The 56600-nt window shown below is 69.2% G+C and carries 57 protein-coding genes (1 of these 57 running past the window's edge); 52 read left to right on the plus strand and 5 right to left on the minus strand.

From position 1 onward, the window contains the following. The 3 genes from OFY01_RS20590 to OFY01_RS20600 form a co-directional block, all read right to left on the minus strand. On the minus strand, positions 1-998 hold a 998-nt coding region (locus OFY01_RS20590), incomplete at its 3' end, for a hypothetical protein (protein WP_266602031.1). Positions 999-1005: 7 nt separating this feature from the next. Beyond that, the gene (locus OFY01_RS20595) at positions 1006-1260 is read right to left on the minus strand and encodes a MoaD/ThiS family protein (RefSeq protein ID WP_266602033.1); all 255 of its coding nucleotides are present in this window, start codon (positions 1258-1260) and stop codon (positions 1006-1008) included. 43 nt (positions 1261-1303) lie between these two features. Further along, the gene (locus OFY01_RS20600) at positions 1304-2152 is read right to left on the minus strand and encodes an alpha/beta hydrolase (protein ID WP_407700389.1); all 849 of its coding nucleotides are present in this window, start codon (positions 2150-2152) and stop codon (positions 1304-1306) included. A gap of 265 nt (positions 2153-2417) precedes the next feature. On the opposite strand from OFY01_RS20600, the gene OFY01_RS20605 reads away from it, so the two are divergent. The 6 genes from OFY01_RS20605 to OFY01_RS20630 all read left to right on the plus strand — a co-directional run bounded on the left by OFY01_RS20605 (position 2418) and on the right by OFY01_RS20630 (position 8190). Further along, positions 2418-3260 (plus strand): winged helix-turn-helix domain-containing protein, encoded by an 843-nt coding sequence (locus tag OFY01_RS20605; RefSeq protein WP_266602037.1) that lies wholly within the window; start codon positions 2418-2420, stop codon positions 3258-3260. Positions 3261-3324: 64 nt separating this feature from the next. Beyond that, on the plus strand, positions 3325-4347 hold the full coding sequence (locus tag OFY01_RS20610; protein WP_266602039.1) for a LacI family DNA-binding transcriptional regulator: 1023 nt from the start codon (positions 3325-3327) through the stop codon (positions 4345-4347). Positions 4348-4529: 182 nt separating this feature from the next. Next, on the plus strand, positions 4530-5690 hold the full coding sequence (locus OFY01_RS20615) for a S1C family serine protease (RefSeq protein WP_266602041.1): 1161 nt from the start codon (positions 4530-4532) through the stop codon (positions 5688-5690). Positions 5691-5755: 65 nt separating this feature from the next. Next, positions 5756-5938, plus strand: coding sequence for a hypothetical protein (locus OFY01_RS20620; protein ID WP_266602043.1), 183 nt, complete (start codon positions 5756-5758; stop codon positions 5936-5938). Positions 5939-6013: 75 nt separating this feature from the next. Then, the gene (locus OFY01_RS20625) at positions 6014-6748 is read left to right on the plus strand and encodes a response regulator transcription factor (protein WP_266602045.1); all 735 of its coding nucleotides are present in this window, start codon (positions 6014-6016) and stop codon (positions 6746-6748) included. Further along, positions 6745-8190 carry a HAMP domain-containing sensor histidine kinase gene (locus tag OFY01_RS20630; RefSeq protein ID WP_266602079.1) on the plus strand — a complete coding sequence of 482 codons (1446 nt, stop codon included), beginning with the start codon at positions 6745-6747 and terminating at the stop codon, positions 8188-8190. Before OFY01_RS20625 ends, OFY01_RS20630 begins: the two co-directional genes overlap by 4 nt. Before the next feature lie 38 nt (positions 8191-8228). On the opposite strand, the gene OFY01_RS20635 is transcribed toward OFY01_RS20630, so the two are convergent. Further along, complete coding sequence (locus OFY01_RS20635) at positions 8229-9689, minus strand: NAD(P)/FAD-dependent oxidoreductase (protein WP_266602081.1); 1461 nt, start codon at positions 9687-9689, stop codon at positions 8229-8231. A gap of 246 nt (positions 9690-9935) precedes the next feature. Between OFY01_RS20635 and fabG (OFY01_RS20640) the strand changes: the two genes are divergently transcribed. The 4 genes from fabG (OFY01_RS20640) (at position 9936) to rfbA (ending at position 14129) form a co-directional block, all read left to right on the plus strand. Then, positions 9936-10676, plus strand: a complete 741-nt coding sequence (gene fabG / locus OFY01_RS20640; protein WP_407700392.1) for a 3-oxoacyl-ACP reductase FabG — start codon at positions 9936-9938, stop codon at positions 10674-10676. Positions 10677-10699: 23 nt separating this feature from the next. After that, positions 10700-12148, plus strand: coding sequence for an NDP-hexose 2,3-dehydratase family protein (locus tag OFY01_RS20645; RefSeq protein ID WP_266602085.1), 1449 nt, complete (start codon positions 10700-10702; stop codon positions 12146-12148). A 99-nt stretch (positions 12149-12247) separates the two neighbouring features. Further along, positions 12248-13237: a dTDP-glucose 4,6-dehydratase gene (gene rfbB, locus OFY01_RS20650; protein WP_266602087.1), complete on the plus strand. Its 990-nt coding sequence runs from the start codon at positions 12248-12250 to the stop codon at positions 13235-13237. Positions 13238-13250: 13 nt separating this feature from the next. After that, entirely contained in the window at positions 13251-14129 is an 879-nt protein-coding gene (gene rfbA, locus OFY01_RS20655; protein WP_266602089.1) for a glucose-1-phosphate thymidylyltransferase RfbA, read from the plus strand. Positions 14130-14159: 30 nt separating this feature from the next. On the opposite strand, the gene OFY01_RS20660 is transcribed toward rfbA, so the two are convergent. Further along, positions 14160-14897, minus strand: a complete 738-nt coding sequence (locus tag OFY01_RS20660) for a TetR/AcrR family transcriptional regulator (protein WP_266602090.1) — start codon at positions 14895-14897, stop codon at positions 14160-14162. A gap of 135 nt (positions 14898-15032) precedes the next feature. Here OFY01_RS20660 and OFY01_RS20665 point away from each other — a divergent pair, with 135 nt between their 5' ends. The 42 genes from OFY01_RS20665 to OFY01_RS20860 form a co-directional block, all read left to right on the plus strand. Further along, positions 15033-16589, plus strand: a complete 1557-nt coding sequence (locus tag OFY01_RS20665) for a DHA2 family efflux MFS transporter permease subunit (protein ID WP_266602092.1) — start codon at positions 15033-15035, stop codon at positions 16587-16589. Between the two features lie 349 nt (positions 16590-16938). Next, positions 16939-18294, plus strand: a complete 1356-nt coding sequence (locus OFY01_RS20670) for an acyltransferase (protein ID WP_266602094.1) — start codon at positions 16939-16941, stop codon at positions 18292-18294. 146 nt (positions 18295-18440) lie between these two features. After that, the gene (locus tag OFY01_RS20675) at positions 18441-18689 is read left to right on the plus strand and encodes an acyl carrier protein (protein WP_266602096.1); all 249 of its coding nucleotides are present in this window, start codon (positions 18441-18443) and stop codon (positions 18687-18689) included. Continuing rightward, a complete protein-coding gene (locus OFY01_RS20680; protein WP_266602098.1) occupies positions 18686-19765 on the plus strand; it encodes a beta-ketoacyl synthase N-terminal-like domain-containing protein in 1080 nt (359 codons plus the stop codon). The genes OFY01_RS20675 and OFY01_RS20680 overlap by 4 nt, the downstream gene beginning before the upstream one ends. Before the next feature lie 108 nt (positions 19766-19873). Next, positions 19874-21124, plus strand: a complete 1251-nt coding sequence (locus tag OFY01_RS20685) for a beta-ketoacyl-[acyl-carrier-protein] synthase family protein (protein ID WP_266602100.1) — start codon at positions 19874-19876, stop codon at positions 21122-21124. A gap of 47 nt (positions 21125-21171) precedes the next feature. Then, positions 21172-22011, plus strand: a complete 840-nt coding sequence (locus OFY01_RS32665) for an aldo/keto reductase (protein ID WP_407700390.1) — start codon at positions 21172-21174, stop codon at positions 22009-22011. A 128-nt stretch (positions 22012-22139) separates the two neighbouring features. Beyond that, positions 22140-23300, plus strand: a complete 1161-nt coding sequence (locus OFY01_RS20690) for a nucleotide disphospho-sugar-binding domain-containing protein (RefSeq protein ID WP_266602102.1) — start codon at positions 22140-22142, stop codon at positions 23298-23300. A gap of 9 nt (positions 23301-23309) precedes the next feature. Then, positions 23310-24068 (plus strand): NAD-dependent epimerase/dehydratase family protein, encoded by a 759-nt coding sequence (locus OFY01_RS20695; RefSeq protein WP_266602104.1) that lies wholly within the window; start codon positions 23310-23312, stop codon positions 24066-24068. Beyond that, positions 24065-25039, plus strand: a complete 975-nt coding sequence (locus OFY01_RS20700; RefSeq protein ID WP_266602106.1) for a Gfo/Idh/MocA family protein — start codon at positions 24065-24067, stop codon at positions 25037-25039. Before OFY01_RS20695 ends, OFY01_RS20700 begins: the two co-directional genes overlap by 4 nt. Then, positions 25036-25989, plus strand: coding sequence for a 3-oxoacyl-[acyl-carrier-protein] synthase III C-terminal domain-containing protein (locus tag OFY01_RS20705; protein ID WP_266602108.1), 954 nt, complete (start codon positions 25036-25038; stop codon positions 25987-25989). The genes OFY01_RS20700 and OFY01_RS20705 overlap by 4 nt, the downstream gene beginning before the upstream one ends. Then, positions 25986-26786, plus strand: coding sequence for a hypothetical protein (locus tag OFY01_RS20710; protein WP_266602110.1), 801 nt, complete (start codon positions 25986-25988; stop codon positions 26784-26786). Before OFY01_RS20705 ends, OFY01_RS20710 begins: the two co-directional genes overlap by 4 nt. A 13-nt stretch (positions 26787-26799) precedes the next feature. Beyond that, complete coding sequence (locus OFY01_RS20715; protein WP_266602112.1) at positions 26800-27264, plus strand: MarR family winged helix-turn-helix transcriptional regulator; 465 nt, start codon at positions 26800-26802, stop codon at positions 27262-27264. Positions 27265-27274: 10 nt separating this feature from the next. Beyond that, on the plus strand, positions 27275-28132 hold the full coding sequence (locus OFY01_RS20720) for an NAD(P)H-binding protein (RefSeq protein WP_266602114.1): 858 nt from the start codon (positions 27275-27277) through the stop codon (positions 28130-28132). Positions 28133-28369: 237 nt separating this feature from the next. Beyond that, positions 28370-29845 carry an FAD-dependent monooxygenase gene (locus OFY01_RS20725; RefSeq protein WP_266602116.1) on the plus strand — a complete coding sequence of 492 codons (1476 nt, stop codon included), beginning with the start codon at positions 28370-28372 and terminating at the stop codon, positions 29843-29845. 50 nt (positions 29846-29895) lie between these two features. Next, entirely contained in the window at positions 29896-30222 is a 327-nt protein-coding gene (locus tag OFY01_RS20730; RefSeq protein ID WP_266602118.1) for a TcmI family type II polyketide cyclase, read from the plus strand. After that, on the plus strand, positions 30219-31487 hold the full coding sequence (locus OFY01_RS20735) for a beta-ketoacyl-[acyl-carrier-protein] synthase family protein (protein WP_266602120.1): 1269 nt from the start codon (positions 30219-30221) through the stop codon (positions 31485-31487). The genes OFY01_RS20730 and OFY01_RS20735 overlap by 4 nt, the downstream gene beginning before the upstream one ends. Then, a complete protein-coding gene (locus OFY01_RS20740; protein ID WP_266602122.1) occupies positions 31484-32716 on the plus strand; it encodes a ketosynthase chain-length factor in 1233 nt (410 codons plus the stop codon). Before OFY01_RS20735 ends, OFY01_RS20740 begins: the two co-directional genes overlap by 4 nt. Positions 32717-32750: 34 nt before the next feature. After that, the gene (locus OFY01_RS20745; protein ID WP_266602124.1) at positions 32751-33020 is read left to right on the plus strand and encodes an acyl carrier protein; all 270 of its coding nucleotides are present in this window, start codon (positions 32751-32753) and stop codon (positions 33018-33020) included. 17 nt (positions 33021-33037) lie between these two features. Beyond that, on the plus strand, positions 33038-33823 hold the full coding sequence (fabG, locus tag OFY01_RS20750; protein ID WP_266602126.1) for a 3-oxoacyl-ACP reductase FabG: 786 nt from the start codon (positions 33038-33040) through the stop codon (positions 33821-33823). A 26-nt stretch (positions 33824-33849) separates the two neighbouring features. Then, on the plus strand, positions 33850-34797 hold the full coding sequence (locus tag OFY01_RS20755; RefSeq protein WP_266602128.1) for an aromatase/cyclase: 948 nt from the start codon (positions 33850-33852) through the stop codon (positions 34795-34797). 3 nt (positions 34798-34800) lie between these two features. After that, entirely contained in the window at positions 34801-36285 is a 1485-nt protein-coding gene (locus OFY01_RS20760; protein WP_266602130.1) for an FAD-dependent monooxygenase, read from the plus strand. A 78-nt stretch (positions 36286-36363) separates the two neighbouring features. Next, positions 36364-37128, plus strand: a complete 765-nt coding sequence (locus tag OFY01_RS20765) for an SDR family oxidoreductase (RefSeq protein WP_266602132.1) — start codon at positions 36364-36366, stop codon at positions 37126-37128. A 115-nt stretch (positions 37129-37243) separates the two neighbouring features. Further along, entirely contained in the window at positions 37244-37816 is a 573-nt protein-coding gene (locus OFY01_RS20770; protein ID WP_266602134.1) for an NADPH-dependent FMN reductase, read from the plus strand. 4 nt (positions 37817-37820) lie between these two features. Then, positions 37821-38534 (plus strand): 4'-phosphopantetheinyl transferase family protein, encoded by a 714-nt coding sequence (locus tag OFY01_RS20775; protein ID WP_266602136.1) that lies wholly within the window; start codon positions 37821-37823, stop codon positions 38532-38534. After that, positions 38527-40116, plus strand: coding sequence for an acyl-CoA carboxylase subunit beta (locus OFY01_RS20780; RefSeq protein ID WP_266602138.1), 1590 nt, complete (start codon positions 38527-38529; stop codon positions 40114-40116). Before OFY01_RS20775 ends, OFY01_RS20780 begins: the two co-directional genes overlap by 8 nt. 11 nt (positions 40117-40127) lie before the next feature. Continuing rightward, positions 40128-40355 carry an acyl-CoA carboxylase subunit epsilon gene (locus OFY01_RS20785; protein ID WP_266602140.1) on the plus strand — a complete coding sequence of 76 codons (228 nt, stop codon included), beginning with the start codon at positions 40128-40130 and terminating at the stop codon, positions 40353-40355. A 51-nt stretch (positions 40356-40406) separates the two neighbouring features. Continuing rightward, positions 40407-41180 carry a thioesterase II family protein gene (locus OFY01_RS20790; RefSeq protein ID WP_266602142.1) on the plus strand — a complete coding sequence of 258 codons (774 nt, stop codon included), beginning with the start codon at positions 40407-40409 and terminating at the stop codon, positions 41178-41180. Continuing rightward, positions 41177-42547 carry a carotenoid oxygenase family protein gene (locus tag OFY01_RS20795; protein WP_266602144.1) on the plus strand — a complete coding sequence of 457 codons (1371 nt, stop codon included), beginning with the start codon at positions 41177-41179 and terminating at the stop codon, positions 42545-42547. Before OFY01_RS20790 ends, OFY01_RS20795 begins: the two co-directional genes overlap by 4 nt. Before the next feature lie 16 nt (positions 42548-42563). Beyond that, positions 42564-43886 (plus strand): aldehyde dehydrogenase family protein, encoded by a 1323-nt coding sequence (locus OFY01_RS20800; protein ID WP_266602147.1) that lies wholly within the window; start codon positions 42564-42566, stop codon positions 43884-43886. Positions 43887-44105: 219 nt separating this feature from the next. Beyond that, positions 44106-44957: a metallophosphoesterase family protein gene (locus tag OFY01_RS20805; protein ID WP_266602149.1), complete on the plus strand. Its 852-nt coding sequence runs from the start codon at positions 44106-44108 to the stop codon at positions 44955-44957. After that, positions 44954-45631: a 4'-phosphopantetheinyl transferase family protein gene (locus OFY01_RS20810; protein WP_266602151.1), complete on the plus strand. Its 678-nt coding sequence runs from the start codon at positions 44954-44956 to the stop codon at positions 45629-45631. Before OFY01_RS20805 ends, OFY01_RS20810 begins: the two co-directional genes overlap by 4 nt. A gap of 125 nt (positions 45632-45756) precedes the next feature. After that, complete coding sequence (locus OFY01_RS20815; RefSeq protein ID WP_266602153.1) at positions 45757-46464, plus strand: SDR family oxidoreductase; 708 nt, start codon at positions 45757-45759, stop codon at positions 46462-46464. 97 nt (positions 46465-46561) lie between these two features. Beyond that, positions 46562-48067: an ANL family adenylate-forming protein gene (locus OFY01_RS20820; protein ID WP_266602155.1), complete on the plus strand. Its 1506-nt coding sequence runs from the start codon at positions 46562-46564 to the stop codon at positions 48065-48067. 1 nt (position 48068) lies between these two features. After that, on the plus strand, positions 48069-51077 hold the full coding sequence (locus OFY01_RS20825; RefSeq protein WP_266602157.1) for a non-ribosomal peptide synthetase: 3009 nt from the start codon (positions 48069-48071) through the stop codon (positions 51075-51077). A 4-nt stretch (positions 51078-51081) separates the two neighbouring features. Next, on the plus strand, positions 51082-52335 hold the full coding sequence (locus tag OFY01_RS20830; protein WP_266602159.1) for a cytochrome P450: 1254 nt from the start codon (positions 51082-51084) through the stop codon (positions 52333-52335). Between the two features lie 35 nt (positions 52336-52370). Then, positions 52371-52571: an MbtH family protein gene (locus OFY01_RS20835; RefSeq protein ID WP_266602161.1), complete on the plus strand. Its 201-nt coding sequence runs from the start codon at positions 52371-52373 to the stop codon at positions 52569-52571. Between the two features lie 85 nt (positions 52572-52656). Further along, on the plus strand, positions 52657-53415 hold the full coding sequence (gene fabG, locus OFY01_RS20840; RefSeq protein WP_266602163.1) for a 3-oxoacyl-ACP reductase FabG: 759 nt from the start codon (positions 52657-52659) through the stop codon (positions 53413-53415). Between the two features lie 54 nt (positions 53416-53469). Next, complete coding sequence (locus OFY01_RS32670; RefSeq protein WP_407700393.1) at positions 53470-53679, plus strand: transposase; 210 nt, start codon at positions 53470-53472, stop codon at positions 53677-53679. Between the two features lie 223 nt (positions 53680-53902). After that, complete coding sequence (locus OFY01_RS20845) at positions 53903-54622, plus strand: response regulator transcription factor (protein WP_266602165.1); 720 nt, start codon at positions 53903-53905, stop codon at positions 54620-54622. Between the two features lie 294 nt (positions 54623-54916). Next, positions 54917-55903, plus strand: a complete 987-nt coding sequence (gene mshD, locus OFY01_RS20850) for a mycothiol synthase (protein ID WP_266602167.1) — start codon at positions 54917-54919, stop codon at positions 55901-55903. Positions 55904-56048: 145 nt separating this feature from the next. Then, entirely contained in the window at positions 56049-56570 is a 522-nt protein-coding gene (locus OFY01_RS20855) for a GntR family transcriptional regulator (protein WP_407700394.1), read from the plus strand. Next, positions 56567-56600, plus strand: the 5' end (the start) of a protein-coding gene (locus OFY01_RS20860) for an ABC transporter ATP-binding protein (protein ID WP_266602169.1). It continues 881 nt past the right edge of the window; the window shows 34 of its 915 coding nt (coding positions 1-34); the start codon lies at positions 56567-56569; its stop codon lies beyond the right edge, outside the window. The genes OFY01_RS20855 and OFY01_RS20860 overlap by 4 nt, the downstream gene beginning before the upstream one ends.

Raw genomic sequence — 56600 nt, forward strand, 5'->3', positions numbered from 1 at the left:
CGACGCTCTTCCGATCTCACGGCCGCCACGGCGACCGCCACCGCGCCGACCGTCACGGCGTGCGGGTCGGCGGCCAGGTGCCCGGCCGCGACGATCGCGAGCGCCGCCGAGGCAACGGTCGCCATGAGCCCGTACATCCGCTCGTCCGGCTCCGCCCGCGAGCGCAGTTGCAGCACCACGGTGAGCAGCACCCACGCGCCGAGCGTGCCGAAGATCGCGGCCGCCCCGTGCTCCCGGCCCGCCGCGAGCAACGCCACGTCGGCCACGACGCCGCCCGCGAAGGCCAGGGCGATGCCCTGCCGGGCGGGCCACATGCCGTTGAGCCGGAACCAGCCGGCGGCCGTGAGCGCCTGCAGCACCAGGAGCGGCACGAGCAGCGCGTACGAGCCGACGGCGGCGCCGCCCGCGAGCAGCAGGCCGAGCACGGCGGTGAGCCCGGCGGGCTTGATACCCGGATCGATGATCGGCGACCGACCCTCGGCGCGGGCCCGCTGGGCGTCGGTGACGCGGGGGGTGCCGGTGGTGGTGGCGGGGCCGTAGGAGGCGTCGGGCGGGGCCTGCGGGGTCTGTGAAGCCTGGGGGGTCTGTGAAACCTGCGGGGCCCCGGGGCCGTGTGGGGTCGGCTCGTACGACCACTCCTGCTGGGGCGGCTGCTGCGGCTGCGGCTGCGCGGTCCCGTACTGGTCCCCGGGCTGGTCCGCGAGCTGGCTCCCGTACTGGTACCCCTGCTGCGGCACCGGCGGCGGCTGGACCCGGGTGTCCCAGGTCTGCCCCTGCCACTGCTGGGTCTGCTGAGTCTGCTGCTGGGTCTGCTGGGTCTGGTGCGGCTGTTGCCGCGGATGCTGCCCGTACTCGTCGTACTGGGCGTATGGGTCGTGCTGGTCGTACGACGCCGCGTCGTACTCGCCGTACGGCCGCCCGTACTCGTCGTACTGCTGCGGGTGCTGCGGGTGCTGCGGGTATCGCTGATGCTGCTGGTTCCCCATCGGGTCGGTCATCGGGATGTCACCCTCCTGCGAACGGCGGGAGCACCTCGACCGTGCCGCCCTCGGCCAGCCGTACCGTCTCATGCCCACGGGTGCCGACGGGGTCCCCGTCGACAAGGAACGAGGAACGCTGCAGGACGCGCACCAGATCCCCGGGGTGTCGCGCGCGTACCCCGTCCAGGGCGGCGGCGAGCGTGTCGGCGTCGTACGGCTCCTCCGCGACGCCCGCGGCCGCCTTGGCTGCCGCCCAGTAGCGGATGGTGCCGTGTGCCATGCCCACGACTCCTCTCGGTTCGGCTCTACCTCGGTTCGGCGTCCTATTGTGCGGCTTGTGCGGCACCGGCCGCACGCACGGCCCAGTCCGCGATCCGGGCGAGCAGCTCGTCACTGGCCGCGTGCTCCGCGTGGCCCATGCCCGGCTCCAGCCACAGCGTCCCGCCCGCGGCGGCCAGCATCCGCGGATGGTCGACCGGAAAGTACGGGTCGCGGTCGCCGTGCACCACGAGCAGCGGCGTCGGCACGATGAGCGGCACCGACTCGACCGGCGACAGCGGCACCGGGTCCCACTCGTACGGGTGGATACGGGTGCGCAGGCCGACGCGGCTGACCAGGCGGCCCATCGGGCGGGTGACCGCCCAGTGCACGCGCCGCATCGGGGCCGTGCCGCGGTAGTACCAGCGGGCGGGGGCACTCACCGCCACCACGGCGTCCGCGCGCGCTTCGGTGCGCCCCCTGTGCAACGCCGCGTGCCGCAGCACCACCGAACCACCCATCGAAAACCCGACCGTCACCACGCGCGCGTGCCCGAGCGAACGAGCCCACCCGACCGCCGCCGCCAGATCGAGCACCTCCCGGTCGCCGACGGTCGACCGCCCGCCGGAGCGCCCGTGCCCCCGGAACGAGAAGGTGACCACGCCCGCACGCTGCGCGAACACGCGCGCGGCGCGCCGTACGTGGGGGCGCCGCAGCTCTCCGGTGAAGCCGTGGGCGACCACGATCGCCGGGGTGCCGGCCGGGTCCGCGGGCGCGCGGCACGGCTCGTAGGCGGCCTCGATCGGGACGCCGTCCCGCGTACGGAGCGTCACGTGCGCGTGACCCCGCGTACCGGGTTCGGTGATCGGACGCACAGAAGTAGGACGCTCGTCACCTGCCGGACCCCATGTCATGTGGTCTATTCTGCTGGGAGAGGACTCGGGCAACGCAGCCCCCGGGTCCTTTTGTGCTTTCAGGAGCGGTTGTATACGACCCTCCGGGCAGCACAGCTCACGGTCTCCGGGCGCGAGACCGACGCCGTACGAAGCAGTGCCGCATACTCCCCCACTGCCCCAAGGCCGTGGGAGGTGCCCCCGTCGCAGGGACCGAGGAGGATCCAGACGTAATGGGCGAGCGAACCGTGCACGAACGCAAGACGACCCAGGCAGGTGGGGCGCGATGAGTTCTCTGCTGCTCCTGACCAATGCCCTTCAGCCGTCGACGGAGGTGCTCCCCGCTCTCGGCCTGCTCCTGCACAACGTGCGAGTGGCTCCCGCGGAGGGGCCCGCGCTCGTCGACACCCCCGGCGCCGACGTGATCCTGATCGACGGCCGCCGCGATCTTCCCCAGGTGCGCAGCCTGTGCCAGCTGCTGCGCTCCACCGGGCCCGGCTGCCCGCTGATGCTCGTCGTGACCGAGGGCGGCCTGGCGGCCGTCACCGCCGAGTGGGGCATCGACGACGTGCTGCTCGACACGGCGGGCCCCGCCGAGGTCGAGGCGCGCCTGCGGCTCGCCATGGGCCGCCAGCAGATCGTCGCCGACGACTCCCCCATGGAGATCCGCAACGGTGATCTGTCCGTGGACGAGGCGACGTACAGCGCGAAGCTCAAGGGCCGGGTCCTCGACCTGACCTTCAAGGAGTTCGAGCTCCTCAAGTACCTGGCGCAGCACCCCGGTCGTGTCTTCACGCGCGCGCAGCTGCTGCAGGAGGTCTGGGGCTACGACTACTTCGGCGGTACGCGCACGGTGGACGTGCACGTGAGGCGCCTGCGCGCCAAGCTCGGCCCCGAGCACGAGTCGCTCATCGGCACCGTGCGCAACGTGGGCTACCGCTTCGTCACGCCGGAGAAGCCGGAGAAGAAGTCCGCGGAGCAGCAGGTCGCGGAGAAGAGGGCGGAGAAGCAGGCGGAGAAGCAGGCGGAGAAGCAGGCGGAGAAGCGTACGGCCGCCGAGGGCGCCAAGTCGGGCGAAGCGGACAGCGCGGCGCCGGTACGGTCCGGCGTCGCCCGGATGGAGTCCTGATCGAGACCTGGTGACGGGCTTGCTGCCCTGCCCAGCGGGGGGTCGATCCGCGTAGACTCCGCGCGTGGCCAAGGTGACTCGGGACGACGTTGCGCGACTGGCGGGTACTTCGACCGCCGTCGTGTCCTACGTGATCAACAACGGACCCCGGCCGGTCGCCCCGGCCACGCGCGAGCGCGTGCTCGCCGCGATCAAGGAGCTGGGGTACCGGCCCGACCGGGTCGCCCAGGCGATGGCGTCGCGCCGCACCGACCTCATAGGCATGATCGTGCCGGACTCGCGCCAGCCGTTCTTCGGCGAGATGGCGCACGCCGTGGAACAGGCGGCGGCCGAGCGCGGAAAGATGGTCCTGGTCGGCAACACGGACTACGTGGCCGACCGCGAGGTCCACTACCTGCGCGCGTTCCTCGGCATGCGGGTCTCCGGGCTCATCCTCGTCTCGCACGGCCTGAACGACCTGGCGGCCAACGAGATCGAGGCATGGGACGCGCGCGTCGTGCTGCTCCACGAGCGGCCCGAGGCCATCGACGACGTCGCGGTGGTCACCGACGACCTCGGCGGCGCGACGCTCGCCACCCGCCACCTCCTCGAACACGGTTACGACTACGTGGCGTGTCTCGGCGGCACCGCCGACACCCCGTCCGTCGGCGACCCGGTCTCCGACCACGTCGAGGGCTGGCGGCGCGCCATGCGGGAGGCCGGAAAGACGACGGAGGGCCGGCTCTTCGAGGCCCCGTACAACCGCTATGACGCGTACACCGTGGCGCTGGAGCTGCTCGCCGGTCCCGACCGGCCGCCCGCGATCTTCTGCTCCACGGACGACCAGGCCATCGGTGTGCTGCGGGCCGCGCGCGAGCTGCGCATCGACGTGCCGGGCGAGCTGGCGGTGGCCGGGTTCGACGACGTGAAGGAGGCGGGCCTGACGGACCCGCCGCTGACCACGATCGCGTCCGACCGCTCGGCGATGGCGCGGGCCGCGGTGGACCTGGTGCTCGACGACTCGCTGCGGGTGGCGGGGTCACGGCGCGAGCGGCTGAAGCTGTTCCCGTCGCGGCTGGTGGTACGGCAGTCCTGCGGCTGCGCGTAGTCCTCGTACGGGACCCCGGACCCCGGACCGGCCGACCGTCTTGTGGCCGACCGACCTGTGGCCGCCCGACCCGTGGCCGACTGTCCTGTGGCCGACCTCTTTATATCGGGCAAACACGCTTCTGCCGGGACTCTCAGGGCACGCTCAGGTAGCTCTCATGTACGCGGCACAGGCTTGTCGCCATGACCGAGAGCTTCCGCCACAGCGGCGAGTACCCCAGCCAGGACAGCACCGCCCAGCAGCAGTCCTCGTACTCCGAGGGCTCCTTCCCTCCCCCGCCGCCGTACGACCCCGCGCGGCCGGTCGACGTCGCGCCCGGCACGACGGTGTGGCCCGGCAGCGGCGACGGCGGCCACGGCGGCGGCCGCACCACCCCGTTCGCGGCCTTCGGCGCCCAGCCCCCGGCCGGTGGCGGCACCGCCCTCGCGACGGCCTCACCGGCACCGCGCAAGAAGCGCCTGCGCGGCCCGGTCGGCCTGCTGGCGGCCGTGGCGATCGCGGCGGCGGCCGTCGGCGGCGGCACCGCGTACGCCTTCCAGGAGCTGACCGGCTCGAACAACACGGTCGCCTCCAGCTCCACCAGCACCAACGTCGTACCCAGCAGCCAGAAGGGCACGGTCTCCGGGGTCGCGAAGGCGGTCAGCCCGTCGATCGTCGAGATCAAGGCGACGATGGCGTCCGGCACCTCGACCGGCTCCGGCGTGATCCTCACCGGCGACGGCGAGATCCTCACCAACAACCACGTCGTCTCCGGCGCCACGTCGATGAAGGTCCAGACGAGCGACGGCAAGTCGTACACCGCCGACATCGTCGGCACCGACCCCAAGAAGGACCTGGCGCTCATCAAGCTGAAGAACGCCTCCGGCCTCAAGGCGGCGACGCTCGGCAACTCCGACGGCGTCAGCGTCGGCGACCAGGTCGTCGCCATCGGCTCCCCCGAGGGCCTGTCCGGCACCGTCACCAGCGGCATCGTCTCCGCGCTCAACCGTGACGTCACCGTCTCCACGGACGAGAACCAGCAGCGACAGCAACAGCAGGGCGGCGGCGCCGGCCAGTGGCCGTTCGAGTTCGGCGGCCGCCAGTTCAACGGTGACACCGGCTCGTCCACGACGACGTACAAGGCGATCCAGACCGACGCCTCGCTCAACCCGGGCAACTCCGGCGGCGCCCTGATCGACATGAACGGCAACGTCATCGGCATCAACTCGGCGATGTACTCGGCCGGCGGCAGCGCGTCCGGCTCCTCGTCGAGCGCGGGCAGCGTCGGCCTCGGCTTCGCCATCCCGATCAACACGGTCAAGGCCGACCTCGCCGACCTGCGCGCGGGCGGCACCAACAGCTGACCGCCGCGCCCCGCCGATCCGCCCGCCCGTCCGCCCGTCCGCCCGTCCGAAGGAGACAGACCACGATGCCCCGCACCCACGCCCACACCCACCCCGGGGACGCCGTCACGGTCGGTCCTGCCGCCCTGGGACTGGCCCTCGCCGTCGCCGCGGCGGTCTCGCCCCCACGGACCCGCGCCCCCGAAATCGCCGCCGCGGTCGCACCGCGCCGCCGTGCACGCGCCCGCCGCGCGGCCGTGCGAGGCTGATGACCGGCAGCCGCCATGCCGCCGCCACCCTCGTCCTACTCGTAACGGTACTCATCCTTAAGGAAGCGCCCGCCCATGAGCCCCGCCGAAGGCGACCGCGAACAGCACCGCATCCTCATCGTCGACGACGAGCCGGCGGTACGGGAGGCGCTCCAGCGCTCCCTCGCCTTCGAGGGCTACGCCACGGAGGTAGCGGCCGACGGCCTGGAGGCCCTGGACAAGGCGGCCGCGTACCGCCCCGACCTGGTCGTCCTGGACATCCAGATGCCCCGCATGGACGGCCTGACCGCGGCCCGCCGCCTGCGCGCCACGGGGTCCACCACCCCCGTCCTCATGCTCACCGCCCGCGACACGGTCGGCGACCGGGTCACCGGCCTCGACGCGGGCGCCGACGACTACCTGGTCAAGCCGTTCGAGCTGGACGAACTCTTCGCACGGGTGCGTGCGCTGCTGCGGCGCAGCTCGTACGCGGCCGCGGCGGGTGCCGTCGACGACGACTCGGACGTCCTCTCCTTCGCCGACCTGCGGATGGACCTGGCGACCCGTGAGGTGACGCGGGCCGGGCGGCCGGTGGAACTGACCCGCACGGAGTTCACGCTCCTGGAGATGTTCCTGGCCCACCCGCGCCAGGTCCTGACCCGCGAGCAGATCCTCAAGACCGTCTGGGGCTTCGACTTCGAGCCGTCCTCCAACTCCCTGGACGTGTACGTGATGTACCTGCGGCGCAAGACGGAGGCGGGCGGCGAACCCCGCCTGGTCCACACCGTGCGCGGCGTCGGCTACGTGCTGCGATCGGGCGGGGCCGAGTGAGCGTTCTCGTACGACGGCTACGGGCCCTTCCGCTGCGTTCCCGGCTGGCGCTGCTCGTCGCGGCGGCGGTGGCCGCGGCCGTGGCGGCGGTGGCGGTGACGTGCTGGTTCATCACGCGCGGGCAGCTGTACGACCAGATGGACAACGAGCTGCGCAGCCAAGTGACGTCGCTGAGCCAGAACGCTCAAGCATCCGACCTGCTCACCTGCACCAGCGCCCCCATACAGCAGCGCAACCTGCCAGGTCCGACGATCCAGGTCATCAGGTCCGACGGGCAGTCCTGCACCTGGCGCGGGCGTACGGGCATTCCGGTGCAGCCCTCGGACCTCGCTGTCGCCGACGGCGCCTCTTCGCACACCCTGCACACCACGGACAACGACGCCGGTCAGGCCATGCGCGTCCTGACCGTGGGGGTCACCAGCCCCGGCGGCCACCAGATCCAGGGCATCGCCGTCTCCATCGCCAGCCCCCTCAGCGAAGTCACCAAGCCCCTCACCACCTTGGCCTGGGTCCTCCTCCTCGTGGGCGGCATCGGCGTGGTCGGCGCCGGAGCCGCGGGCCTCGGGGTGGCCCGCACGGGCCTGCGCCCGGTCGACCAGCTCGCGGACGCGGTCGAGCACGTGGCCCGCACCGAGGACCTCACGGTCCGTATCCCGGTCGAGGGCGACGACGAGATCGCCCGCCTCTCGGAGTCCTTCAACCAGATGACAGCCTCGCTGGCGTCCTCACGCGAGCTGCAACAACAGCTGATCGCCGACGCGGGCCACGAACTGCGCACGCCCCTGACCTCCATGCGCACCAACATCGAACTGCTCACCCGCAGCGAGGAGACGGGCCGCGCCATCCCGCCGGACGACCGCAAGGCGCTCTTGGCGTCGGTGAAGGCGCAGATGACGGAGCTGGCGGCACTCATCGGTGACCTGCAGGAACTCTCCCGTACGGGCCTGAGCGCGGCGGAGGGCCCGTTGAAGGTCGTCTCGCTGCGCGACACGGTCCGCAGCGCACTGGAACGCGCCCGGCTGCGCGGCCCGGAGCTGACCTTCGACGTGGAGCTGGCCCCCTGGTACGTACGTGCCGAACCGGCCGCGCTGGAGCGGGTCATCGTCAACCTGCTGGACAACGCGGTGAAGTTCAGCCCGCCCAAGGGCACGGTCGAGGTGCACCTGATGCGCGGCACGCTCACCGTCCGCGACCACGGCCCCGGCATCCCGGCCGACGAACTCCCGCACGTCTTCGACCGCTTCTGGCGCTCCCCGACCGCCCGCGCCCTGCCCGGTTCCGGGCTCGGCCTGTCCATCGTGGCGCGCACCGTGGAGTCGCTCGGCGGCGAGGTCGCCCTCGCGGCGGCGGACGGCGGCGGCACCGTGGCCACCATGAAGCTGCCGGGAGCGCCCACGCCGCCGCCGGAAGTGCCGCAGATGCGGGGCGACATCCCTGCCTGACGCGCAGCGAGCGTACGAGGCGATGCTGCGTGTGCCCCCTACCCCTGGGATGCCAGCGACCGGATGCCGAGCCGCGGCTGCATGACCAGATGCAGGCCGCTCGCGGCGTCGTAGAGGTCGTTGGCGTCAATGACGCCCGGTGCCGTCGTGAGACGCCCGGCGGGAGCGGTGTCACCCTGTGCCCGCGCCTGCGCCAGCGCCGCGGCGATGAGCAACTGCTGCACCGGCGTGGGCTCCCCGGTCGTCACCTGCTCGACGATCTCCTGGATCGACCTTCCACCCCGGTCCCCTGCGTCCGCGGCCTCACGCATGTCGGTCAGGCCCGCGGTGATCTCACTGAACGACCGCTTCGAGGAGTAGTGGTCCGACTCCTGTCGGGTGAGGGTCTCGGCCAGCGCGAAGTAGCGGTCCTTGCCGGCGTGCTTCTGGTAGAACCCGGCAACCAGGGTGAAGAGCCGCTGATACGCGCTGCGGAACAGCGACTCGTAGAACGTGAGTGCCTCTTGCTCGGTGACGTCACCGTCGCAGATCGACACGACCGAGGCCGCGGCGAGCAGCCCGCTGTACATGCCGAGGTGAACACCGGTGGAGAGCAACGGGTCAAGGAAGCACGCCGCGTCCCCCAGCACGAAGTGACCGGGGCCGCAGAAGCTGTCGGCGGCGTACGAAAAGTCCTGCTCGACCCGGGCTCCGGGCTGGAAGACGCCCTTGGCCAGCATGTCCCGTACGGCGGGCGACTCGTCGACCACCTTCAGGAGCATGTCCTCGATCGAGGCGAACTCGGCGCGGCGCTCGACGAAAAGCGACTTGTGAGTGACATACCCGACACTGAATCGGTTGTTGCGCAGCGGAATGACCCAGTACCAGCCGTCGTCCGAGGAGACGACGTTGATACCGCCGGACGGGCTGCCGGGCAGCAGTTCGCCGCCCTCCCAGTAACCCCAGATCGCGACGTTGCGGAAGATCTCCTGGGGCTTCCGGTTGTTGAAGTGCTGGGCGCTGATGAGGCCGGCCCGGCCCGAGGCGTCGAGGACGAAGTCGGCCCGCGAGATCTGTCGGGCCGTGTCGCCGGGCGCTGTCCACTCGACGCCGGTCGCGCGGTCGCCCTCGAAGACGACCCGGTGGACATGCGCCCCCTGCACTACCCGGACGCCGCTTTCACTCGCGTGTTCCAGCAGCACGGTGTCGAAATCGTCACGGTCGACCTGCCAGGAGCGTACGTCGGCGCCGAACTGTTCGGTCCAGTCGATGGTCCATTCCTTCTCCTGCCCCCATCGCACCAGCAGGCCCTTCTTCGACGTGTACCCCCGGGCGTCGATCTTTTCGAGCGCCCCGAGATAGTCAAGAATCACGCGGCACGAGCTTGAGAAGGATTCCCCGATGTGGTAGCGCGGGAATGTAGCACGCTCCAGCAGGGTGACCGATATTCCCGCTCGGGCCAGCAGTCCGGCAGCGGTCGATCCGGCCGGGCCGCCACCGACCACAATTACCTGAGTCACAAAATGCTCCTCATCATACTCACGCCCACTTCACCGGATGTCGTCCAACAGCTTCTTCGGAACCCGGGTGAAGTTCAAGCCGTAGAATCCTAGGTTTTCACTAGGTTGCAGGGTGCACTGCTTGCCACAAGCTAGCGAAAAATTAGAGAACTGCTGCTTGCGCTCCGCGCAAACCCCTAAGAAGCTTTTGCATAATGTCCGGAGAGCCGAGTCACGGCTGGAACGACGACATCTGGGAGTTGCATGATGAGCCACCCTGTTCGGCGTATCGCCCTGGTGACGGGCGGCTCGCGCGGAATTGGCCGAGCTGTGGTGCTGCGGTTGGCCCGCGACGGATTCGATGTAGCGTTCTGCTATCAACGCGAATCTGAGGCGGCCACCGAACTGGAGAAAGCCGTGACTGAATTCGGCGGGCGCGTGTCGCACCGCCGGGTGAATGTAGCAGACGCGGCGCAGGTACGAGACTGGATACTCGATGTCGAGAACTCGCTCGGCCCGATCGACGTGGTGGTGACCTCCGCTGGAATAGTGCGCGACGGGCCTTTGATGATGATGCCGGACAAGAATTGGCAAGATGTCATCGACGTCAACCTCAACGGCACGTTCAACGTCTGCCGAGCCGCCGTTTTCGGAATGCTGAAGCGCAAATCCGGATGCATTGTCAACATATCTTCGGTGGCGGGTGTCCACGGTAATGCGACACAGACGAACTACTCCGCTTCGAAGGCCGGGATCATCGGATTCACGAAGTCCCTCTCCAAAGAGGTCGGCCGGTACGCGATCCGCGTCAACGCGGTGGCGCCCGGGTTCATCGAGACAGACATGGTCGCCGGGATCTCCGACAACTTGCGGAGCAAGGCCCTGGCCGGCGTCTCGTTGGGCCGGATGGGGCAACCTGACGAAGTCGCCGACGCGGTCGCGTACCTGGTGACGGCGGAATACGTCACAGGCTCGGTGCTCCAGATCGACGGCGGCCTTTCGATCTGACGTCTGACCTGAGGAGTACAGGCATGCCTCCCGCCAAGACACCGCGCACCGAGCGCTCCGTCACGGAGTACGTGGACAGCGGCCGACGTTTCACGAGGTCGGCGTCGCTTCTCGATTCCACGGTGACCTCGAACGACGCCTTCGATCGCTGGTTCGCCGACCAGCGGGTCCGCAACCGGTTCGAGGTGGACCGCATACCGTTCAAGGACCTGCGTGGCTGGCAGTTCCACCCGAAGACCGGAAACCTCGGCCACACCAGCGGCCGGTTCTTCACCGTCGAAGGACTCCGCGTCGAGACGGACTGGGGTCATCGTTCCTCGTGGGCACAGCCGATCATAAATCAGCCCGAGATCGGAATCCTTGGAATCGTGGTCAAGGAATTCGACGGCGTACTGCACTGCCTGATGCAGGCGAAGATGGAACCCGGGAATCTCAACACCATCCAGCTGTCACCGACGGTGCAGGCCACTCGGAGCAATTTCACCGGAGTCCACGGTGGACGCGAGGTCACCTTCATCGAGTACTTCAGGGACCCGGAACGCGGCCGGGTGGTCGTCGACTCGTTGCAGTCCGAGCAGGCGTCCTGGTTCCTGCGCAAGCGCAACCGAAACGTGATCGTCGAGGTCGCCGAGGAGATTCCACCGCACGAGAACTTCGTCTGGCTGACCATCGGCCAGATCCATCGGCTTCTCCTCCGGGACAACATCGTCAACATGGACGCCCGGACCGTGCTGTCCTGCATCCCCTTCGACGCGCCCAACGGTCCTGCCCGGTGGGGCTCGACCGGCCCGTTTCGGGAGAGCCTGGTGCGGTCGATGTCGGCCGACCAGGGATCCTTACACCGTACGAGCGAGGTCCTGAACTGGCTGACCGACCTCAAGTCCCGGCACGCGCTGATCCAGCACAGCGTGCCGCTCCGGGAGGTCGAACTCTGGCATGTGTCGGCCGACGAGATCAGCCATGAGACGGGGAAGTACTTCACCGTCGTCGCGGCCGATGTCCAGGCTCACAACCGAGAGGTCGCCAGCTGGACCCAGCCGCTCCTGGCTCCGGTCGAGCGCGGCCGCGCCGCGATGTTCGTCCGGCAGATCGACGGAGTGCTGCACCTGCTGCTCCGGGTCCGGCCGGAAGCCGGAGTGCTCAATGTCGCGGAGTTCGGCCCGACGGTGCAGTGCCAGCCGGGCGACTTCCGCGACCTGCCGAAGGAGCAACACCCGCCCTACCTCGACCAGGTGCTGACCGCCGAAGCGGGCCGGCTGCGGTACGACGCGGTGCAGTCCGAGGAAGGCGGCCGTTTCTACCACGCCGAGAACCGCTACCAGATCATCGAGGTCGGAGAGGAGTTCGAGCTCGAAGAGGCGCCCGGGTGCCGCTGGATGACGGTCCATCAGGTGATGCGGCTGCTGGCTCACAGCAACTACCTGAACATCCAGGCGCGCAGCCTCCTGGCCGGGCTGCAGACCATCTGGTGATCACCGCGCCGCACCCGCCGACGCGGCACCCGCATTGTCCTTCGCAGGGGTCGGCGACCGGCCGCTTCGGACCTGCCAGGACCTGAGAGAGGTACCTCCATGCGCGTTCTCGCCACCGGCGCTGCCGGGTTCATCGGTTCCAACTACGTACGAAAACTGCTGTCCGGCGCCTATCCCTCCATGCGCGATGTCCAGGTGACCGTACTCGACAAGCTGACCTACGCGGGCAACCTCGACAACTTGGCCTCTGTGCGCTCGCACCCCGGCCTGACGTTCGTCCAGGGCGACATCTGCGACGCCGCCCTGCTCGCCGAGGTGCTGCCCGGCCACGACGCGGTGGTCAACCTCGCGGCGGAGACGCACGTCGACCGCTCGATCGACGCATCCGCCGAGTTCGTGCGCACCAACGTCATGGGCACGCAGGTCCTGCTGGAGGCGGTGAGGGCGGCGGGTGTCCCGCGCATGGTTCACGTCTCCACGGACGAGGTCTACGGCTCCGTCGACGAGGGGTCGTGGACCGAGGACAGCCCCCTTCAGCCCAACTCCCCCTACGCCGCGGCCAAGGCCGGCGGTGATCTGCTGGTCCGGGCGTTCGCGCGCACGCACGGGCTCGATGTCAGCATCACCCGGTGCAGCAACAACTACGGGCCCTACCAGTACCCGGAGAAGGTCGTCCCGCTGTTCGTGACGAACCTTCTCGAAGGCGGGACGGTCCCGTTGTACGGGGACGGCCGCAACATCCGCGACTGGCTGCACGTGGACGACCACTGCCGCGGTATCCAGCTGGTGCTGGACAAGGGCCTTCCCGGTCAGGTCTACAACATCGGCGGCGGCGAGGAACTGACGAACAGGCAGCTCACCGAGCTGCTGCTGGAAGCCTGTGGAGCCGGGCCCGAGCGCGTACGCATGGTCGCCGACCGGACCGGTCACGACCGTCGGTACTCCCTCGACGACAGCAGACTGCGTGCTCTGGGCTACGCCCCGGAAGTGCCGTTCCGGGAGGGGCTGGAGCAAACCGTCGCCTGGTACCGAGACAACCCGCAGTGGTGGCGTCCGCTGCGCCGGACGGTCCCACCCGTGCGTCACTGACGAGGAGTAGCACATGCGCGGAATCATCCTGGCCGGGGGAGCGGGCAGCCGGCTGCTGCCGGTCACGACCGTCTCGTCCAAGCAACTGCTCCCGGTCTACGACAAGCCGATGATCTACTACCCGTTGTCCGTGCTGATGTTGGCCGGGATTCGAGAGATCCTGGTCATCAGCAACCCCGAGCACCTGGAGAGCTACCGGCTTCTCCTGGGCGACGGCGGACAGCTGGGAATGGACGTCTCGTACGCCGCCCAGGACCGGCCGCGCGGCCTCGCCGACGCGCTCAGGGTGGGGCGGGAGTTCATCGGCGACGAGCAGGTCGCCCTGATCCTCGGCGACAACATCTTCTACGGCCACGCCCTCACCGAGATCCTCGGCCGGGAGCGGGCCCGGCTGGACGGGTGCACCCTGTTCGGCTACCAGGTCTCGGACCCCGAGCGCTACGGCGTGGCCACCGTCGACGGGGCGGGACGGATCACCTCTTTGGAGGAGAAGCCGGCCCGTCCGCGATCCAATCTCGCCGTCACCGGCCTCTACTTCTACGACAACGAGGCGGCGGACTTGGCGGCCGGTCTGAAGCCGTCGGCGCGCGGCGAACTGGAGATCACCGATCTGAACCGGATCTTCGTCGAGCGGGACCGGGCCCGGCTGATCGACCTCGGCCGTGGCAGCGCCTGGTTCGACACCGGTACGCACGACAGCCTGATGGACGCGGGCCTGTTCGTGCAGATCCTCGCCAAGCGGCAGGGCATCCGCCTCGCCTGCGTGGAGGAAGTCGCCTTCCGGATGGGCTTCATCGACGCCGGCCAGCTGGCGGTGCTCGGCAAGGCATTCGCCGCCTCTTCGGCATCCGGCTACGGGACGTACCTCCAGGATCTGGCGGCGCGGGCCTGACCGCGCGAGCCGTCGCGCGCCGACGGACCGTCAGGCGAGGCGGGCGAGAGTGGCCGCGATGCTGTCCAGCACCAGGTCGAGTCCGTAGTGGAAGCGTGCCTCCGGCTTCATGTCCGGGGTCATGGTCTCGGTCAGCACCCGGGTGAACATCGGGTACTGACCGGTGGCCACCAGCTGCTTGGCGTACGGCCTGCTGCGACGCATCCACTCCGTCATGTCCATCTTGGTCCTGCGCGCTTCCTCCAGCCATCCGACTTCGTTGCGCACGAAGCTCTCGACATAGCTGTTGTACAGGCCGATGAGGCTGAGCAGCTCGTCGACCTGGAGGTCGAACTCGGCGAGCGTACCGAGCACGAACTCCTGCTGGCGCAGCGAGTTGGGCCCCCAGATCGGGTGGCCGTGGGTCCAGGCGGTGGCGAGCCAGGGGTGGCGTAGCCACAGGGCGCGCTTCTCGTCGGCCGCCGCCACCAGCGAGGCGCGCCAATCGGCGCCCGGTCGTTCCGGGAGCCGGGTCTCGCCGATCACCTCGTCGACCATCAGCTCGACGAGGTCCTCCTTGCTGGGGACGTAGTAGTAGAGGGACATCACGCCGGCGCCGGTCTCGGCCGCGATCCGACGCATGGAGGCCGCCTCCTGGCCCTCCGCATCGGCGATCTCGACGGCCGCTCGCACGATCTGGGCGCGGCTCAGAGTCCGCTGTGCCCGCGCGGTCCGCCGGTTCGCCGGCTCCGGGCGCATCCAGATGCTCGGGGGTTCACTCGCGTTCATCGCACGCTCCGCTCTCTCTTTCGTACAGCGTACCAATTGTGCTACTCTCATCTTCGTACGCTGTACGAAAGAGCTCGACCGAGGATGCGAGGCGTCATGGCAGACGGAGATGTCGTTGCGACCGGGACTCCCCCCATGGCGTCGGCCGGACCGGTGCCGAAGCACCGCGGTTTCGGGGTGCTGGCGGTACTGCTCGGTCTGACGCTCGCGATGCTGGACCAGGTCATCGTGGGCACGGCGCTACCGACGATCGTCGGCGAACTCGGGGGGCTCAACGAACTGTCCTGGGTGGTGACGGCCTACCTGGTGGCCAGCGCGGCGGCGATCCCGATCTGGGGCAAGTTGAGTGACCTCTACGGCCGTCGAGGCACCTTCATCACCACGATCGCCGTCTTCCTGGTCGGTTCTGTGCTCTCGGGCCTGGCGCAGAGCATGACCCAGATCATCGCCTTCCGCGCACTGCAGGGTTTGGGCTCGGCCGGCCTGATGGTCGGCACCTTCACGCTCATCGGTCATCTGGCGACCGGCCCGGCCGACCGGATCCGGATGCAGACCATGATCGGCATCGTCATGCCGCTCGCCATGGGCACCGGGCCGATGCTCGGCGGCCTGCTCACTGAACACGCCGGCTGGCGCTGGTCGTTCTTCATCAACGTTCCACTGTGTCTGGTCGCTCTCGCGGCCAGCGCTGTGGGGATCCCGCCGACCCCCCGCCGTTCCAAGGTCAGGATCGATCTGCTCGGCAGTACGCAGCTCACCAGCGGCATCGTGGCGCTGACCCTGCTGCTCAGCTGGGCGGGTACCCGATACGCGTGGGACTCGGCCCCGATCATCGGGTTGGGCGTGGCCGCCGTCGTCCTGCTGGCCACGCTGCCGCTGGTCGAGCGGCGGGCCGTGGAGCCGATCCTGCCCCCCCGGCTCTTCCATGCCCGCGACTTCACCCTCGCCCAGGTGTTGGGTCTGCTGGTGGGCGCCGGTCTGCTCGGTGTCCTGGTGTACTTCCCGCAGTACTTGCAGCAGGTACTGCACGTCTCACCCACTACCAGCGGACTACTGCTGCTGCCGTTCTTGATCGGCGCGATCACCATGGAGCTGGTCGTCGCCCGTCTGGTCGTCCGGACCGGTCCGCTGAGGCTCTATCCGGTCGTCGGCGCCATTGTCGCGGTGGTCGGCGTCCTGTTGCTCCTGCTGCTGGGTAAGGGAACCGGCCTCGTCGCCGCCACTCTGCTGCCTCTGCTGGCCGGACTCGGCATCGGTGTGCTGATGCAGAGTTCGCTGATCATCTCGTTCGCCTGCCAGACGGATCAACGCAATCTCGGTGCGGCGAGCGGAATGATCAACCTGTTCCGTACGGTCGGCGGATCATTGGGCGTCGCCCTGCTCGGCTCGCTCTACACGACCCGACTGGAGCACGTCCTCACCAGCCGACTCGGCGCGAAGACCGGCCACGCGCTCGGCGCGGCCAGCGGCCAGAGCTCTCCCGCCGAGATCCGTGCCCTGCCCGCGCGAATCCGCGAGGCGTTCCAGGCCGCCGTCGTGTCGGGCCTGCACAGCGTGGTCATCGGGATGACCGTGATCGGGGTGCTGGCACTGGTGACGTCATTCTTCTTCCGCCGCCGCCTGAACGTGCCCGGCCGGCCCGGCGAAAGCCGCGACCGGAATGACGCGCTGTCCGCGCCCCGTGCCGGATAGCCGTCGACGCGCCGACCCGAGCACGTACGCCCGCCGTGGATCGTGATCCACGGCGGGCGTACGTGCTTCTCACGGCGACGCCGCGGTTTCCGGTCCGGCCTGGACGCCTGCTGTCGGCGGCCGCCGTACCGGCCGACTGAATAGCGGAGATTTAGCGAAATCTTAGTCAAGGAGCGCTTGAGTTCTTTCGCATATTCGAAGAGGCTGCTGTGCGAGGCAGGGCGAACCTTTGTTTTAATTTTCCGCAGGATTGAGACATCGGGCAATTCAAAGGGGTTCTGTCCGGCCACTTCCGGAGCGGGTCGCAGCTGACCGCATAGACGCATCCGTCTATGAACCAGGAGAATGCATGAGCACTCGGGTACGGCTGCGTGAAGCATGGACGATCACATCGGGTGAAGCGCGGGACACCGTCGTACAGTGCGGCTCGACCGACACGACGTACGTCGAGCGTTATGTGCCGGTCGCGTTCTTCTTCGAGCGAACGGTGAACGAAGAGCGCCTGGCGGAGGGGCTTCGCCGTGCGCTCGGCCTCGTGCCGGTCTTCGGGGGTCGGCTCCGAGCCGACGGCGACACGCTCGAGATCGTCTGCTCCGATGCCGGAGTGCCCATGACGGTCCTCGATGTCGATGCGTCTCTCGGTGACGCCATCCAGGAGGCGACGCATCCGGACTGGGGTCTGATCGACCGGGTCGACGTCATGAGCGAACCTCTGGAACTGCGCCCGCTCCTGACGGTGCGGGTATGCCGGTTGGCCGACGGTGCGACAACTCTGGGGTGCACGTGGAACCACTCAGTGGGCGACATGGGCAGCTTCATGCAGTTCATTCGCGTCTGGTCGGCACTCGTCGAAGGGACAGCACCCCCGGAGGTGCTCATGGTCGATGACCGGGAAGGCTATCTGGACCGTGTCCTGCCGCAGGAGGATTCCGGACAGCCGGTCTGCCAGCCGCCGAGTCCGGACGAGTCGGCGGGACAGGGGCGCACGATGCCCCTCATGCGGGAGGACAACGGAACCGTTCAGGTCTACTTCGGCGATGACGAGGTGCGCCGGATGCGGCACCTCTTCGGCGACGCCCGCTCACGCCCCCTCTCATCGAACGACGTGCTCTGCGCACACCTGGCGACCGCGTTCCGGGGCATGGAGGCGAATCCCGTTCCTTGGAACCTGTCGATACCCGTCGACCTCCGGTTTCGTCTCGGCGTGCCGACCGGGTTCCTCGGCAATCTCGTCCAGTCCATGTTCCTCCCGTGTCCGCCGAAGGGAACGGCCGACGTACTCGCGGCGCACATTCGGTCCGGGTTGGACGACTTCATGCAGTCACATCGCTGCATGCGTTCCGATCGCGCCTTTGTCGGACCCGTCGGACGATCCCGCTTCCACCGTTGCACCTCGGCGACCTTCGACCCTCCGCACCGGACCTTCATTGTGACCAACTGGACCCGTGTGGGCGTGTACGACGTCGCATTCGACGGGCAGTACCCGGCCTTCTTCAGCCCGGTGGTCAGTTCCCGTGCTCCGCTGTCGTGGTTCGGCTTCCTCACCAGAGGGTTCGGTGGTACGGGATTCCTGCTCACCGCGGTGGTCCCGGCACGACTCGCCGAACACCTGCGGAGTCCGGAAGGCCGAGCGGCGATCCACCACTTCGAAGATCCGGCAGCGGAACGTCCGGCACGCGCTGTCCTCGCGCCAGACGTCGCCTGACGGCGGACGACAGCCGGATTTAGCGTTCGCACGTACCGAACTAGTGAAAGCATAGGATTCTTCGGCTTGAATTTAACCGGAGTTGCGAAGAGGCTGTTGGATAACATCCGGTGAAGTGGTTCGAGTGATTTGAACTGGAGGCGGGCATGGCGGTTGTGACGCCAGACGAAAAGCAGCTCATCAAGGGAATCGTCTGCGACATTCTGGAACTCGAAGGAGACGAGATCGCTGATGACAGTCTGTTCGTCGAGGACCACGACGCCGATTCGATGAGGCTGATCGAGATACTCTCCTCTCTTGAACTGAACCTCAGGGTGACCATCGAGCAGTCGGAACTCCCTCGAATGGTGAACCTCCGAGGGGTTTACGAGGTCATCGGGAACATCACTCGATGAACAAGGTCGATTCGGCGAGTTCCGGGCTCGCCATCAGCGGGTGGGCGGTAACGTCGCCCTACGGCATCGGCCGGTCGGTGTTCTCCGAAGGACTGGCCGCCGGGCGGGGCACAGAGCGGGCCATCGAGCAGGGACAGGGGCCGGCCGGGACGGCATGCCTGGTTCCGGACTTCGACTCCCGGGCCGTTCTGGGCAAGAAGGGCACCCGGATGATGAACCGGGTGACAGGGATGGCGGTCTCGACCATTGGGGATCTGCTGCGGGAACTGGGCAGCGACCGGCTCGATCCGGACACGACCGGACTGGTTGTCGGGACGACCGTCGGGAGCGCACAGAGCACCATCGACTTCACGCGTGGCTCGCTCACCGGCGAGCGGCCCTTCCACGTCGAGCCGGGCCTCATCCCGTACGCGGTGATGAACGGAGCGGCCGGACAGTGTGCGATCTGGCACGGGGTCAAGGGGCCGAACGCCACACTGGCCGCCGGCCGGTCCGCCGGCCTGCTCGCGCTCAACTACGCCCGTCGGCTCCTGCTCACCCGCCGGGCCGGAACCGTACTGTGCGGTGCCGCCGAGGAGTACTCGGTGGCCCGTGCCTGGATCTCCGAGCACAGCGCCGGAACCGATGCCCCCGGCGCTGTGCTCGGTGAAGGTTGCGCGATGTTCGCGCTGACAGCCGATCCCACGGACGAGCCGCCGCTCGCCACCTTGCTCGCCGTGAAGGCGACGACCTGCAGTGACGGGGACTGGTATACGACCGTCCGCCGCTGCGTCGAGCAGGCGACGGCCGCGGCCGGCGTGCGCCCCTCGGATGTGTGGATGGCCAGTCCGTCCGGCGCCGCCGGACCGGCCGGGCACGCCGAGCGTGCCGCGCTGGGCGACCTCTTCGACCTCGGTGACCGGCTGGTCTGCGTCACCGAGCTGATCGGAGAGACGCACGCCGCGTCCGGGGCTCTGCAGCTCGCGGCGGTGCTCAGCCTGGCCGAGCAGAACCCTGAGTCCGCCGAGCTACCGGCGGTGGTCACCTCGATCGACGAGAGCGGCACCGTGGTGGCCTGCCTGGTGAGGCTGGGCTGAGCCGTCCCCGTGCCGCTGACCGGTCCTTGCGGCGGTGTCCCCGTTGTATCGCGTAGTTGAGATGCCCAAGACCCCTGCTCGGGGCAGGCATGGGAGGTTGGAACGGACATGGGTGACGTGCTTGCCGCGCATTCGCGGCCTGCCAGTGACCGAGTGGTGATCACCGGGCTGGGCGTCTTCTCCAGTATCGGTATCGGTGTGGAGGAGTTCGCCGAGGGACTACGGGACGGCCGCAACGGCGTCTCGCCGATCTCGGTGTTCGACACGACGGGGTTCGCACACGCCAACGGCTGCGAGCTGCCCGGCTTCAAGCCGGAGGAGTGGCTGGAACGCTGGTCTGCGGAGCAACTCGGCAGGACCAGCCAGTTCGCCGTCGCGGCGGCCCGGATGGCGGTGCGCGACGCCGGGCTCACGGACGCCGCGCTGCGTGAGCGGCGGGTGCAGATCTCGGTCGGCACCACCGACGGCGAGTCTCAGGATCTGGACCACTTGGCCCAGACCTGGGTGGAGTCCGGGCCGCAGGACTGGGACCCGGAGGTGGCCCGACGGGTCGGAGCGGGACGGCTGTCGGCCGCCATCGCCTGGGAGTTGGGGCTCTCCGACGCCGAGGCGCTGACCCTGGCCACGGCCTGTTCGGCGGGCAACTACGCGATCGGCATGGGATTCGACGCGATTCGGGTCGGTGACGCGGACATCGCACTGTGCGGTGGGGCGGATGCGATGTGCCGCAAGTCCTTCACAGCCTTCTACCGGCTGGGCACCATCGCACCGGACTTCTGCCGGCCGTTCGACCGGGACCGTCAGGGAATCCTGACCGGCGAGGGCTCCGGCGTGCTGGTGCTGGAGCGTCTGGACTCCGCCCTCGCCCGCGGGGCGCAGATCTACGCCGAGGTACTCGGATACGGCATGAGCTGTGACGCCTACCACCCGGTGCAGCCCGAGCAGTCGAGCATCGCGCGCTGCATGCGCTCGGCCCTCTCGGACGCCGGCGTCCGGCCCGAGGAGGTGGACCTCGTCTCCGCCCACGGCACCGGAACGAAGACCAATGACGTGACCGAGTCCCGGGCGATTCGCGAAGTCTTCTCCGGGATGCCGCCGCGCACGGTCTCGCTGAAGTCCATGCTCGGCCACACCATGGGAGCGGCCAGCGCGCTGGGGGCGATCGCCTGCTCATTGGCCATCACCCACGGATTCATCCCGCCGACGATCAACCACCGGGAGACCGACCCCGAGTGCGAGATCGACTGCGTGCCCAACGAGTCCATCCCCGCCGATCTGCGGGTGGTGCAGAACAACGGCCTGGCCTTCGCGGGCAACAACGCGGTTGTCGTGCTGGGCAAGCACCAGCCCGCGGCGTGACGTCCGTCGACGGCGTTCGCGCCGACCGGTGGAGAAGGGCATGCCCGATGAAGTATTCCGTACGGGGCAAGACCGGCCTGAGGGTCTGCGAACTCTGCTTCGGCGTCGGCACCTGGGGAGCGTCGAAGGCGGTGGCGAGCCGGCTGATCGGTCTCTGCACCGAAGCGGGCGGCGATTTCCTGGCCACCGCCCCTGTGTACGGCGGCGGCCGGTCGCAGACGTACCTCGGTGAACTGCTGTCCGAACGACGACACGAGTTCGTGCCGGCGACGAAGTACAGCGCGATGGCCGGACAGGCAGACGTGAGCTCGGCGGGCCACCACCGCAAGAAGCTCGTCGACTCAGTCGAGGCGAGCCCGCGGCGTCTGAAGACCGACCACGTGGACCTGCTGTGGCTGCACGCACGTGACGGCTTCACGCCCGTCGAGGAGGTCGTGCGGGCCCTGGACGACCAGGTGAAGGCCGCAGCGAAGGTGCTGGAGCGCGAGCTCCTCCCGATGGCGCGGAGCTGTGAGGTCAGTGCGTTCGCCCCAGAACCCCTGTCGGGAGGGCGGCTGACCGGCACGCACGTACGCCGGGACGGGGCGCCTCAGCGCGCAGAACCGGGCGGGAGAGACCCGGCGCGACGGGGAGATCGTCCGCGAGGTGGCCGAGATCGCTGCCGAGGGAGGGTGGACGGCTGCCCACCAGGTCGCCCTCGCCCGGCCGCGCAACCGTCCCGCAGCGGTGCGCCCGGTCCTCGGCGCGACCACCGAGGTCCAGCTGCGCGACGACCTGGCGAGCTTGAACATACGGCTGAGCGGGGCGGAATTCACCCGCCTCGACGAGGTGAACCGGATCGCCCTCTGCGCCCCTCCACGAGCAGCTGCGCCTCCCCGAGTTCATGACCCCCTGCCACAGCGACCGCCGGCAGAGCACCACCGATCTGCACGGCCGGAGTCTGGCGGATCTGCGCTGAGGAGCGGACCGCGAACGCGGCTCCGACGGGACGACCTTCACGGAATCAGGAGTATTGATGCGCATCCTCTTCGTTGCCGCCGGCAGCGTCGCCACCGCGTTCGCGCTCACCCCGGTCGCGACAGCCGCGCGCAACGCGGGCCATGCCGTCATCATGGCCGCCAACGACGATGTGATCCCGGCGATCACGGGCGTGGGCCTGCCCGCGTTCTCGGTCTCGTCGCAGCCGATCGGCCGCTTCGTCAACACGGACAGGTCGGGCCGCCCCACGCAGATACCCGCGGTGCCGAGCGAGCAGATCCCGTTCACCGGACGCTGGTTCGGACGGATGGCCGCCGCCTGGCTCGGCCCGCTCGTCGAGCTGGCCCGCGACTGGCGCCCCGACGTCGTCGTGGGCGGCACGATGTCGTACGCCGCCGGTCTCCTGGCCGCCCGGCTCGGCATCCCGTACGTACGCCACGCCTGGGACGCGATCGAGGCGACCGCGATCGACCACGGGGCGGTCGAGGAGCTCGCTCCGGAACTGGCCGAACTGGGACTGGAGTGGCTGCCGGAGCCGGAGTTGTTCATCGACGTGTGCCCGCCGAGCCTGCGGCCCGCGGACGCCCACCCGGCGAAGCGCACCATGGAGATTCGGTGGGTCCCCGTCAACGGGCAGCGGCAGCTTGAGCCTTGGATGCTGGCCCGGCCCGAGGCGCCGCGGCTGTGTCTGACCACCGGCAGCCGGGTGGCGCACGATGCGGGCGAGCACGACGTCCGGCGCCGGGCGTACGAAGTTCTGCGTTCCCAGGCGATCGCCCTCAAGGAGCTGGACGTCGACCTGGTGGTGGCGGCCCCGGACAAGGTCGGCGAGGCCCTGCGGGCGGAGGTCCCCGGCGTGCGGGCCGGATGGGTACCGCTCGACGTGCTGGCACCCACATGCGACGTGATCGTGCACCACGGAGGGGGCACCACGAGTCTGACGGCGATGGCCGCCGCCGCGCCACAGGTGTCCGTTCCCCAGGGCGGTGTCCCGAATCTGGGCGCGCAGCGGCTGTCCCGGTACGGCGCCGCCATCACTCTGTTCGACACCGACGTATCGACGGAAGCGATCGTCGAGGCGTGCCGGGAGGTCCTGAGCGATTCCTCGTACGCCGACCGCGCCCGCACGCTCTCCCTGGAGATCGCCGAACTCGCCCCGCCCGCCCGAGCGGTGGACGCCATGGCCGAGCTGGTCTAGGAGGAGCGCATGGAGATCATCGGTCGGGGATTCCTCGCCGGTCACCTGGCGCCGCTCGCCGACGAGCACGCGGGCGCGGTCGCACTGGCCGCCGGTGTCTCATGGGCGAGCGGCACATCCGCCGCCGACTTCGAACGCGAGCGCCGTCTGTTCCGCCAGGTGATGGAGCGTTGCCGGGCGTCGGGCCGGACACTGGTCTTCTTCTCCACGGCCTCGGCCGGCGTCTACGGTGCCGACCGGCCCGGCCGTGAGGACGACGTCCTCACGGCCCGTAGCGCCTACGGGGAGAACAAGCTCGGCATGGAACAGGAGTTGCGCGACTCAGGGATCGACTTCCTGGTGCTGCGGCTGAGCCATGTCGTCGGCTCCGGCCAGCCGGCTCACCAGTTGCTCCCCACGCTGGTACGGTCCCTCGGCGCCGGACAGATCGTGATTCAGCGGCGTGCCACCCGTGATGTGATCGACGTCGGCCACGTGGTCACCGTCCTCGATCTGCTGCTGCGCCGCGGAATCCGACGGGAGACCCTCAATGTGGCGACGGGTACGGCCGTGTCCGTGGAACGCATCGTCGACCACCTGGAGTTCCGGCTCGGCGTCTCGGCCGACAGGCGGTACGTGGACGCCGGGACGTCGCACCTCGTATCGGTCGACAAGCTGCACTCGCTGCTGCCCGAGGTGGCCGGGTTCGGCTTCGGCCCGGACTACTACCGGACGGCGCTCGACGGCTACCTGGCCGGGACGCGGGCCAGTACGGAGCCGACCCCGTGACGCCGCCGGTGCGGATCGGCGTCATGGGCTGCGCGGACATCGCCCGGCGTCGGATGCTCCCGGCGATGTCGGCGGCGGACGACATCGAGGTCGTCGCAGTGGCCAGCAGGACCGGCCCGACGGCGCGGGAGGTGGCGGGCGTGTACGGCTGTCGCTCGGTCGCCGGGTACGACGCGTTGCTGGCGCTTGCCGAGGTGGACGCCGTGTACATTCCGCTGCCCCTGGCCCTGCACGCGCGATGGGCCGAGCGGGCCTTGCGCGCCGGGCGGCACGTCCTGGTGGAGAAACCGTTGACCGCGGATCCCCGGGAGACCCGTCGGCTGCTGGACCTGGCCTCCTCGCGAGGACTCGTCCTGATGGAGAACGTGATGTTCGTCCATCATCGCCAGCACGACGCTGTCCGTCGCCTCGTGCGGCGTGGAGCCATCGGCGAACTGCGCTCGTTCCACGCCGAGTTCGCTGTTCCACGCCTCCCTGACCAGGACATCCGGTACCAGCCGGAGTTGGGCGGTGGGGCGCTGTGGGACATCGGTCTCTACCCGCTGCGGGCCGCGACGCACTTTCTCGGCGACGACCTGGAGGTGGTCGGCGCGGCGCTCGGCGCGAGCCCGGGCCGTCGCGTCGACACCTCGGGAGCGGTGCTGCTGCGCCGGCGGGACGGCGTCACGGCACAGCTGTCCTTCGGGCTCGAACACGCCTACGCCTCCCGGTACCAGCTGTGTGGCAGCACCGGACGCATCCAGGTGGATCGCGCCTTCACACCGCCCTCCGACCACGTTCCGGTGATCCGGGTCGACAGAGGCACCGGCAGCCGGGAAGTACCACTGGTGCCGGACGATCAGGTACGCAACAGCCTCAGCGCCTTCACGGCAGCGGTGCGCACGGGGAAGGCGGACGACGCGGTGGTCCACAGCTGCATACGCCAGGCCGGTCTGCTGGCACTGGTGAGTGAAGGAGGTTCTTGGAAATGATCACCCTGGAAGCGGTCGAATCCTTCTTCCCCGACCGTACGGTCACGGTGGAGGAGCGGGCGGCCGAACTCGGGCTCAACCCCGCGCAGACACACATGTTCCGCAGGATTCACGGACTCGACCGGATGCGGCACGACCCGGATCTGAGTCTGCGCGACCTGGTGCTGCCGGCGGCCAAAAGAATCCTGAAGCGGATCGATCCCCGGTCCGTGCGCTATCTCATCTACTGTCACGCGCTCCATGGCGGCCGCAGCGTAGGGCCGAGGACCGCGCAGGACATCAAGCGGGCTCTGGGCCTGGAGAAGGCGACCACGTTCGCCCTGACCCAGCAGAACTGCGCCATCGCGCTCAGCGCGATCGATGTCGCCGGCGCCCTGCTCCGGGCCGACGGGGATCCCGAGGCCCGAGCCCTGGTGGTGACGGGCGACAAGCCCCGCCACCGGGCGGCACAGCTGGTGATGAACACCTGTGTCGTCGGGGACGGTTCCGCTTCCGCACTGGTGGCCTGGAACGGTTCGGGAACCGCTGTCCGCTCCTTCGTGACGAGGACGAGGGGCGAGTTCTCGGACGGCATGATGAGCTCTCCCGCGCTGATCAGGGCCGAGTCCGAGATGCGGCCGCGCCTCATGCTCGAGGTGATGAGCGAGGCAGCGGACCGGGCGGACTGCACGCTGGACGACATCCAGGTCGTCATCGCGCCCAATCCGAACACCACTCTCTGGCAGGACACGATCAAGGACGAGGCGCTGCGCGGCAAGTTCTTCTTCGAAAACATCCCGCGCTACAGCCATTGCCTCGCCTCGGACGTGCTCATCAACTACGCCACCCTGGGTGAAGAGAAACGCTTCGAACCGGACCGTCCCGCCATGTTCGTGGCGATCGGAGTCGGCATGACCTTCTCCGCCATGGTCTTCACACCGTCGTCGAACACTGGGGGACCCCGGTCATGACGTTGCGACTGCTCACCGCCGTGTCCGTTCTGAAGCCTTCCGTCCCGAACACGGTGTCGTCCCCTCCGGCGGCCTCCGGCGACGACGCCGTCGTCGCGGTCGGCGAGGCACCGGAGCACGAACCGGCCGGGCCGCCTGCCCCGGCGGGCCACACCCGGCTGGTCGACCTGTTGGCCGAACAGCTGCCCGAGTCCGTGATGGGGCCGGACCTGGTGCTGCTCACGTACGCGCGGCCGGAGGACAGCGGCTTCAAGACGGTGGCCTCCTACCTGAACCTGCGGACGGGCGGTGACGCGCACAGCTTCGCGCTCTGCGGACAGGACCTCGGCGCCCCCTTCAGCGCGCTGCGGGTGGCCGACGCGTACGAGCGGACCGGGCAGAGCTCGAAGTCGCTGCTCGCCGTCCTGGACTGCGCCCCGACCGACGCCGCCGAGCGGTTCGACGGTGCGCCCGCCGATTCCGGGGTCCTGCTGGCCTTCGACACCAGCCCGGGCCCCGGCACCGTCGACACCGTCGTCTCCGTCGGGAGCACTGAACTGGCCGCCCGCCTGGCCAAGTTGGTGCCGGACAGCGGGCGCCTCCTGGTGGTGCTCGGGCCAGGAGTCGATCCTGGCGCCGTCCCCGCGCAGGGCGCGGATCCGCACACCTGTTCGGAGGGCTACGCCACCGGCGTGTGGTCGGCGCTGGCACAGCACTGGACGCAGTGGCAGAGCACCTATCCGGTGGTCGTCCTGTGCGCCACCGAGCCCGATTCCGGCACGAGTCATCTGCTGGTGCTGCGTGCCGCGGCAGAGTAGCGAAGGAGAGGCCATGGAATTCACCGATGCCCAGCTTGCCCAGCAGCCGGTCGGCTACTGGACCGGAGCCGTCCGGGCGGCGGTCGTCCAGTACATCAACGGCAGGCTGGGGGAACTCGGGCTGACGCAGCCTCACTGGTGGTCGATCTACCAGCTGGGAGAGAGCCGTAGCCGGTTGACTCGCGACGAACTGCTGGAGCGGGTCTCGCGGCAGCGGCCGTACGTGGACGTCTCCACGCTGGGACCGGCTGTCGACGACCTGCTCGGCTCCGAGCAGCTCAGGGTGGACGAAGCGGGACGGCTGAGCCTCACCGAGACCGGCACCGCCCTGCGGGACCGGGTACTGGCCCTGCTGCCCGAGGTGCGCGCGCAGATCCATGACGGCATCAGCGAGGAGGACTACGTCTTCGTCGTCAAGGTGCTGCGCCGCATGCTCGGGAATATCGGCGGCGACACGGGCTTCGATCAGGCGCTATGAGGAGAACGCTGTGACGATTCTGGTGACCGGAGTCCGTGGGAACGTCGGGAGCGGGGTGGCCCGAAAGCTGGCGGCCGCCGGCCTCCCGGTCAGGGGTACGGCGCGTGACCCGGCGGCGCCGGGACTGCCGGACGGCGTCGAGGTCGTACAGGCCGACCTGGCCCGGCCGCATACGCTCCGAGAGGCGCTCAAGGGCGTCGAGAAAGTGTTCCTGTACACCGTTCCCGAGGGCATCGACGGCTTCGTCGACGCCGCCGGCGTCGCGGGTGTCCAGCATGTGGTGCTGCTCTCGTCGATCGCCGTGACCTGGGCGGACCGGGACCGTAACCCGATCGCCCTGATGCACCTCGGAGTTGAGGAGCCGCTGCGGAAGTCGGGGATGGGCTGGACGTTCCTGCGGCCCGAGGCCCTCGCCACCAACGCGCTGGCCTGGGCGGGCCAGATCAGGTCCGAAGGCGTCGTGCGCTGCCCCTACCCGGGCTCGTACACGTCGCCGATCCACGAGGAGGACATCGCCGACGTGGCGGTCCGGGTGCTCACCACGGACGGCCACCGATCCGCCGCCTACTCGCTGACCGGCCCGCAGACGCTGACCCAGCGGGAACAGGTATCGCTCATCGGGAAGGTTCTGGGCCGCCCGACGCGGTTCGAGACGATCCCGGTGGACGCGGCCCGAGCGGCTATGGAGGGCAGCTACCCGGCCGACGTGGTGGAGACCGTTCTGGCCGCTCAAGCGATGACCGACGGCCGGCCGGCCACGGTGCTCGACACCGTCGAAGCCCTGACCGGTCGCCCCGCGCGGACGTTCGCGACCTGGGCGGCCGACCATGCCGCCGACTTCCGGCAACCACGGGCCTACGCGAATTAGTGCGGACTGACGTCGACCTAGCGAAAGCTTAGAGCGTTCTCGCTTGTACTTGTCCGCGCCCCCGAAGAAGCTGTTCATCAGCGTCCGGTGACGCGATTTCAGAGAAACTCCGAATTCCAGCCGCCGGTGTGAGACGGCCACCTGCAATATCGTCCCTGAATTCTTGAGACATGGCGATTCCGCATGCCCGCTGCCACCCGGAGACCCCGCTTGCTCGAACGACGGAAGGACATGGGAATGGACGCGCAGGTCATAGTCGTAGGCGCCGGCCCCGCGGGGCTCATGCTCGCCGGTGAACTGCGACTCGCGGGAGTCGAGGTCGTCGTTCTCGAACGCCTGGCGGAACCCACCGGCGAGTCCCGCGGTCTCGGCTTCACGGCGCGCACCCTGGAAGTGTTCGACCAGCGCGGGCTGCTGTCCCGGCTGGGTGACATCGAGATCACCGACTTGGGTCACTTCGGCGGACTGCCCGTGGACTTCAGCCTTCTCGGGTCCGCGCACTCAGGCGGCGTCAAGGGTGTTCCCCAGGCTGTGACCGAGGCCATGCTGGAGAAGTGGGCGGTCGAGCTCGGGGCGGACCTCCGCCGCGGCCACGAGGTGCTCTCCTTCGCTGACGAGGGCGAGTACGTCGAGGTCGAGGTCGGCTCCCCGGACGGGCCCCGACGGCTGCGAGCCGCCTATCTCGTGGGGTGCGACGGCGGGCGGAGCACCGTCCGCAAGGCCGCGGGATTCGACTTCCCCGGCACCGACTCCACCATGGAGATGTTCCTGGCGGACGTGCGGGGCTGCGACATCGCCCCGCGTCCGATCGGCGAGACGGTGCCCGGCGGGATGGTCATGGCCGGCCCGCTGGACAACGGCCTGGTCCGGATCATCGTGTGCGAGCGGGGGACCCCGCCGCGCCGGCGGACCGAGCCGCCCTCCTGGGAAGAGGTCTCCTCGGCCTGGCATCGGCTGACCGGCCAGGACATCAGCGGTGGCACCCCGGTCTGGCTCAGCGCGTTCGGGAACCCTGCCCGACAGGTGACGCAGTACCGTCGCGGACGCGTGCTGCTCGCCGGTGACGCCGCACACATCCACCTGCCCGCCGGCGGCCAGGGTATGAACACGAGCGTCCAGGACGCCGTGAACCTCGGCTGGAAGCTCGCGGCGACGGTGAAGGGAACCGCTCCCGAGGGACTCCTGGACACCTATCACGAGGAGCGGCACCCGGTCGGTCGCCGACTGCTGATGAACACCCAGGCGCAGGGCCTGCTGTTCCTCAGCGGAGCGGAGATGCAGCCGCTGCGAGACGTGATGAGCGAGCTGATCGCTTTCGACAACGTCAGTCGCCACCTGGCCGGGATGGTCAGCGGGCTGTCGATCAGATACGAACTCGGCCCCGGTGACCACCCGTTGCTGGGCCTTCGGATTCCTCACGTGGACCTGGACGGCGAGTCCGGCAGGACCAGCACGACCGAGCTGCTCCACCCGGCACGGGGTGTCCTGCTGGACCTCGCCGACAACGCCGCCCTGAGATCGGCGGCCGAACCGTGGTCGGACCGGGTGGACGTCGTCACAGCGACCGTGCACGGGCCGGCGGACCAGAACCCGCTCGCGTCGACCGGCGCCGTCCTCGTCCGCCCCGATGGACATGTCGCGTGGACCGCCCCCGGACCTGTCCCGCCGGCCGAGGCGCTGGCCCGGTCCTTTGGCGCCCCAGGTTCTCGTTGACGAGCCTCAGCCCCGGCAACGCTTCGGGGCCCAGCCAAGGAGACAACACTATGCACAGCACCCTGATCGTTGCTCGGATGAGCCCCGGCGACGGTGACGACGTCGCCAAGCTGTTCTCGGATTTCGACGCCACCGACATGCCCCACCTGATGGGCACTCGCCGCCGCCAGCTGTTCTCGTACCGGGGCCTGTACTTCCACCTGCAGGACTTCGACGCGGAGGACGGCGGTGAGGCGATCGAGGCGGCCAAGACGCACCCGTCGTTCGTACGGATCAGCGCCGACCTCAAACCCTTCATCCAGGCCTACGACCCCGACACCTGGCGCTCACCGGCGGACGCGATGGCACAGCGCTTCTACCACTGGAGCGCACGGTGAGACGACGGGTCGTCATCACCGGCATCGGTGTCATGGCACCGGGCGGTACAGGCGTCAAGAACTTCTGGAGCCTGCTGAGCGAGGGTCGGACCGCCACCCGGGGCATCACCTTCTTCGATCCCGCTCCGTTCCGTTCCCGGGTCGCCGCGGAGATCGATTTCCATCCGGAGGACCAGGGCCTCACGCCGCAGGAGATCCGGCGGATGGACCGGGCCGCGCAGCTCGTGGTGGTCGCCGCGCGTGAGGCGGTGGCCGGCAGCGGGCTCGCCCCGGACACCATGGATCCCCACCGGACGGGCGTCACCATCGGCAGCGCCGTCGGCGCGACCACGGGGCTCGACCAGGAGTACCGGGTCGTCAGCGACGACGGCCGACTGGAGCTGGTCGACCACCGGTACGCGGTACCGCACCTCTACGGCCACTTCGTCCCCAGCTCCTTCGCCACCGAGGTCGCCTGGGCAACCGGGGCGGAGGGCCCCAGCACGGTGGTCTCCACCGGCTGCACGTCCGGCCTCGACGCCATCGGCCACGCCGTGGAGCTGATCCGTGAGAACAGCGCCGACGTGATGATCGCCGGCGCGACGGATGCTCCCATCTCCCCCATCACGATGGCCTGCTTCGACGCGATCAAAGCCACCACCCCGTACAACGACGAACCCGGGCAGGCGTCCCGGCCCTTCGACCGGACCCGCAACGGGTTCGTCCTCGGCGAGGGCGCCGCGGTCCTCGTCCTGGAGGAACTCGGCCGGGCGCAGCGGCGTGGGGCGCACATCTACGCGGAGATCGGCGGATACGCGTCCCGGTGCAACGCCTTCCACATGACGGGGCTGCGCCCCGACGGACGGGAGATGGCCGAGGCCATCAGGGCCACCCTGGAGGAGGCCCGGCTGAACGCCTCGGACATCGACTACGTCAACGCCCACGGCTCCGGCACCAAGCAGAACGACCGCCACGAGTCCGCGGCCTTCAAGCGCAGCCTCGGTGAGCACGCTTACCGCGTTCCGGTCAGTTCGATCAAGTCGATGATCGGGCACTCGCTCGGCGCCATCGGATCCCTCGAGATCGCCGCTTGTGCGCTGGCCATGGCGGAGAACGTCATCCCCCCGACCGCCAATCTGCACAACCCCGACCCCGAGTGCGATCTCGACTACGTACCGATATCCGCCCGGGAAGCCCGACTCGACCAGGTGCTCAGCGTCGGCAGCGGCTTCGGCGGCTTCCAGAGCGCCATGGTGCTCACCCGTCCCGAGAGGAACACGGCATGACCGCGTCCGTCGTCGTCACCGGACTCGGCATCGCCGCCCCCAACGGGTTGGGGGCGGCGGACTACTGGGCCGCCACCCGAAAAGGCCACAGCGGCATCGGCCCTGTGACCCGCTTCGACCCGAGCGCATATCCCGCCCGGCTGGCGGGCGAGGTGCCGGGATTCGTCGCGGCCGACCACCTGCCCGGCCGGCTGCTCCCCCAGACCGATCACATGACCCGGCTCGCCCTGGTGAGCGCCGACTGGGCCCTCCAGGACGCCGGGATCCGGCCGGACGGACTCCCGGAATACGCGGCGGGGGTGGTCACCGCGAGTTCGGCCGGCGGCTTCGAGTTCGGCCAGAACGAGTTGCGGGCACTGTGGAGCAAGGGCAGCCAGTATGTCAGCGCATACCAGTCCTTCGCGTGGTTCTACGCCGTCAACACCGGTCAGATCTCGATCCGGCACGGGCTGCGCGGGCCCAGCGGGGTGCTGGTCAGTGATCAGGCCGGCGGGCTGGACGCGATCGCACACGCACGGCGTCAGATACGGCGCGGCAGCCAGGTGATCGTTTCCGGAGGCGTCGATGCCTCCATCTGCCCCTGGGGCTGGGTGGCGCAGCTGACCAGCGGGCGGTTGAGCACCGACGACGACCCGGCCACGGCCTACCGGCCGTTCGACGCCGGGGCGAGCGGCCACGTGGCAGGCGAGGGTGGCGCTCTGCTCGTCCTGGAGGACGAACAGGCGGCCCGGGCCCGCGATGCCCATATCTACGGCCGGATCACCGGTTACGGCACCACGTTCGACCCCAGGCCCGGAAGCGGCCGTGAGCCGGGACTGCGCCGGGCCATCGAGATCGCGCTCCGGGACGCCGCACTGACACCCGGCGACATCGACGTCGTGTTCGCCGATGCCGCGGCGGTCCCCGAACTCGACCACATCGAGGCCCGGGCCCTCACGGAGGTGTTCGGCCCCCGGGACGTACCGGTCACAGCGCCGAAGTCGATGACAGGGCGGCTGAACTCCGGGGCCGGACCGTTGGACGTGGCGACCGCGCTGCTGGCCATCCGGGACGGTGTGATCCCGCCGACCGTGAACGTCTCGCCCCACGCCGACTACGACCTCGACCTGGTCATCGGGCAGGAGCGAGCGACAGAGCTGCGCTCGGCCCTGGTCGTGGCACGCGGGTTCGGCGGCTTCAACTCAGCGCTGGTGGTGTCGGACGCGGCACCGAAGGCCCGGACCTCATGACGTACCCCATGACATTCAGAAAGGACACAAGGCCATGGCGAGCACCGAGTTCACCATCGACGACCTGAGGCGCATCCTCCGCGAGGGCGCGGGGACCGAGGAGGGCGTCGACCTCGACGCGGACATCCTCGACGTCGCGTTCGAGGAGCTGGGCTACGAATCACTGGCGTTGCTGGAGACGTGCGGGCGGATCGAGCGCGAGTACGGCATCGCCCTGGACGACGACGCCCTGGCCGAGGCCCAGACGCCACGTGCTCTGCTCAAGCTCGTCCACGGCCACCTCGTGACCGTCCACGCCGGCTGATCGACACAGGAGAAGACATGCCTCAGCAAGAGCAGCGGGTGGCCCTGGTCACCGGTGCCACCAGTGGAATCGGTCTCGCCGTGGTGCGGACCCTCGCGGCTCAGGGACACCGGGTGTTCCTCTGCGCACGCAACGCGGAGAACGTGAAGACCACCGTCGAGGAACTGCTCGCGGAGGGCCTGGACGTCGACGGGACCAGCTGCGACGTACGTTCGGCCGAGGAGATCAAGTCCTTCGTGGCCGCCGCCGTCGCACGCTTCGGCCCGGTGGACGTCCTGGTCAACAACGCCGGTCGCAGCGGCGGCGGGGTCACCGCCGAACTGACCGACGAGCTGTGGGCGGACGTGATCAACACCAACCTCAACAGCGTGTTCCTGGTCACGCGCGAGGTTCTCACCAGCGGCGGCATGCGCGAGAAGACCGGCGGCCGGATCATCAACATCGCCTCCACCGCGGGCAAGCAGGGCGTCGTCCTGGGGGCGCCGTACTCGGCGTCCAAGCACGGCGTCGTCGGCTTCACGAAGGCGCTCGGCAACGAGCTGGCGCCGACCGGCATCACCGTCAACGCGGTCTGCCCGGGCTATGTCGAGACCCCCATGGCGGAGCGTGTCCGACAGGGGTACGCGGCCGCGCTCGAGATCTCCGAGGCGGCCGTCCTCGAAAAGTTCCAGGCCAAGATCCCGCTCGGTCGCTACTCGACCCCCGAGGAGGTCGCCGGACTGGTGAGCTACCTGGCCTCGGACACCGCCGCCTCGATCACCGCGCAGGCACTCAATGTCTGCGGAGGCCTTGGCAACTACTGAGCAGCACCCGAGCGCAAGGAGGCACCATGTCCGACGGAGAGATCAGCCGGGTGGAACACGCCATCGAGGTGGACGCGCCGGCATCCGACGTGTACCGCCTGCTGACGGAGGTGGAGAACTGGCCGCGGCTCTTCCACCCGACCATCCATGTGCAGCACGTCGAGCGAGGTGAGCACACCGAGCGGATAAGAATCTGGGCCACGGCGAACGGCGAGGCCAAGAGCTGGACGTCCCGCAGGGAGCTCCATCCCGAGCAGCTGCGCATCGACTTCCGCCAGGAGGTCTCCGCCCCGCCGGTGGCGGCCATGGGCGGGGCGTGGATCATCGAGCCGGTCTCCGACGGCACCTGCCGGGTCCGGCTGCTGCACGACTACCGGGCTGTGGACGACGAAGCGGAGAGCCTCGCCTGGATCGATCAGGCGGTGGACCGCAACAGCCGGTCCGAGCTGGCCGCGCTGAAGGCCAATGCCGAGCTGCTGGTCGGTTCCCCGGAAGACCTGCTGCTGTCCTTCCAGGACTCGGTGCGGATCGACGGATCGGCCAAGGACGTCTACGACTTCCTGGACCAGGCCGACCGCTGGACCGAGCGGCTGCCCCACGTGGCCAAGGTCGAACTGACCGAGGAGACCCCCGGGCTGCAACTGCTGACGATGGAGACGCGAGCCAAGGACGGCTCCACACACACCACCACCTCGGTGCGCGTCTGCTTCCCGCACGAGCGGATTGTCTACAAGCAGACCGTCGTCCCCGCCCTGATGACCCTGCACACCGGCTACTGGCTGCTGGAGGAGGACGACTCGGGCGTCATCGCGACCTCCCAGCACACGGTGGTCGTCAACGTCGAGAACATCCCCGCGGTCCTCGGTGACAAGGCCGGTGTCGCGGACGCCCGCCAGTACGTGCAGGGCGCGCTGAGCGCCAACAGCCGGGCCACCCTTGGTCACGCCAAGGCCTACGCCGAGCGTCGGGTCTGACCCATGTCCGAGTCGCAGACAGACGTCCTTGTGGTCGGGGCCGGGCCGGTCGGACTGATGCTCGCCGGTGAGCTACGGCTCGGCGGGGCCCGCGTGGTCGTGGCCGAGCGGCTGCCCGCGCCGACCACGCAGTCCCGGGCCTCCACTCTGCACGCCCGCACCATGGAGCTCCTCGACCAGCGCGGCCTCATAGCGGAGTTGGGCGAAGTCGCCCGCGACGACACGGGGCACTTCGGCGGCATACCGCTCCCCCTCGGCGTGCAGCCGAGCCGGTACGCCGGGCTGTGGAAGGTCCCGCAGACCCGGATCGAGGAGATCCTCGGCGTATGGGCGACCGGCCTGGGGGCCGAGGTCCGCCGCGGCTGTGAACTGACCGCTCTCGACCAGGACGGCGCGGCCGTGACCGCCGTCCTGCGCGACCAGGACGGCTCGACGGCCCGGCTGCGCGCTCGCTACGCGGTCGGATGTGACGGGGAGAAGAGCACTGTCAGAGGGCTGGCCGGGTTCGAGTTCGTCGGGACCGCCGCCGGCCGGGAGCTGCTGCGCGCCGACGTGGCGGGCATCGACGTGCCCAACAGGAGATTCCAGCGGCTGCCGCGGGGGCTCGCCATCGCGGCTCGCCGCCCGGACGGCGTGACACGCGTGATGGTGCACGAGTTCGGCCGGCCCGCGGCGGCTCGGCGCGCGGAGCCGGACTTCGACGAAGTGACCGCCACCTGGGCACGCGTCACCGGTGAGGACATCAGCCGGGGCACGCCCGTATGGATCAACTCGTTCGGCGACGCCAGCCACCAGGTGACGCGGTACCGGCGCGGCCGTGTGCTGCTGGCCGGCGATGCCGCGCACGCGCAGATGCCCGTCGGCGGTCAGGCCCTCAACCTCGGCCTGCAGGACGCGGTCAATCTGGGCTGGAAGCTGGCGGCGACGGTCCGCGGCCGGGCACCCGCGGGCCTCCTCGACACGTACCACGAGGAACGGCATCTGGTCGGCTCCCAGGTGCTGTCCGACATTGCCGCCCAGGCGACGCTCCTGCTCGGCGGGCCCGAGGTGGAGCCGATCCGCTCCGTCATGAGCGGCCTGCTCGAACTCGAAGCGGTGCGCGACCGGTTGGGATCCGGGATCAGCGGGGTCGGGATCCGGTATCCGATGGAGGATGCCGGCCATCCGCTCCTGGGAGCACGTCTGCCGCACGCCGAACTGATCACCGAGGCGGGCGCGTCCACCACCGGCGCGCTGCTGCGCTCCGGGCGGGGGCTTCTGCTGGAACTGGAACCCCGCTCGTCCGACCGAGAAGACCTGCGGACCGTCGCGCGGGGCTGGGCCGACCGGGTGTGCGCGGTGACGGCGAGACCGCGACCTGGTGACCGCGCCGTGGCGACCCGTGCGCTGCTGGCCAGGCCCGACGGGCACGTGGTGTGGGCCGACGGTGGCGAGCGGCAGCTGCGGGGCGCGCTGACGCGCTGGTTCGGTCACCCCCTTCCCACTTGACGGTGACATCCCCATTCCGGCCGTGTTCCCGTGCGTCGCGCACGGGGTCGCCGGCCTCATTCGACGAGGAGAACTCCTGTGAAGCGACTTTCCGGCAAGACCGCCCTGGTGACGGGTTCGAGCCGCGGCATCGGCCGTGCGACGGCGATGCGCCTCGCCCGCGACGGGGCGACCGTCGCCGTGCACTATGCGAGCAACGCCGAAGCGGCGAAGGAGACGCTCTCCGCCATCGAGGCGGAAGGGGGGCGGGCCTTCCTGGTCCAGGCGGAGCTGGGCGTGCCCGGCGATGTCGACACCCTCTTCCAGGGCCTGACGGCGGGGCTGCGCGAGCTCACCGGGAAGGAGGAGCTGGACATCCTGGTGAACAACGCCGGGGTGATGGGCGGGGTCAAGCCCGAGGACCTCACGCCCGAGATCTTCGACCGGCTGGTCGCGGTCAACGCCAGGGCGCCGCTCTTTCTGACCCAGCGCGTTCTGACGGTCATGCCTGACGGCGGACGCATCATCAACATCGGTACGGGCCTGCTGCGTTACGCGAACCCGGACGAGATCGCCTACGCCATGAGCAAGGGCGCGCTCGACCAGATCAGCCTGCATCTCGCCCGGCTTCTCGGCCCGCGGAACATCACGGTCAACACCGTGTCGCCGGGCATCACCAACAACGGCAGCCCGGTCTTCGATGTCCCGGAGGCCCGCGAGTTCATGGCCAACATGAACGCCTTCAAGCGGATCGCCGAGCCCAGCGACGTCGGTGACGTCGTGGCCTTCCTCGCCTCCGACGACGCCCGCTGGGTCACCGGCACGTTCGTCGACGCCAGCGGCGGAACGCTGCTCGGCGGCTGAACGGCCGGACGGACCTCGTACGGGCCGACCGGAGAAGGCCGGCCCGTACTTCCCGTGCGGACGCGACTGTCGCGCACGCGCGTTCTTGCTCTGCTCGCCTCGTGACGGGAGAACCATGTCACCAGCACTTCTTCGCCTCGCCGTTGTCCTCGGAAGCACGCGTGAGGGACGCTTGTGTCCGGTGATCGCTTCCTGGTTCGCGGGTCAGGCCCGCCAGATCGACGCGTTCGAGGTCGATGTCGTCGATCCGGCCGACCTGGACGTTCCGGTGGCGCTGTCACCGCAGCCGCCCGAGTCGGTGCGGACGCTCGGGAAGCGGCTGGAGGCGGCCGACGCCTTCGTGATCGTCACGCCTGAGTACAACCACAGTTTCCCGGCACCCCTGAAGTCCCTCATCGACTGGCACTACGTCCAGTGGCGGGCCAAGCCGGTGGGGTTCGTCGCCTACGGAGGGCTGGCCGGGGGCCTGCGAGCGGTCGAGCAACTCAGGCTCGTCTTCGCCGAGTTGCATGCCACGACGATCCGGGACACCGTCAGCTTCCACAACGCGGGCGATCTGTTCGACGATGCCGGCGAGCTGCGGGAGCCGGCCGGCGCCACCGCCGCGGCCAAGGTCATGCTAGAGCAACTCACGTGGTGGGCCGACGCGTTGCAGAAGGCGCGGCGGGAACACCCGTATCAGCAGTGATCCGATGACAGTGCCGACCAAACCCTGCCCGCCATCCGCCTCCGCGTCGGCGCAGACGGTGGACCTCTGGTTCGTGCGGCCCGGACACGTCTCAGGCATGGACGGGCTGGGCGCACTCGACGAGAACGAGCGGCGACGGGCGGACGCCTTCCGGCGGCCCGCGGACCGCGCGCTCTACGTCTCGGCGCATCTGGCGCTGCGCCACCTGCTCGGGGCACGCCTCGACTGCGCTCCGCGGGAGGTACGCCTGGTCCGGGACCGAGGCGGTCGGCCGACTCTCGCCGGTGATCGACCGCCCGTTCACTTCTCGCTCTCCCACAGCGCCGGGCTCGCGCTGCTGGGGATCGCGCCCGTGCCGATCGGGGTGGACGTCCAGCGGATTCCTTCGCTGCCCACCGCCGACCTGTGCGGCATGCGCTTCCACCCGGTGGAGCGAGCCGAGTTGGCGTCCCAGCCGCAGTCTGCCAGGGCGAGGTACTTCACCTGGCTCTGGACGCGCAAGGAGGCCTATCTCAAAGGGATCGGCGTCGGTCTGCGACGTTCGCTGGCCGCCGACTATCTGGGCGCGGGCGGCCCCGCGGCGCCGGCCGGCCCGGCGGGCTGGACGGTGACGGACGCGCGGTGTGAAGACCGCTATGTGGCGTCCGTGGCTGTACTGACCCGGGCCTCGCTGTCCGTCACCACCCGCCGGCTTCCAAGGAGTGTCGACCATGACTGACGCCTCGCCCCCCACCGTGACGTCCACGGCGGGGACCGCGCGCCAACGAGTGGCGGAGCTGAAGGCTCTGCGCGACCAGGTCCTGCGCGGCCCGAGCGAAAAGGCCACCGAGGCACAGCACGCCAAGGGGAAACTGACGGCGCGTGAGCGCATCGAACTCCTGTTGGACGCGGGCTCGTTCCGCGAGGTGGAGCCGTTTCGCCGGCATCGGGCCACGGGGTTCGGGCTGGAGGGGAAGAAGCCGTACACCGACGGCGTGATCGCCGGCTGGGGCACGGTGTACGGGCGGACGGTGTTCACGTACGCGCACGACTTCCGGATCTTCGGGGGTGCGTTGGGTGAGGCGCACGCGCAGAAGATCCACAAGGTCATGGACATGGCCATCACGGCGGGCGCCCCGCTGGTCTCCCTGAACGACGGCGCCGGCGCCCGGATCCAGGAGGGCGTCACCGCCCTCGCCGGCTACGGCGGGATCTTCCAGCGCAACAGCCGTGCCTCGGGGGTGATCCCGCAGATCTCGGTGATGCTGGGCCCCTGCGCCGGTGGCGCGGCCTACAGCCCGGCATTGACGGACTTCGTGTTCATGGTCCGTGACACCTCGCAGATGTTCATCACAGGACCCGACGTGGTGCAGGCCGTCACCGGCGAGAAGATCTCCCAGAACGAGCTGGGCGGCGCGGACGCGCACTCGGCGGTGTCGGGAGTGTCGCACTTCGTGCACGACGACGAGCAGTCGTGCATCGAGGAGGTCCGCTTCCTGTTGTCGATGCTGCCGGCGAACAACCGCGAGCTGCCCCCCGCGGACATCAGCGACGACCCGGTGGACCGGCGCGGGGAGAGCCTGCTGGACCTGGTCCCCTCCGACGGGAACCGGCCTTACAACATGCGCGAGGTGATCAGGGAGATCGTCGACCACGGCGAGTTCCTGGAGGTCCACGAGCGCTGGGCCACCAACGTCGTCGTGGCGCTGGCACGGATCGAGGGGCATGTGGTGGGGCTGATCGCCAACCAGCCGCAGTCCCTGGCCGGCGTCCTGGACATCAACGCCAGCGACAAGGCCGCCCGGTTCGTGCAGATGTGCGACGCGTTCAACATCCCGCTGGTCACCATGCTGGACGTACCCGGGTTCCTGCCCGGCGTCGGCCAGGAGCACGACGGCATCATCCGCCACGGCGCGAAGCTGCTGTACGCGTACTGCAACGCCACCGTGCCGCGCGTCCAGCTGATCCTGCGCAAGGCCTACGGCGGCGCCTACATCGTCATGGACTCCCGCTCCATCGGCGCGGACCTCTCCTTCGCCTGGCCGACCAACGAGATCGCCGTGATGGGCGCCGAGGGCGCCGCCAACGTCATCTTCCGCCGCGACATCAACGGAGCCGATGACCCCGATGCGATGCGCGCGCAGAAGATCAAGGAGTACAGGACCGAGCTGATGCACCCGTACTACGCGGCCGAACGCGGTCTCGTCGACAACGTCATCGACCCCGCCGACACCCGCCCCGTCCTCGCCGCGGCCCTGGCCATGCTCCGCTCCAAACACGCCGATCTGCCCAGCCGGAAACACGGCAACCCACCGACATAGGGAGGGTCCTGATGCCCGACGTCATGCCCGACGCCATGCCCGACGCCATACGAGTGGAGAGAGGAAAGCCCGGCCCCGAAGAGCTCGCGGTGATCACCGCCGTACTGCTCGCCCGTATCCGCAACGGCGACCCCGCCCCCTCGGCGGACGGAGGCACCCGCCGCGACACGGCCCGCTGGAGTCTCCCGGAACGTCTCAACGTCTATCGCAATCCCGGCAGTTGGCAGAGAGGCTCCTAGCGTCCGGCAGCCCGCCCGTCCCTTGCCCCTTGCCCCTGAGGACCGCCCACCATGCACTCACCGCCCGTCTGGCTCAGGCAACTGCGGCCCACCCGGCACAGCCGTCTCAGACTTGTGGCCTTTCCCCACGCCGGTTCGGGGCCGCAGACCTATGCGCGTCTGCTGTCCGCACTGCCGAGCGATGTCGAACTGACCGGGGTCACCCTTCCCGGGCGTGAGCACCGTGCCGGTGAGCCCCCGACCGTCCGGCTCCAGGCCGCGGTCGACGGCATCGTCGGCGAATTGGCGGCCCTCCCGCCCATGCCCACGCTCTACTGGGGTCACAGCATGGGCTCCCTGCTCGCCGTGACCGTCGTGGCACAGAGCCCCGGCTCGTGCGACGCCCTCGTCCTGACGGCCGGGATCCCGGGTCCCCACGCGCTCGACCTGGCCGCTCCTCTGGACACACCGGAAGGGCTGGAACTGATGTTCACCCGGCACCGGCTGCCGCTGCGAGCCCTGGACGCCGACAGCGGTCACTCACGGGCCGAGTACGTACTGGCCCACGACCTGGTGCTGGCCCGACGCGCCCTGCTCGGGCTTGACGGCATCCGCCTCGATCTGCCGCTGACCGCCTACGCGGGCGCCGATGACCCGTTGGTTCCCGCGTCCACGCTGCCGAGGTGGCGCGACTTCACCACTGGCCGGTTTCGCACCAGAACCCTGGCGGGCGGCCACTTCTTCCCCTTCCTCCCGTCCAACGGGCGATCACTCCTTGCAGACATGGCCGACACGCTGGAGCTCTGCGCCCTGGCCGGGGACCCGACGAGAGGAGCTGTCCGATGAGCGTCAAGGCCCCCTACCAGGGAGCTTTCACTCCGGTGCGCGATGAGATCACCGCCTTCGATCTGCCGGTGACCGGACGGATACCGGACGAGCTGCAAGGGCGCTACCTGCGCAACGGCCCCAATCCGTTGCGCCTTGACGATCCGCGCCTCAACCTGTTCCTCGGGGAAGGCATGGTCCACGGGGTGCGGCTTCGGGACGGCCGGGCCGAGTGGTACCGGAACAGATGGGTCCGATCGGCCGCCGTGGCAAGGAGCCTCGGGGAGAAGGTGCGCCGGGGCTCCCGCTTCCCGGGATCGGACTTCGCCCCCAACACCCATGTGATCGGGCACGCCGGACGCATCCTCGCCCTGGTCGAGAACGGCTTCCGGCCGTACGAACTGACCCCGGACCTCGACACCGTACGCCCATGCGACTTCCGCGGCACGCTCCCGGCGGGCTACACGGCCCACCCCAAGCTCGACCCGCGCAGCGGCGAACTCCATGCCGTCTCCTACGCCACGCGTGCGGAGTTCGTGCAGTATTCGGTGCTCTCTCCCGCCGGCATGCTCACCCGGATCGTGAACATCCCGGCACCGCACCGTCCGGTCATGCACGACTTCGCGCTGACCGGCAAGTACGTCGTCCTCTACGACCTGCCGGCGGTCAACAGCCTGACCGCCGCGGCGTCCGGTGCACCCCTGGTCTACGACTGGCAGGAGAGCCGGGGAGCCAGGGTCGGGCTGCTGCCGAGGCACGGGACCGAGGTGCGCTGGTTCGAGATCGACCCGTGCTGGGTCTTCCACACTCTGAACGCCTACGACGACGGCGACCGTGTGGTGGTCGACGTCATTCGCTACCCCCGCATGTACGCCGACCTCCGGCTGGACGGCAACTCCTTGCCCACGCTCGACCGCTGGGTCATCGACACGGCGAGCGGCAAGGTCACCGAGACCCGCCTGGACGACCGCGCCCAGGAATTCCCCGGCGTCAACCCGACCGTGGTCTCGACGCCTCACCGCTACGGCTACGCGGCCGTGGTCCCCGACATGCACTCCTACTTCGGTCCCGACGACGACCTGGAAAGCCTTCCTGACCAGGCGTACGGCGACGCGCTGCTCAAGCACGACTTCTCCGCGAACACCACCGCGGTCCGCTCCCTGGGCCGCGGACACTACACCGGTGAGCCGGTCTTCGTCCCCGGCACGTCCCCGGGCGCGGAGGACGAGGGCTACCTGCTCGCCTACGTCCACGACCCCGGCCGCGGCGCCAGCGATCTCGTCATCCTGTCCGCTCAGGACTTCACGGGTGAGCCTCTGGCCACCGTACATCTGCCCGCCCGAGTGCCTCTCGGATTCCATGGAAGCTGGATCGCCGACCCGGCCTGACCGAACGGAAGGTCCCTTGCCACCCACCTGCGCCCCGGAACGGCCCGAGGAAGTCGTCGCCCGCCTCCGCGCCGCCTGCCGCACCGGCAGCCACCGCTCGCTGGAATGGCGGACACGGCAACTCACGTGCCTACGAGCCATGTTGTCCGACCACGCGGAGGACTTCACCACCGCCCTCCACGCCGACTTGCGTAAGAACCGCGCCGAGGCGTACGCGGCCGAGATCGGGTTCACCATCCGCGAGATCGACCACATCCTGGTGAACCTGGAGGAGTGGCTGCGCCCGGTGCCGGTGACCGCGCCCGGGTGCCCTCCCGGCTCCGAGGCTCATCTCCGGTACGACCCGCTGGGTGTGGTGCTGGTGATGGCGCCCTGGAACTATCCGGTGCAGCTGCTGCTGGTTCCGGTCGTGGGCGCACTGGCCGCCGGCAACGCGGTGGTGGCCAAGCCCAGCGACCTGGCGCCCGCCTGCTCGGCGCTCCTGGCCCGGCTGGTGCCGCGGTACCTGGACACCGATGCGGTGTCCGTGGTGGAGGGGGGCGTCGCGGAGGCCGCCGCCCTGCTGGCCCAGCGCTTCGACCACGTCTTCTACACCGGCAACGGCGTGGTCGGACGGGTCGTCATGCGTGCCGCGGCCGAGCACCTGACCCCGGTCACGCTGGAACTGGGGGGCAAATGCCCGGTGTTCGTCGACCGTGGGACGAACCTCGCGGACACGGCGGCCCGGCTGGCCCGGGCCAAGTTCACCAACGCGGGCCAGACCTGCGTCGCTCCCGACCATGTGCTGACCGACCCGGAGACGGCGCGAACGCTGGAGGTCGAGCTCGCGCGATCGCTCGAGAAGCTGTTCGGAACCGATCCGCGAGCCTCACGGAGTTACGGACGGATCATCAACCCGCGGCACTTCGACCGCCTCGTCCGCCTCCTCGACTCCGGCCGGATCGTCGTCGGTGGCGGTCACGACCGGGAGAACCGGTACATCGCGCCGACGGTGCTGGCCGAGGTGCGGGCCGATTCGCCGGTGATGCAGGAGGAGATCTTCGGTCCGGTCCTGCCGATCGTCGAGGTGTCCGGGGTGGACGAGGCGATCGCCTTCATCAACGAGCGGGACAAGCCTCTTGCCGTGTACGGCTTCACACGCTCCACGGACACCCGGCGCCGACTGGCCGAGGAGACGGCCTCGGGCAGTCTCGTGTTCGGCCTGCCGATGGCGCAGGTCCTCGACCCCGGACTGCCCTTCGGCGGGGTGGGGCCGAGCGGAACGGGCAGCTACCGGGGCGCACACTCCCTGGCGGCCTTCAGCCATCGCAAAACCGTGCTTCAGGTGCCGCAACGCTAAGCGGACTTAGCAGGCTACTAGAACTCAGCTGCTTGTACACCGCGTTACCGATCTTTACTGTTGAACTCATTGAATATCGGCGGGCACACCGGAGTGGACTTCACCGATGAAATGGCCTCACCGTCCCGCCTGCGGGAATTCTGATTCCCCACTGATATTCGCCATTTCAGCGGTGAATCGAATGTCAGGTGAAGCGTTCGAAGGGGCAGAACGTTGAGGATGCAGGGCAGCCTGGTGGCAATCAGCGATCTGCATGTCCGCTACGAGGAGAACAAGAGGATCGTCAAGGCGCTGCGCCCCGGCTCAAATCACGACTGGCTGCTGGTCGCCGGGGATGTCGGTGACACCGTCGCGGATATCGAATGGGCGCTGTCGCTGCTGGTCGACCGCTTCGAGAAGGTGGTCTGGGCTCCCGGCAACCACGAGCTGTGGACCCCGCCCGACGACCCGGTGCAACTGCGCGGCGAGGCCCGCTACCGCCATCTCGTGGAGCTGTGCCGAAGACTCGGCGTCGTCACCCCCGAGGATCCGTACCCGCTCTGGGAGGGCGAGGGGGGACCAGCCGTGATCGCACCGCTCTTCGTCCTCTACGACTACAGCTTCCGGCCCGACCGCGCACGCGACGCGCAGGAGGCGCTCGCCCTGGCCGAGGGTGCCGGGGTGATCTGCACCGACGAATTCATGCTCCACCCCGACCCGTATCCGAGCCGGCCCGCCTGGTGTCACGCGCGTCTCGAGGTCACCGAGGCGCGGCTGGCCACCGTGGACAAGGCACTGCCGACCGTCCTGGTCAATCATTTCCCCCTGGTGCGTCGGCCCACCAGAGTGCTCCACCACCCGGAGTTCGCGCTCTGGTGCGGCACCGAGGCCACCGCGGACTGGCACCGCAGATTCCGTGCGGTGGCGGTCGTCTACGGGCATTTGCACATCCCTTCCCTCATCTATGAGGACGGGGTGCCGCACCGCGAGGTCTCACTCGGCTATCCCCGTGAGTGGCAGCGCCGGTCCACGGCGCCGGGCCAACTGGTCCGAATCCTTCCCGAGGTGGCTGCCGTGCGGAGCGGCGGATGATCGAGCGGCTGCTGTCGCCGCCGGTCGTGGCCGTCCAGACCTTCGGCGACCCGGTGGATCCGCCCGTGCTCTTCTCCCAGGAGGAGGCCCTGACCGCGCGGATGGTGGACAGTCGGCGAAGGGAGTTCGGCACGGTGCGGGCGTGTGCCCGCACCGCTTTGTCCGGGCTCGGAATCGCGCCGGTGCCGATCCTCCGAGGGCCACTGGGCGCGCCGACCTGGCCCGACGGCGTCGTCGGCTCGATGACCCACTGCGCGGGCTACCGGGCCGCCGCTGTCGCGCGCTCCGCCGACCTGGCGGCGATCGGCCTCGACGCCGAGCTCCACCAGCCGATGCCGGGCAGTGAACTGGAAGTCGTCGCGCTTCCCGAGGAACAGACCTGGCTGTCCGACCTTGCCGCCCGAAGGCCGGAGATCTGCTGGGACCGGCTGCTGTTCAGCGCCAAGGAGAGCGTGTACAAGGCGTGGTCCCCGCTCACAGGCCGGTGGCTGGGGTTCGAGGAGGCCACGATCACCTTCGACCCGGACGCCGGGAGATTCCGGGCCCGGCTGCTGGTCCCCGGCCCGGTCGTCGCCGGGACTCGACTGCCGACGCTTGAGGGGCGCTGGCTGGTCCGGAGCGGACTCGTCCTCACCGCGGTCACTGTGACCTCCGGTAGCGCAGCAGAGACTTAACGAAGACTTAGTCACGATCCGCTTGAGTTTCCCTCGACGTTCGAAGAGGCTGCTTACAGGGTAACGCCGGGCCTTTTATGAGTCATCGCATAACAGACGACGGTGAATTCAAGGAGGATCGGCACATGGCTCCTGTCGCGATTGTCGCCAGCGGGAACCGGTTTTCGAGTGATGCCGTCGCCGTACATTTGGCGGAGCTCGGCTGGGATATTGCGATACTCTGCCGGGACAGCACTGCCGACGCGGAGACCGTAAATCGAATACGAGAGACCGGACGACAAGCACTGGCCATCGAGACCGATGTCGCCGATCCGGTTTCGGTCGATACCGCTCTCGGCCGGGTGAGCACCGAACTGGGTGATCCGAATGTCCTGGTGAACATTGTCGCCCTCACCGCCCGTGATTCACTGAGCCTGATCTCCGATGATGACTGGCGCGCGGCGGTCGGCCGCCCCCTTCGAGGGCTCTTCGTCGCCAGCCGGTCGGTGATCGACCCGATGATCAGGCAGGGCTGGGGACGCATCATCTCCATCGCGGACGTGCCCGCTTCCGTGATGAACGGCGCACACGACCACTCGACCGTGCTGGCCGGCCTCGAAGGGTTCACCAGGACGATCGCGCTGGAACTGCGGGCGTTCGGGATCACGGTGAACGCCATCGCGCCCACGCCTCCCGCTGCGGACATCCGAGCCGACGCGGACCCACGAGTCGCCGATGCGGCCGTGCCGCACCATGCGGCGCAGATCGCCGCGACAGTCCCGTTCCTGGTCAGCGACGGGGCGTCATCGGTGACCGGTCAGGTCATCCAAGTGGGCAGCGAGGAAGCGGCCTGAACCTTGCCCTGTCAGCTGGATTGGAGAATGTGTTTTGCAAGGCAATGAGCATTATGTTCGCCAGATCCTGAACGCCTTCCGTGCCAACCCCTCCGGCGTGCCGCTTGTCCACCGCGACGTTCCCACGACGGCAGGCGATCTGGCCGACTCGGTCACGTCGGCGGCCGCGGTGATGCGCACCCACGGCGTCGGGGTGGGAAGCGTGGTCGGCATTCTGACCGAGCCCAACACCCCCGGGACCCTGGTGTCGCGCTACGCCGCGAATCTGCTCGGCGCCACAGTGGTCCACCTTGCCGGTGTCAACGCCGTCAACCCCGCCGAGCAGCTCTCGATGGACTCACAGAGCGGCATCATCGCCGAGACAGCGCCTGTGATGATCACCGTCGACGAGGCCAACCTCAGCCGCGCGCGGGCGATCTGCGCCTCGATGGCCGACCGCCGCCTGCTCGCCGGGTTCGGCGACCTCGGCAACGATGTGGTCGACCTGACGGCCCTCCCCCCGGATGCCTTCCGCCCGGACATGGCGCGCGACGGCGACATCGCCGTGGTCACCTACTCCAGCGGCTCGACCGGGCGGCCCAAGGGAGCGGGCTGGTCGTTCAGGGTGAAGAACGAGATGGTCACGGCGTCCGCCGTCCGGGGCCAGAAGGCGACCAGCCTGATCACCGCTCCCCTGACCCACTCCAGCGGCTTTGCCGCCGACGACGTGATGGTTCCCGGCGGCACGGTCGTGCTGCTGCCCGGCTTCGACGCGGCAGAGGTCCTGCGGACGGTGGCCCTCCATCGGGTCAACCGACTGGCGATCGCCGCTCCGCAGTTGTACGCGCTGGCCGACCACCCGGACACGGCGCAGACCGATCTGTCGAGTGTGCGCGACCTGTTCTACACCGGCCTGCCCGCTTCGCCCGAGCGGCTGGCGGTGGCCGCGAAGGTCTTCGGGCCCGTGCTCATTCAGGTCTACGGCACGATCGAGACCAACATGATCAGCTGGCTCCTGCCGCAGGAGCACGGAGACGACGCCCTGCGCGCGACGGTGGGGCGTCCGCTCGAATGGCTGCGGGTGACGATCCGCGATCCGCGGGACGACCGCGCGCTGCCGCCCGGCGAGCCCGGCGAGGTATGCGTCAATTCACCATGGTCCATGGACCGTTACTGGAACGATCCCGATCAGTCCGTGCGCACCGTGCGGGACGGATGGATCCACACGGGGGACATCGGGCATCTCGACGAGGCGGGCTACCTCCACCTGCACGGCCGGATCGCGGACGTGATCAAGGCCAATGGGATCAAGATCTATCCCGCCTCGGTCGAGCACGCGCTGCTGGAACACCCCGCTGTCGCGGAGGCGGCGGTGTTCGGGGCGGCGAACGCCGACCGGCTTGAGCACATCTGCGCCACGGTCGTCCTGCGGGAGGGCGCCCAGGTCGCTCCCGACGAACTTCGCGCGCATGTCGGCGGCATGCTCAGCCCCCATCACGCTCCGACCGACATCGAGGTACGCAAGAGCCTGCCGCTCGTCGGCCTCGGAAAACCGGACAAGTTGCGGCTTCGCGCGGATGCCATGGCGCGTCTCGCGGCCACCCACGGCGAAGAAGAGTCCTGAGATGACGGAGAACAACATGCCCATGTTGCCCGGCAGTGTGGTGTCGTCGGTCGATATCGAGGGCTCTGTCGACGTGGCGGCGCTCGCCGCCGCCGCCTCGCACCTGGCAAAGCGCCACTCGGGGTCGGTCGCAGGTCTGTCCTGGCGCGCTGTCGACCTGAGCGAGTTCGACGAGGATCGGCGCCGGGCCGAGCTTGAGCGTCTTGTGTCGGAGGACGAGACCGTCGCCGAAGGCGGGCCCCGTCTGACGCTGGTGCGGCTGGGAACCACCGCCTACCGGCTCCGCCTGACCAGTGGTCGCGCGGTGCTCGACGCCCGGTCCCATCGCACGCTGCTCGGTGAACTCATCGACTGGTACGTGAAACCCCTGGAGGCCGCCGACCTGCCGACGCCCGCACCCGACTACGACGTCTGGCTGGCCGAGCGGGACTGTGCGGCTGCCGAGAGCGCCTGGCGCAAGAGGCTCGCCGAAGTGGACGAACCCACCCTGGTGGCGCCGGCGGCCCCCACCGGGAAGCCGATGCCTTTGGCGCGAGTCCTCCGCGAACTCCCGCCCGAGACCGGAGCCCGAGTCCTCACCCGGGCACGTGAGCATCAGCTGTCGCTCGCCACGGTGGTCCAGGGCGCGTGGGGACTGCTGCTGGGCTGGTTGACCAACCGTCAGGAGGCCGTCTTCGGCTGCGTCCAGACAGACCCGCCGAGGTTCCCCGGCATCGAGCAGATGATGGGTGGCTTCTCCGACATCCTGCCGGTGCCGGTGCGGTGGAGTGCGGCAGAGCCGCTCGTAGAGGTGCTGTCCCGGTTGGAGCGGGAGCAGGTGCGGATCGCCGAACACGCGCCGCTCCGCTCAGCGGAGGTCGATGCCCTCACCGGCCCGCAGCGGCTCTTCGACACGGTCGCCGTGCTCGGGGACTCGGATCCCGATCCGGCACGGTACCTCGGTGCCCTCCCTGAGATGCGCATCGTCTCGGTGGAGCAGCACGAGGACGTCGGCGCCGCACTCGCCCTGGTCGTACACGGCAACGATGACGGGCTGCGGCTCGGGCTGGACTTCCGGCCGGACCTGTTCGCCCGCGCCGAAGCCGAGCGGATGCTGGAGGTACTGTGCCGGATCTTCGACGCGGTGGCCGAGGATCCGGCGCAGCCCGTCGGACGGGTGCGGATGCTCGACGACGACGAGCGCCGCAAACTCCTGCTCGACTCGGACAGCACCGCTCAGGCCGTGCCGGCCGTCACCCTGGCGGACCTGGTGGAGCGCAGGGTCGAGCGCGTCCCGGGCAACACCGCGCTGGTCTCCGACGGCGAGACCCTCTCGTACGAGGAGCTGAACCGTCGCGCCAACCGGCTCGCGCGGCTGCTGGCCGCCCGAGGTGCCGGACCGGAACAGCTGGTGGCCCTGGCCCTTCCCCGCTCGGTCGAGATGGTGGTCGCGATACTGGCGGTGGCCAAGACGGGGGCCGGTTTCCTGCCGATCGACCCCGGCTACCCCGCTGATCGCATCGCCTACATGGTGGCCGATGCCGCCCCCGTGCTGCTGTGCACCAACCAGGCGACGGCTCCCGGACTGCCGCAGGAGCCTCGGCACATCGTGCTGGACGACGCGGCCGTCGCCTCCGAGACGGACCGGCTGTCCGACGAGAACCTCGGGGACGACGACCGCAGGGGCCCGCTGTCGACCGCGGGACTCGCCTACGTCATCTACACCTCCGGATCCACTGGCAAGCCGAAGGGCGTCGCGGTCACCCACGCCGGTCTCGCCAACCTCGCGGCAGCCAAGGTCGAGCGGATGGACGTCGATCAGGAGAGCAGGATCCTGCAGTTCGCGTCTCCGAGCTTCGACGCCTTCCTCACGGAACTCCTCGCGACCGCCGAGGCCGGAGCCGCCCTGGTCATTCCCCCTGCCACCATTCTGGCGGGCGACACCTTGTCCGACGTCCTCGTCACGCGGCGCATCACACACGCGGTCCTTCCGCCGGTGGCCGCGGCGAGCGTGGTCCCCGAGGCACTGCCGGACCTGCGGTCCCTCGTCCTCGCCGGGGAAGCCGCCTCCGCCGACCTCATCGGGCGCTGGGCGACCGGCCGTCGAGTGATCAACGCCTACGGCCCGACCGAGGCGACCGTCTGTGCCACGATGAGCGAGCCGCTGTCGGCCGCAAAGACACCGCCGATCGGCGGGCCCATCACCGGCGCGGCGTGCTACGTACTCGACCAGGCGCTACGCCCCGTGCCCGCCGGAGTGCCCGGTGAGCTGTACGTCGCCGGCGCCGGACTCGCACGCGGCTACCTCGGGCGCCCCGCACTGACCGCCGAACGGTTCGTCGCCAATCCGTTCGCCGCTGACGGATCCCGCATGTACCGGACGGGTGACGTGGTGTCGTGGCGGCCGGACGGGGCCCTCGACTTCCTCGGCCGCGCCGACGAGCAGGTGAAACTGCGTGGGTTCCGGATCGAACTCGGGGAGGTGGAAGCCGCCCTTGCCGCGCACCCCGCGGTCGACCGGGCTGTCGCGGTGATCCGTGAGGACCGGGCCGACACACAGCAGCTCGTGGCCTATCTGATCCCCTCCGGGGCCACACCGAGCACGGCGGAGCTTCGCCGGCACGCCGGCCGTTTCCTGCCCGACTTCATGGTTCCGGACGCCTACGTGCTGATCGACTCACTTCCGCTGACGCCGAGCGGCAAACTCGACCGCCGGGCGCTGCCACTGCCACTGCCGACAACGGAGTCGAGCGGGCGGGCTCCTGTCTCCCCGCAGGAGAAGGCGCTGAGTGAGATCTTCGGCGAAGTGCTCGGCGTGCCCCCGGTGGACGCCGACCGGAACTTCTTCGAGCTCGGCGGCAACAGCATGGTGGCCATCACCGTGATCCAGAAGGCACGGAAGGCCGGTCTGGCCATCTCGCCGAAGGATCTCGTCATGAACCCGACCGTCGAAGCCCTTGCCGCCGTAGCGGGCAACGTCGGCCGAGCACCGGCACGCGCGGCAGATCCGACGGACGGAAAGGGGAAGTAGAACGATGACCGCGCTACCGGTGATCCCGCCGAATGAACTCGAGAACATCGATCTGGCGGATTCCAGTCTGCACGCGGAGAACGATCTCAGTGAGGTGTGGCGCCACCTGAGACAGGAGCGCCCGTTCTACTGGCAGCACCCGCGAGGATCGCAGCCCGGCTTCTGGGCGGTCACTCGCCACGCCGACGCCACCGCCGTGTACAAGGACCGGCAGAACTTCACCGCCGAGAAGGGCAACGTCCTGCCGATGCTGGTCACGGGCGGCGACTCGGCCGCTCGTACGATGCTGGCGGTGACCGACGGCGTCCGGCACACGCAGATGCGCTCGATCCTGACGAAGGCGTTCTCGCCGCGGATGCTGACGAAGATCAAGGACACCCTGACACGGACGGTCGACCAGCTCCTGGCCGACGCGGCGGACGCGGGGGCCTGCGACTTCGCGACCGACGTGTCGGGCAACGTCCCGCTCGCGGCCATCTGCGACCTGCTCGCGATTCCGGAGGCCGACCGGAAGTATCTGCTCAGCCTGACCGGCCACGTGCTGAGTTCGGACTACGCGGACGCTCCGCCGGAGGAGGGTGCGGTGGCCAAGAACGAGATTCTCCTGTACTTCGCCGACCTGGCTGAGACCCGCCGGGGCAGCAGCGAGACGGACGTGGTGAGCCTGCTGGCCAACAGCACGATCGACGGCAAGCCGCTCAACGCCGCCGAACTCATGTCGAACTGCTACGGGCTGATCATCGGAGGGGACGAGACCGGCCGCCACGCGATCACCGGCGGGTTGCTCGCGCTGATGGAACACCGGGATCAGTGGCAGGCACTCAAGCGGGGCGAGGCTGACCTGAAGACCGCCACGGAAGAGGTCCTGCGCTGGACCGTGCCGCCGCTGCACGGTGGCCGCCAGGCCACCGCGGATGTCGTGGTGAACGGCGAGCAGCTCATCAGGGCCGGGGACAACGTCAGTGTCTGGTTCGCCTCGGCCAACCGGGACGAGCGGGTCTTCGCGGCCCCGGACAGGTTCGACCTGAACCGCACGCCCAACAAACACCTGACCTTCGCCACCGGCTCGCACTACTGCCTGGGCCACTTCCTTGCCCGTATGGAGGTCGAGGCGGTGCTGGACGGCTTGCGTCGCACGGTCTCCGACTTCGAACAGACGGCGCCCGAAAAATGGATCTATTCGAGCGTCCTGAAGGGAATGAGTTCGTTGCCGGTCATCCTCAAGCCCGATGGCAGCCCCGCGCCGGCCACGGTCTGACGCCCCTCAGGAACTCTTGCGGAAAGGTACAGACCATGGCCAACCCGTTCGACAGTGAAGACGGCAGCTATCTGGTGCTGCGAAACGACGAGGAACAGTTCTCGCTCTGGCCCGCATTCGCTGACGTGCCGTCCGGATGGCGGGCCGTGCTGGGGCCGGACAGTCGCGCGGCGTGCCTCCGGCACATCGAGTCCCGTTGGACCGACCTGCGTCCGAAGAGTCTGCTTCGCCCGTAGCGACGTCACCCGTCCGGGCCGTGTCCCGATCCGGTCGGCGCCGTCACCGACAGCCACCGAAAGCCCCGCAGAGGAAGGACCGCGCATGGGCCTCGCCGCCGACACAGTCGCCATCGTCACCGGAGCGGGACGGGGCATCGGCGCAGCCACGGCCGAACGTCTCGCCCTCGAGGGTGCCGCCGTCGCCGTCGTCGAACGGTCCGAGGCGGACACCGCTTCCACCGTCTCGTCGATTCGTGCGGCCGGCGGCCGGTGCGTCGGCATCGGTTGCGACGTCACGGCAACCGACCAGGTGGAGGCGGCGATCGACCACACGGTCGAGGAGTTCGGCCGCCTGGACATCCTGGTCAACAACGCCGGGATCACCCGGGACAACCTGCTCTTCATGATGGGCGACGAGGACTGGGACGCCGTCATCGACGTCCATCTGCACGGCGCCGTCCGGACGGTCCGCGCGGCACAGCGGCACATGGTGCGGCAGGGCTCGGGGCGGATCGTCAACCTGAGCTCCGTCGCGGCGTTGGGCAATCCCGGCCAGGCCAACTACGCGACGGCAAAAGCCGCCGTCCAGGGACTCACCCGCACCCTGGCGGTCGAACTCGGTCCGCACGGGATCACGGTCAACGCCGTGGCCCCCGGCTTCATCGCCACCGCGATGACCGACGACACGGCCCGCCGACAGGGCTCCGACCCCGCGCAGTTGCGGAAGAAGGTGGCGTCGAAGGTGCCGCTGCGCAGGGTCGGCTCGCCGTCGGACATCGTCGGCGTGGTGGCATTCCTGGCCAGTGCGGATGCGGCGTACCTGACCGGCCAGACCATTTACGTCGACGGAGGGCCGCTGTGACGCCGAGGCCGAAGGGGGGCGACAGCGGGCGTTGGCGGTGCCGCCTGGAACCTGCTGACCTCCGACAACGCCGGCTCCCACCACGCCAAGGCGCTGCGGGAGTTCTGCGACCACAACAGCGACTGGCTCACCATGGTCAAGCTCCCGCCCTGCGCGCCCGGCCTCAACCCCGTCGAAGGCATGTGGGCCCACCTGAAGAAGTCCCCGCCCAGCCTCGCGCCCGCACGATCCGACGCCGCCCCGAGATCCTCGACGGCTTCATAGCCGAGACCGGGTCCGGAGCTTTCACGACCTGCCACCCCGCCTTTTCAACACGGCGTCAACTAGTCCAATCATCAAGCAAGTTGACAATCGTTCAATATAAAAGCCTCTTGCACGCCAAAGAGGCTCAATGTACAGTGACTTCGGGTTAGTACTCCTGACTATCACGAAAGCATATTTGGCCGCTACAGGGCGAAGGTACGGGGCGGTCAGAGGGCGGGGGATAATGACACAGGTACTGATTGTCTCCGACGACCTCGATTTTTCCGAAGAATTGACGGAAGGATTGAGGAACAAAGGGTTTGAGATTCACCAAGAAAGCAGTATGCGCCCGGCGCTGGAAAAGAGCAGGAGCGTCGACGCGGTAATACTCGATCTCACCCTTTCAGAAATCGACGGCTTCGAGGCGTGCCAGGCCCTTCGGGCCACTTCTCGCGTGCCAGTAATTGTCATGGGTCTGCAAGATGACGAATTCGACCAAATACTGAGTTTCAAGCTCGGGGCCGACGACTACATCGTAAGGCCCTGCAGCATGCGCAAGTTGGCCGCCCGGATCCAGGCTATGCACCGGCGCGCCCGGAATTCCTGGGAGCTCTGGGAGTACTGGGGGCTCCAGGCGGAGCGCGACAGCGAGGTCCACGAGTTCGGCCCGGTCCGCATCGACATGGACCGCCGAATGGTGTTAAGAGGCGAGCGCGAGGTCACATTGACACGCAAGGAATTCGACGTGCTGGCACTATTGGCGACGAATCCGGGCCGAGTGTGCACGCGCGAGCAGATCATGAGCGAGGTCTGGGGACACGACGGCTCGGGGGACACGCGGACACTCGGCGTCCATATGACGGGACTTCGCAAGAAGCTGGGGCTGCCGACACTCATCGAAACCGTACGCGGGATCGGTTTCCGACTCGCCGCCCACCGAATATCAGAGGGAGAGGCCGCCTGATCAGGCATGTCCTGCGCAGCGGTCACCGCGCCCGAGCGGTGAATTAATCCCCTGACACCACAGCTGTTAGCAATAGCGCCATCAGCTGTTTGTGCGACGTTGCCCAGCAGACGACGCGGCGTGAGCGCGCCCCTCATGCGCTTTCTCAGCCGTCGGCGCGCAGACATCGGTGCAGACGTCGGTGCAGACGTCCGCGAGGCCACCGGGTCTCGCGTCGCACTCGTCGTCCGTGAGCGGTCACCACCGCCCTGACATCCCCCGAACGTGGCTCCACCGCGCCGTACCCTCGTATCCATGACCAGCGACGCCGCACCCGCCGCCGAGCCCGCCCCGTCGGGCCGCCGGATCGACACGTTGTCCGTACTGACCGCCGATCAGACCGCCGCCGTGCTCACGCTGCTCGACGCCGCCGCCAGGACCGACGGTCAGCAGGCCGTCTCCGAGCAGGGGCGGTTGCAGCTGCGCGGAGGGGAGCGGGAGGGCGTACGGCATCTGCTGCTCACCGTCGGGGACGAGCTGTGCGGGTACGCGCAGTTGGAGGACACCGACCCGATCGAGGCCCCGGCCGCCGAGCTGGTCGTCCACCCGGCCCACCGCGGCCACGGGCACGGGCGGGCGCTGGGAACGGCGCTGCTCGCGGCGTCCGGGAAGCGGCTGCGGGTGTGGGCGCACGGCGGACACAGCGCGGCCCGGCACCTCGCCCAGGTCCTCGGCCTCACGCTCTTCCGTGAACTTCGGCAGATGCGGCGGCCGTTGGCGGGTCTGGAGCTGCCGGAGCCGGTGCTGCCCGAGGGCGTTCGGGTGCGTACGTTCGTGCCGGGACAGGACGACACGGCGTGGCTCGCGGTCAACGCCGCCGCGTTCGCGCACCACCCCGAGCAGGGCTCGCTCACTCAGCGCGACCTGGACGACAGGAAGGCCGAGCCGTGGTTCGACCCGGCGGGCTTCTTCCTGGCGTTCAAGCGGACCGGGCGGGGCGACGAGCTCGTCGGATTCCACTGGACCAAGGTGCACTCCGGCGAGGGCGAGGGCGAGGGCGAGAGTGAAGGTGAGGTGGGGGCGCGGCTCGGCGAGGTGTACGTGGTCGGGGTGGCGCCCGGCCACCAGGGCGGCGGCCTCGGCAGGGCGCTCACCACGACGGGACTCCGCCACCTCGCGGCGGCCGGGGTCCCCACCGCGATGCTGTACGTCGACGCGGACAACAAGGCTGCCGTGAGCGTGTACGAGCGGCTCGGGTTCACGACGTACGAGACGGACCTGATGTACCGAACCGAGACGTAACGGACAGTCGGAGTCCGCGACGGAATCCACAGGGGGTCGGCGTCACTTGACGTCGACCCCTCTCTTGCATCACCCTTTCACTACTTGATTAGTGAAAGGGGGTACGGCAGTGGTCGAGCCTCAGTACAGGCGGCCCGAGCGAGGCATCGAGTTCCGCATCGACCGTCACAGCGGCGTCGCCACCTACCTCCAGATCGTCCACCAGACCGAACAAGCACTGCGGCTGGGCATGCTGGAGCCCGGCGACAAGCTGCCCACTGCGCGCGAGGTCGTCGAAGCGACGGCCATCAACCCGAACACCGTGCTCAAGGCATACCGCGAGCTGGAGCGAGGCGGTCTCGTCGAGGCCCGCCGGGGGCTCGGCACATTCGTCCGCCGCTCCCTGGGCTCCGCCCCGGCCGAGTCGCCCCTGCGCGACGAGCTCGACGACTGGGCGCGGCGGGCACGGGCGGCGGGCATGGACCGCGCGGACGTGGCGGCACTGTTCAACGGCGCCCTGGAGCAGCACTTCAGCGACACGACCACCAGCACCGCCACCAGCAGCACCACCAGCAGCTCGACCAGCACCGCCACCAGCAGCTCGACCAGCACGATCAACACGACCAGCACCATCAGCACGACCAGCACGACCGGTGCCGTCCGCACCGAGAACGAGGGGAACTCATGAGCGCGGCCATCGAGGCGATCAGCCTCACCA

It is taken from the genome of Streptomyces beihaiensis (genome assembly GCF_026274175.1).
GTDB lineage: Bacteria > Actinomycetota > Actinomycetes > Streptomycetales > Streptomycetaceae > Streptomyces > Streptomyces beihaiensis.

What these genes read in the sequence shown, in the direction of transcription:
- OFY01_RS20595 (WP_266602033.1), bottom strand. Translation starts at nt 1,260, where the DNA reads ATGGCACACGGCACCATCCGCTACTGGGCGGCAGCCAAGGCGGCCGCG.
- OFY01_RS20600 (WP_407700389.1), bottom strand. Translation starts at nt 2,152, where the DNA reads ATGACATGGGGTCCGGCAGGTGACGAGCGTCCTACTTCTGTGCGTCCG.
- OFY01_RS20605 (WP_266602037.1), top strand. Translation starts at nt 2,418, where the DNA reads ATGAGTTCTCTGCTGCTCCTGACCAATGCCCTTCAGCCGTCGACGGAG.
- OFY01_RS20615 (WP_266602041.1), top strand. Translation starts at nt 4,530, where the DNA reads ATGACCGAGAGCTTCCGCCACAGCGGCGAGTACCCCAGCCAGGACAGC.
- OFY01_RS20620 (WP_266602043.1), top strand. Translation starts at nt 5,756, where the DNA reads ATGCCCCGCACCCACGCCCACACCCACCCCGGGGACGCCGTCACGGTC.
- OFY01_RS20625 (WP_266602045.1), top strand. Translation starts at nt 6,014, where the DNA reads ATGAGCCCCGCCGAAGGCGACCGCGAACAGCACCGCATCCTCATCGTC.
- fabG (WP_407700392.1), top strand. Translation starts at nt 9,936, where the DNA reads ATGAGCCACCCTGTTCGGCGTATCGCCCTGGTGACGGGCGGCTCGCGC.
- OFY01_RS20645 (WP_266602085.1), top strand. Translation starts at nt 10,700, where the DNA reads ATGCCTCCCGCCAAGACACCGCGCACCGAGCGCTCCGTCACGGAGTAC.
- rfbB (WP_266602087.1), top strand. Translation starts at nt 12,248, where the DNA reads ATGCGCGTTCTCGCCACCGGCGCTGCCGGGTTCATCGGTTCCAACTAC.
- rfbA (WP_266602089.1), top strand. Translation starts at nt 13,251, where the DNA reads ATGCGCGGAATCATCCTGGCCGGGGGAGCGGGCAGCCGGCTGCTGCCG.
- OFY01_RS20660 (WP_266602090.1), bottom strand. Translation starts at nt 14,897, where the DNA reads ATGAACGCGAGTGAACCCCCGAGCATCTGGATGCGCCCGGAGCCGGCG.
- OFY01_RS20665 (WP_266602092.1), top strand. Translation starts at nt 15,033, where the DNA reads ATGGCGTCGGCCGGACCGGTGCCGAAGCACCGCGGTTTCGGGGTGCTG.
- OFY01_RS20670 (WP_266602094.1), top strand. Translation starts at nt 16,939, where the DNA reads ATGAGCACTCGGGTACGGCTGCGTGAAGCATGGACGATCACATCGGGT.
- OFY01_RS20675 (WP_266602096.1), top strand. Translation starts at nt 18,441, where the DNA reads ATGGCGGTTGTGACGCCAGACGAAAAGCAGCTCATCAAGGGAATCGTC.
- OFY01_RS20680 (WP_266602098.1), top strand. Translation starts at nt 18,686, where the DNA reads ATGAACAAGGTCGATTCGGCGAGTTCCGGGCTCGCCATCAGCGGGTGG.
- OFY01_RS20685 (WP_266602100.1), top strand. Translation starts at nt 19,874, where the DNA reads ATGGGTGACGTGCTTGCCGCGCATTCGCGGCCTGCCAGTGACCGAGTG.
- OFY01_RS32665 (WP_407700390.1), top strand. Translation starts at nt 21,172, where the DNA reads ATGAAGTATTCCGTACGGGGCAAGACCGGCCTGAGGGTCTGCGAACTC.
- OFY01_RS20690 (WP_266602102.1), top strand. Translation starts at nt 22,140, where the DNA reads ATGCGCATCCTCTTCGTTGCCGCCGGCAGCGTCGCCACCGCGTTCGCG.
- OFY01_RS20695 (WP_266602104.1), top strand. Translation starts at nt 23,310, where the DNA reads ATGGAGATCATCGGTCGGGGATTCCTCGCCGGTCACCTGGCGCCGCTC.
- OFY01_RS20705 (WP_266602108.1), top strand. Translation starts at nt 25,036, where the DNA reads ATGATCACCCTGGAAGCGGTCGAATCCTTCTTCCCCGACCGTACGGTC.
- OFY01_RS20710 (WP_266602110.1), top strand. Translation starts at nt 25,986, where the DNA reads ATGACGTTGCGACTGCTCACCGCCGTGTCCGTTCTGAAGCCTTCCGTC.
- OFY01_RS20715 (WP_266602112.1), top strand. Translation starts at nt 26,800, where the DNA reads ATGGAATTCACCGATGCCCAGCTTGCCCAGCAGCCGGTCGGCTACTGG.
- OFY01_RS20725 (WP_266602116.1), top strand. Translation starts at nt 28,370, where the DNA reads ATGGACGCGCAGGTCATAGTCGTAGGCGCCGGCCCCGCGGGGCTCATG.
- OFY01_RS20730 (WP_266602118.1), top strand. Translation starts at nt 29,896, where the DNA reads ATGCACAGCACCCTGATCGTTGCTCGGATGAGCCCCGGCGACGGTGAC.
- OFY01_RS20740 (WP_266602122.1), top strand. Translation starts at nt 31,484, where the DNA reads ATGACCGCGTCCGTCGTCGTCACCGGACTCGGCATCGCCGCCCCCAAC.
- OFY01_RS20745 (WP_266602124.1), top strand. Translation starts at nt 32,751, where the DNA reads ATGGCGAGCACCGAGTTCACCATCGACGACCTGAGGCGCATCCTCCGC.
- fabG (WP_266602126.1), top strand. Translation starts at nt 33,038, where the DNA reads ATGCCTCAGCAAGAGCAGCGGGTGGCCCTGGTCACCGGTGCCACCAGT.
- OFY01_RS20755 (WP_266602128.1), top strand. Translation starts at nt 33,850, where the DNA reads ATGTCCGACGGAGAGATCAGCCGGGTGGAACACGCCATCGAGGTGGAC.
- OFY01_RS20760 (WP_266602130.1), top strand. Translation starts at nt 34,801, where the DNA reads ATGTCCGAGTCGCAGACAGACGTCCTTGTGGTCGGGGCCGGGCCGGTC.
- OFY01_RS20770 (WP_266602134.1), top strand. Translation starts at nt 37,244, where the DNA reads ATGTCACCAGCACTTCTTCGCCTCGCCGTTGTCCTCGGAAGCACGCGT.
- OFY01_RS20775 (WP_266602136.1), top strand. Translation starts at nt 37,821, where the DNA reads ATGACAGTGCCGACCAAACCCTGCCCGCCATCCGCCTCCGCGTCGGCG.
- OFY01_RS20780 (WP_266602138.1), top strand. Translation starts at nt 38,527, where the DNA reads ATGACTGACGCCTCGCCCCCCACCGTGACGTCCACGGCGGGGACCGCG.
- OFY01_RS20785 (WP_266602140.1), top strand. Translation starts at nt 40,128, where the DNA reads ATGCCCGACGTCATGCCCGACGCCATGCCCGACGCCATACGAGTGGAG.
- OFY01_RS20790 (WP_266602142.1), top strand. Translation starts at nt 40,407, where the DNA reads ATGCACTCACCGCCCGTCTGGCTCAGGCAACTGCGGCCCACCCGGCAC.
- OFY01_RS20795 (WP_266602144.1), top strand. Translation starts at nt 41,177, where the DNA reads ATGAGCGTCAAGGCCCCCTACCAGGGAGCTTTCACTCCGGTGCGCGAT.
- OFY01_RS20805 (WP_266602149.1), top strand. Translation starts at nt 44,106, where the DNA reads ATGCAGGGCAGCCTGGTGGCAATCAGCGATCTGCATGTCCGCTACGAG.
- OFY01_RS20810 (WP_266602151.1), top strand. Translation starts at nt 44,954, where the DNA reads ATGATCGAGCGGCTGCTGTCGCCGCCGGTCGTGGCCGTCCAGACCTTC.
- OFY01_RS20815 (WP_266602153.1), top strand. Translation starts at nt 45,757, where the DNA reads ATGGCTCCTGTCGCGATTGTCGCCAGCGGGAACCGGTTTTCGAGTGAT.
- OFY01_RS20825 (WP_266602157.1), top strand. Translation starts at nt 48,069, where the DNA reads ATGACGGAGAACAACATGCCCATGTTGCCCGGCAGTGTGGTGTCGTCG.
- OFY01_RS20830 (WP_266602159.1), top strand. Translation starts at nt 51,082, where the DNA reads ATGACCGCGCTACCGGTGATCCCGCCGAATGAACTCGAGAACATCGAT.
- OFY01_RS20835 (WP_266602161.1), top strand. Translation starts at nt 52,371, where the DNA reads ATGGCCAACCCGTTCGACAGTGAAGACGGCAGCTATCTGGTGCTGCGA.
- fabG (WP_266602163.1), top strand. Translation starts at nt 52,657, where the DNA reads ATGGGCCTCGCCGCCGACACAGTCGCCATCGTCACCGGAGCGGGACGG.
- OFY01_RS20845 (WP_266602165.1), top strand. Translation starts at nt 53,903, where the DNA reads ATGACACAGGTACTGATTGTCTCCGACGACCTCGATTTTTCCGAAGAA.
- mshD (WP_266602167.1), top strand. Translation starts at nt 54,917, where the DNA reads ATGACCAGCGACGCCGCACCCGCCGCCGAGCCCGCCCCGTCGGGCCGC.